Annotated in this window: 50 protein-coding genes (1 of these 50 cut by a window edge); 15 read left to right on the top strand and 35 right to left on the bottom strand. The window is 70.3% G+C overall.

Annotation, left to right across the window (positions count from 1 at the left end; translation table 11 throughout):
* Positions 1-47: 47 nt before the first annotated feature.
* The gene (locus tag ITJ61_RS15965; protein WP_104298495.1) at positions 48-1,583 is read right to left on the bottom strand and encodes a DEAD/DEAH box helicase; all 1,536 of its coding nucleotides are present in this window, start codon (positions 1,581-1,583) and stop codon (positions 48-50) included.
* Positions 1,584-1,915: 332 nt separating this feature from the next.
* Between ITJ61_RS15965 and ITJ61_RS15960 the strand changes: the two genes are divergently transcribed.
* Positions 1,916-3,142: a galactokinase gene (locus ITJ61_RS15960; protein ID WP_194686821.1), complete on the top strand. Its 1,227-nt coding sequence runs from the start codon at positions 1,916-1,918 to the stop codon at positions 3,140-3,142.
* A gap of 54 nt (positions 3,143-3,196) precedes the next feature.
* Here the strand turns inward: ITJ61_RS15960 and ITJ61_RS15955 are convergent, their stop codons facing one another.
* Positions 3,197-4,252: a LacI family DNA-binding transcriptional regulator gene (locus ITJ61_RS15955; RefSeq protein ID WP_194686820.1), complete on the bottom strand. Its 1,056-nt coding sequence runs from the start codon at positions 4,250-4,252 to the stop codon at positions 3,197-3,199.
* Positions 4,253-4,382: 130 nt separating this feature from the next.
* On the opposite strand from ITJ61_RS15955, the gene ITJ61_RS15950 reads away from it, so the two are divergent.
* The 3 genes from ITJ61_RS15950 to ITJ61_RS15940 all read left to right on the top strand — a co-directional run bounded on the left by ITJ61_RS15950 (position 4,383) and on the right by ITJ61_RS15940 (position 7,214).
* Positions 4,383-5,591, top strand: coding sequence for a Gfo/Idh/MocA family protein (locus tag ITJ61_RS15950; RefSeq protein WP_194686819.1), 1,209 nt, complete (start codon positions 4,383-4,385; stop codon positions 5,589-5,591).
* A gap of 1 nt (position 5,592) precedes the next feature.
* On the top strand, positions 5,593-6,597 hold the full coding sequence (locus tag ITJ61_RS15945; RefSeq protein ID WP_194686818.1) for a sugar phosphate isomerase/epimerase family protein: 1,005 nt from the start codon (positions 5,593-5,595) through the stop codon (positions 6,595-6,597).
* Positions 6,598-6,806: 209 nt separating this feature from the next.
* A complete protein-coding gene (locus ITJ61_RS15940) occupies positions 6,807-7,214 on the top strand; it encodes a tautomerase family protein (RefSeq protein WP_104298491.1) in 408 nt (135 codons plus the stop codon).
* An 88-nt stretch (positions 7,215-7,302) separates the two neighbouring features.
* Here ITJ61_RS15940 and ITJ61_RS15935 read toward each other — a convergent pair whose 3' ends face one another.
* Both ITJ61_RS15935 and ffh read right to left on the bottom strand, forming a co-directional pair.
* A complete protein-coding gene (locus ITJ61_RS15935; RefSeq protein ID WP_104240639.1) occupies positions 7,303-8,079 on the bottom strand; it encodes a GntR family transcriptional regulator in 777 nt (258 codons plus the stop codon).
* A gap of 107 nt (positions 8,080-8,186) precedes the next feature.
* Entirely contained in the window at positions 8,187-9,758 is a 1,572-nt protein-coding gene (gene ffh / locus ITJ61_RS15930; RefSeq protein ID WP_104240638.1) for a signal recognition particle protein, read from the bottom strand.
* A 79-nt stretch (positions 9,759-9,837) separates the two neighbouring features.
* Here ffh and ITJ61_RS15925 point away from each other — a divergent pair, with 79 nt between their 5' ends.
* From ITJ61_RS15925 to ITJ61_RS15915, 3 genes are all read left to right on the top strand, one after another.
* Positions 9,838-10,422 (top strand): gamma carbonic anhydrase family protein, encoded by a 585-nt coding sequence (locus ITJ61_RS15925; RefSeq protein ID WP_194686817.1) that lies wholly within the window; start codon positions 9,838-9,840, stop codon positions 10,420-10,422.
* Positions 10,423-10,431: 9 nt separating this feature from the next.
* On the top strand, positions 10,432-10,647 hold the full coding sequence (locus ITJ61_RS15920) for an SCO4848 family membrane protein (RefSeq protein WP_104240636.1): 216 nt from the start codon (positions 10,432-10,434) through the stop codon (positions 10,645-10,647).
* 140 nt (positions 10,648-10,787) lie between these two features.
* Positions 10,788-11,963, top strand: coding sequence for a PQQ-dependent sugar dehydrogenase (locus ITJ61_RS15915; protein WP_194686816.1), 1,176 nt, complete (start codon positions 10,788-10,790; stop codon positions 11,961-11,963).
* A gap of 23 nt (positions 11,964-11,986) precedes the next feature.
* Here the strand turns inward: ITJ61_RS15915 and ITJ61_RS15910 are convergent, their stop codons facing one another.
* The 4 genes from ITJ61_RS15910 to ftsY all read right to left on the bottom strand — a co-directional run bounded on the left by ITJ61_RS15910 (position 11,987) and on the right by ftsY (position 15,313).
* Positions 11,987-13,354 (bottom strand): MFS transporter, encoded by a 1,368-nt coding sequence (locus ITJ61_RS15910; protein WP_194686815.1) that lies wholly within the window; start codon positions 13,352-13,354, stop codon positions 11,987-11,989.
* A gap of 87 nt (positions 13,355-13,441) precedes the next feature.
* The gene (locus tag ITJ61_RS15905) at positions 13,442-13,837 is read right to left on the bottom strand and encodes a hypothetical protein (RefSeq protein ID WP_194686814.1); all 396 of its coding nucleotides are present in this window, start codon (positions 13,835-13,837) and stop codon (positions 13,442-13,444) included.
* Positions 13,838-13,947: 110 nt separating this feature from the next.
* Positions 13,948-14,379 carry a hypothetical protein gene (locus tag ITJ61_RS15900; protein WP_194686813.1) on the bottom strand — a complete coding sequence of 144 codons (432 nt, stop codon included), beginning with the start codon at positions 14,377-14,379 and terminating at the stop codon, positions 13,948-13,950.
* A gap of 58 nt (positions 14,380-14,437) precedes the next feature.
* A complete protein-coding gene (gene ftsY / locus ITJ61_RS15895; protein ID WP_104240632.1) occupies positions 14,438-15,313 on the bottom strand; it encodes a signal recognition particle-docking protein FtsY in 876 nt (291 codons plus the stop codon).
* A 100-nt stretch (positions 15,314-15,413) separates the two neighbouring features.
* On the opposite strand from ftsY, the gene ITJ61_RS15890 reads away from it, so the two are divergent.
* Positions 15,414-15,980 carry a histidine phosphatase family protein gene (locus ITJ61_RS15890; protein WP_104240631.1) on the top strand — a complete coding sequence of 189 codons (567 nt, stop codon included), beginning with the start codon at positions 15,414-15,416 and terminating at the stop codon, positions 15,978-15,980.
* A 209-nt stretch (positions 15,981-16,189) separates the two neighbouring features.
* Positions 16,190-17,293: a TerC/Alx family metal homeostasis membrane protein gene (locus tag ITJ61_RS15885; RefSeq protein ID WP_194686812.1), complete on the top strand. Its 1,104-nt coding sequence runs from the start codon at positions 16,190-16,192 to the stop codon at positions 17,291-17,293.
* Between the two features lie 858 nt (positions 17,294-18,151).
* Here the strand turns inward: ITJ61_RS15885 and ITJ61_RS15880 are convergent.
* The 3 genes from ITJ61_RS15880 to ITJ61_RS20150 form a co-directional block, all read right to left on the bottom strand.
* A complete protein-coding gene (locus ITJ61_RS15880; RefSeq protein ID WP_104341558.1) occupies positions 18,152-20,773 on the bottom strand; it encodes a DEAD/DEAH box helicase in 2,622 nt (873 codons plus the stop codon).
* 120 nt (positions 20,774-20,893) lie between these two features.
* On the bottom strand, positions 20,894-24,805 hold the full coding sequence (locus ITJ61_RS15875; RefSeq protein WP_194686811.1) for an AAA family ATPase: 3,912 nt from the start codon (positions 24,803-24,805) through the stop codon (positions 20,894-20,896).
* Positions 24,796-24,930, bottom strand: a complete 135-nt coding sequence (locus tag ITJ61_RS20150) for a hypothetical protein (RefSeq protein WP_258064793.1) — start codon at positions 24,928-24,930, stop codon at positions 24,796-24,798. Before ITJ61_RS20150 ends, ITJ61_RS15875 begins: the two co-directional genes overlap by 10 nt.
* A gap of 75 nt (positions 24,931-25,005) precedes the next feature.
* Here ITJ61_RS20150 and ITJ61_RS15870 point away from each other — a divergent pair, with 75 nt between their 5' ends.
* From ITJ61_RS15870 to rnhA, 3 genes are all read left to right on the top strand, one after another.
* On the top strand, positions 25,006-26,109 hold the full coding sequence (locus ITJ61_RS15870; RefSeq protein ID WP_194686810.1) for a GNAT family N-acetyltransferase: 1,104 nt from the start codon (positions 25,006-25,008) through the stop codon (positions 26,107-26,109).
* Between the two features lie 107 nt (positions 26,110-26,216).
* On the top strand, positions 26,217-26,909 hold the full coding sequence (locus ITJ61_RS15865) for a class I SAM-dependent methyltransferase (protein WP_104306210.1): 693 nt from the start codon (positions 26,217-26,219) through the stop codon (positions 26,907-26,909).
* Between the two features lie 68 nt (positions 26,910-26,977).
* On the top strand, positions 26,978-27,412 hold the full coding sequence (gene rnhA, locus ITJ61_RS15860) for a ribonuclease HI (protein ID WP_201297737.1): 435 nt from the start codon (positions 26,978-26,980) through the stop codon (positions 27,410-27,412).
* A gap of 22 nt (positions 27,413-27,434) precedes the next feature.
* Here the strand turns inward: rnhA and ITJ61_RS19950 are convergent, their stop codons facing one another.
* Together ITJ61_RS19950 and ITJ61_RS15850 are read right to left on the bottom strand one after the other, a co-directional pair.
* Complete coding sequence (locus tag ITJ61_RS19950; RefSeq protein WP_228497129.1) at positions 27,435-29,390, bottom strand: hypothetical protein; 1,956 nt, start codon at positions 29,388-29,390, stop codon at positions 27,435-27,437.
* Positions 29,391-29,400: 10 nt separating this feature from the next.
* On the bottom strand, positions 29,401-29,943 hold the full coding sequence (locus ITJ61_RS15850; RefSeq protein ID WP_104306209.1) for a TetR/AcrR family transcriptional regulator: 543 nt from the start codon (positions 29,941-29,943) through the stop codon (positions 29,401-29,403).
* A gap of 53 nt (positions 29,944-29,996) precedes the next feature.
* Here ITJ61_RS15850 and ITJ61_RS15845 point away from each other — a divergent pair, with 53 nt between their 5' ends.
* Positions 29,997-30,719, top strand: a complete 723-nt coding sequence (locus tag ITJ61_RS15845) for an MBL fold metallo-hydrolase (protein WP_104306208.1) — start codon at positions 29,997-29,999, stop codon at positions 30,717-30,719.
* Positions 30,720-30,772: 53 nt separating this feature from the next.
* Here ITJ61_RS15845 and mutM read toward each other — a convergent pair whose 3' ends face one another.
* From mutM to ITJ61_RS15795, 10 genes are all read right to left on the bottom strand, one after another.
* Entirely contained in the window at positions 30,773-31,642 is an 870-nt protein-coding gene (gene mutM / locus ITJ61_RS15840) for a bifunctional DNA-formamidopyrimidine glycosylase/DNA-(apurinic or apyrimidinic site) lyase (protein WP_160072533.1), read from the bottom strand.
* A 2-nt stretch (positions 31,643-31,644) separates the two neighbouring features.
* Positions 31,645-32,391 carry a ribonuclease III gene (gene rnc / locus ITJ61_RS15835; RefSeq protein ID WP_194686809.1) on the bottom strand — a complete coding sequence of 249 codons (747 nt, stop codon included), beginning with the start codon at positions 32,389-32,391 and terminating at the stop codon, positions 31,645-31,647.
* Between the two features lie 10 nt (positions 32,392-32,401).
* Entirely contained in the window at positions 32,402-32,605 is a 204-nt protein-coding gene (gene rpmF / locus ITJ61_RS15830; protein WP_068484295.1) for a 50S ribosomal protein L32, read from the bottom strand.
* Positions 32,606-32,646: 41 nt separating this feature from the next.
* Positions 32,647-33,267: a YceD family protein gene (locus tag ITJ61_RS15825; RefSeq protein WP_323744394.1), complete on the bottom strand. Its 621-nt coding sequence runs from the start codon at positions 33,265-33,267 to the stop codon at positions 32,647-32,649.
* Positions 33,268-33,310: 43 nt separating this feature from the next.
* Positions 33,311-33,811, bottom strand: coding sequence for a pantetheine-phosphate adenylyltransferase (gene coaD, locus ITJ61_RS15820; protein ID WP_104240619.1), 501 nt, complete (start codon positions 33,809-33,811; stop codon positions 33,311-33,313).
* A gap of 99 nt (positions 33,812-33,910) precedes the next feature.
* Positions 33,911-34,642: a copper resistance CopC family protein gene (locus ITJ61_RS15815; RefSeq protein WP_104306206.1), complete on the bottom strand. Its 732-nt coding sequence runs from the start codon at positions 34,640-34,642 to the stop codon at positions 33,911-33,913.
* A gap of 49 nt (positions 34,643-34,691) precedes the next feature.
* Entirely contained in the window at positions 34,692-36,842 is a 2,151-nt protein-coding gene (locus ITJ61_RS15810; protein ID WP_194686807.1) for an ATP-dependent DNA helicase RecG, read from the bottom strand.
* Complete coding sequence (locus tag ITJ61_RS15805; protein ID WP_194686806.1) at positions 36,842-39,286, bottom strand: DUF3488 and transglutaminase-like domain-containing protein; 2,445 nt, start codon at positions 39,284-39,286, stop codon at positions 36,842-36,844. Before ITJ61_RS15805 ends, ITJ61_RS15810 begins: the two co-directional genes overlap by 1 nt.
* Entirely contained in the window at positions 39,283-40,605 is a 1,323-nt protein-coding gene (locus ITJ61_RS20395) for a DUF58 domain-containing protein (RefSeq protein ID WP_104240615.1), read from the bottom strand. Before ITJ61_RS20395 ends, ITJ61_RS15805 begins: the two co-directional genes overlap by 4 nt.
* 3 nt (positions 40,606-40,608) lie before the next feature.
* The gene (locus tag ITJ61_RS15795; protein WP_104341566.1) at positions 40,609-41,652 is read right to left on the bottom strand and encodes an AAA family ATPase; all 1,044 of its coding nucleotides are present in this window, start codon (positions 41,650-41,652) and stop codon (positions 40,609-40,611) included.
* A gap of 106 nt (positions 41,653-41,758) precedes the next feature.
* Between ITJ61_RS15795 and rsmD the strand changes: the two genes are divergently transcribed.
* Positions 41,759-42,370, top strand: coding sequence for a 16S rRNA (guanine(966)-N(2))-methyltransferase RsmD (rsmD, locus tag ITJ61_RS15790; protein WP_104341567.1), 612 nt, complete (start codon positions 41,759-41,761; stop codon positions 42,368-42,370).
* Here the strand turns inward: rsmD and thiL are convergent.
* Positions 42,319-43,452, bottom strand: a complete 1,134-nt coding sequence (gene thiL / locus ITJ61_RS15785; RefSeq protein WP_323744393.1) for a thiamine-phosphate kinase — start codon at positions 43,450-43,452, stop codon at positions 42,319-42,321. The two genes, rsmD and thiL, sit on opposite strands and share 52 nt — an antisense overlap.
* 24 nt (positions 43,453-43,476) lie before the next feature.
* Here thiL and ITJ61_RS15780 point away from each other — a divergent pair, with 24 nt between their 5' ends.
* A complete protein-coding gene (locus ITJ61_RS15780) occupies positions 43,477-43,968 on the top strand; it encodes a DUF3515 domain-containing protein (RefSeq protein WP_104240612.1) in 492 nt (163 codons plus the stop codon).
* A 79-nt stretch (positions 43,969-44,047) separates the two neighbouring features.
* Here the strand turns inward: ITJ61_RS15780 and ITJ61_RS15775 are convergent, their stop codons facing one another.
* From ITJ61_RS15775 to ITJ61_RS15725, 11 genes are all read right to left on the bottom strand, one after another.
* Positions 44,048-45,250, bottom strand: coding sequence for a D-alanine--D-alanine ligase family protein (locus ITJ61_RS15775; protein WP_104240611.1), 1,203 nt, complete (start codon positions 45,248-45,250; stop codon positions 44,048-44,050).
* A 256-nt stretch (positions 45,251-45,506) separates the two neighbouring features.
* Positions 45,507-46,514, bottom strand: coding sequence for an NAD(P)H-dependent glycerol-3-phosphate dehydrogenase (locus ITJ61_RS15770; protein ID WP_194686805.1), 1,008 nt, complete (start codon positions 46,512-46,514; stop codon positions 45,507-45,509).
* Complete coding sequence (locus ITJ61_RS15765) at positions 46,511-47,299, bottom strand: lysophospholipid acyltransferase family protein (protein WP_258063059.1); 789 nt, start codon at positions 47,297-47,299, stop codon at positions 46,511-46,513. Before ITJ61_RS15765 ends, ITJ61_RS15770 begins: the two co-directional genes overlap by 4 nt.
* Before the next feature lie 2 nt (positions 47,300-47,301).
* Positions 47,302-48,672, bottom strand: a complete 1,371-nt coding sequence (murA, locus tag ITJ61_RS15760; RefSeq protein WP_104240609.1) for a UDP-N-acetylglucosamine 1-carboxyvinyltransferase — start codon at positions 48,670-48,672, stop codon at positions 47,302-47,304.
* Positions 48,669-49,298 carry a 3-isopropylmalate dehydratase small subunit gene (gene leuD / locus ITJ61_RS15755; protein WP_104240608.1) on the bottom strand — a complete coding sequence of 210 codons (630 nt, stop codon included), beginning with the start codon at positions 49,296-49,298 and terminating at the stop codon, positions 48,669-48,671. The genes murA and leuD overlap by 4 nt, the downstream gene beginning before the upstream one ends.
* Positions 49,298-50,794 (bottom strand): 3-isopropylmalate dehydratase large subunit, encoded by a 1,497-nt coding sequence (gene leuC / locus ITJ61_RS15750; RefSeq protein WP_194686804.1) that lies wholly within the window; start codon positions 50,792-50,794, stop codon positions 49,298-49,300. Before leuC ends, leuD begins: the two co-directional genes overlap by 1 nt.
* A 208-nt stretch (positions 50,795-51,002) precedes the next feature.
* Positions 51,003-51,791: an FHA domain-containing protein gene (locus tag ITJ61_RS15745; RefSeq protein WP_146081313.1), complete on the bottom strand. Its 789-nt coding sequence runs from the start codon at positions 51,789-51,791 to the stop codon at positions 51,003-51,005.
* Complete coding sequence (locus tag ITJ61_RS15740) at positions 51,727-54,024, bottom strand: transglutaminaseTgpA domain-containing protein (protein ID WP_194686803.1); 2,298 nt, start codon at positions 54,022-54,024, stop codon at positions 51,727-51,729. Before ITJ61_RS15740 ends, ITJ61_RS15745 begins: the two co-directional genes overlap by 65 nt.
* A 179-nt stretch (positions 54,025-54,203) precedes the next feature.
* Complete coding sequence (locus ITJ61_RS15735; protein WP_104240604.1) at positions 54,204-55,433, bottom strand: DUF58 domain-containing protein; 1,230 nt, start codon at positions 55,431-55,433, stop codon at positions 54,204-54,206.
* On the bottom strand, positions 55,433-56,401 hold the full coding sequence (locus tag ITJ61_RS15730) for an AAA family ATPase (protein ID WP_181057772.1): 969 nt from the start codon (positions 56,399-56,401) through the stop codon (positions 55,433-55,435). Before ITJ61_RS15730 ends, ITJ61_RS15735 begins: the two co-directional genes overlap by 1 nt.
* Positions 56,402-56,471: 70 nt before the next feature.
* On the bottom strand, positions 56,472-57,496 hold the end of the coding sequence (locus ITJ61_RS15725) for an Ig-like domain-containing protein (protein WP_194686802.1). Its footprint extends 4,321 nt past the window's final position; only the last 1,025 of its 5,346 coding nucleotides appear in the window; the start codon falls outside the window, past its right edge; it ends in the stop codon at positions 56,472-56,474.

Here is a 57,496-nt window from a genome sequence, read left to right as displayed (position 1 = left end):
CGATTGCTCGGACCGCCCGTTCGGGGATGCTGCGTGTGAGGCGCTGACTACTGGCCGGAGGACCAGCTGGCGCGACGCGAACCGCCGCGCTCGCCACCGCGCGAAGGCGCGGCCGGCGAGGAGGTGCCAGCACGACGCGGACGAGACTCTCCGCGACGCTGGCCCTGAGCTGCGCCTTCGCCTGCCTGTCCGCGCGCCGGACGCGATGCGGACGAGCCCTGCGAGGAGGACGAGGCTGCACGACCGCGGCCGCCGCCGTTGCCGGAGCCGCCACGAGCTGCGCCGCCGCGAGCCGGTGCAGCGTCGCGCTTGCGACGAGCGTTCGCGCCCTGCGACGTGCCACGGCCCTGGCTGACCTCGACGTTGCCGGATCCCGGTCCGCCCGGAACGGGGCGCACGGTCGGGGCGACTTCGCCGATGAGCTCGTTCACGAACGGCGAGTTGACGTTCGCACGCTGCGGGGTGACGCCGATCTTGGCGCGACGCAGCAGCATCTCGGTGTCCTTGCGCTGGCTCGGGAGCATGAGCGTGACGACGTCACCCTCGGAGCCCGCGCGGGCCGTGCGGCCGGAGCGGTGCAGGTACGCCTTGTGCTCGGCGGGCGGGTCGACGTGGACGACGAGCTCGATAGCGTCGACGTGCACACCGCGGGCGGCGACGTCGGTTGCGACGAGCACGTTGACCTCGCCACCGGAGAAGGCCGCGAGGTTGCGGTCGCGGGCGTTCTGCGACAGGTTGCCGTGCAGGTCGACGGCGGGGATGCCGGACGCGGTCAGCTGCTTGGCGAGCTTCTTCGCCTGGTGCTTGGTGCGCATGAACATGATGCGACGGCCCTTGCCGCTCGCCAGCGCGTGGACGAGGGCGGTCTTCGCCTCGGGCGTCTCCGCCTCGTACACGTGGTGCGTCATGGCCGCGACGTGCGAGTTCGACTCGTCGACCGAGTGGAGGATCGGGTCGCTCAGGAACTTCTTCACGAGCTTGTCCACGCCGTTGTCGAGCGTGGCGGAGAAGAGGAGACGCTGGCCGGACTGCGGCGTCGCGTTCATGATGCGGGTGACGACGGGCAGGAAGCCGAGGTCGGCCATGTGGTCGGCCTCGTCGAGCACGGTGACCTCGACGGCGTCGAGGTTCACGATGCGCTGCTTCATGAGGTCGTCGAGGCGGCCGGGGCAGGCCACGACGATGTCGACGCCGTTGCGGAACGCGGTCTCCTGGGGGCGCTGTGACACGCCACCGAAGACGGTCGTCACGGTGAGGCCGGCGGCCTTCGCGAGCGGCTCGATGACCGCGGCGACCTGGGTTGCGAGCTCGCGGGTCGGGAGCAGCACGAGGCCGAGCGGGCGGCCCGGGCGGCGCTTGCCACCGGAGACGGCACCGGCGAGGCGCGCGACGAGCGGGATGGCGAACGCGAGCGTCTTGCCGGAGCCCGTCTTTCCACGGCCGAGGACGTCGCGACCCGCGAGGGTGCTCGGAAGCGTCGACTGCTGGATGGGGAAGGCTTCGTGCTTGCCGGCTGCGTCGAGCACGGTCACGAGCGACTTGGGGACGCCGAGTTCGGCGAAAGTTGAGGTGGTTTCCGTCATATGGAGGTCATGCCTTTCAATCGGCACGCAGAGAACGCACAACACTCGTGTGCTGCGCTCTTGCGGCGATGATGCGGGCGAATGTGCCCGTTCGCCGCAACTCGTGAAATCGTGCCGAGGCAGAAAGAGTGCCCTCGAACAACAAACGGTACGACGATCGTGGGAAATGGGACCCACAAGCTGTCGACCTTAGCACGCCGAACGCCTCCCGACCAGGGGGACGGCCCACGCACGGGGGTTTCGGCGCTCGTCCAGGACGCATTTATTAGAATCACCGTGCGCATGCACAGGGGCGGACGCCCATTCGCCCATGCCTGAGAAACGGTGACGAGATGAGCAGAGACCTGACGACGATCGTGTGCGACGGCTTCCGAGCCGCGTTCGAGCGAGAGCCCCTCGGAGTCTGGTCGGCACCCGGCCGGGTCAGCATCATGGGCGACCACACCGATCTGCAGGATGGCGTCGGATACGCCTGCGCGATCCCCCTGCGCTCCAGCGCGGCGATCGCGCCCCGCGACGACGGGCGCATCCGCATCGTCACCGACCTCTCCCCCGACGAGGCGGTAACCGACCTGCGGTCGATCGCCTCGGAGATCCCCGCACGCGACTGGCGTGCCTACCCGCTCGGCGCTGTCGCGAGCATGCTCCGCTTCGCTCGCGAGAACCCGCCGGAGGGCACGCGCGGCGACGGCGACGAGACCGACCCTGGAGTCCCGTTCTTCCTGGGAACGGGCCTCGACATCTTCCTCACGACGGACGTGCCGGTCGGCGCCGGGCTCGCCTCCTCGGCATCCGTCTGCGCGACCATCAGCACGGCGCTCAACGACTTCTGGGGCCTCGGGATGAACGTCGAGGAGCTCGCCGAGATCGGGCGCCAGACGGAGGCGGAGATCGTCGGCGCGCCCAGCGGCCTGAGCGACCACATCACCGTGCACGCCGCGCGGAGCAACGAGGACGTGTTCTTCGATGCTCGCGGCTCCGACGTCTCGATCCTGCCTGCGCCGAGCTCCGCCGATTCCGGCTTCGTGCGCGTGCTCATCGACACCAAGGAAGCCCACCGCAACTGGTCTGCCGAGTTCGCGCAGCGGGCCGATGACTGCGCCCGGGCGGCCGAGACCCTCGGCTTCCAGACGCTTCGCGAGGTGCGGCCCGCGGAGCTGGACGCAGCGGCCGAGCGGCTCGACGACACCGTGTTCCGGCGCGCACGGCACGTGGTCTCCGAGATAGCCCGCACGCTCGAGTTCACGAAGCTCATGCGCACCGGAGAGGCGCCCGAATCCCGGAACCATCTCCTCGCGGAGTCGCAGGTGTCGCTGCGTGAGGACTTCGAAGTCTCGACGGCGCGCATCGACTTCACGGTCGAGCTGGCCACCTACCTGGGCGCGGCGAGCGCCCGCATGACCGGCACGGGCCTCGGCGGCTCGGTGTTCGTCATGCATCCCGCAGACAAGTTCGACGAGCTGTGCGAGAGCGTCTTGGGAGCGTACGCCGAGCAGGGGTGGGAAGAGCCGCTCGTGCTGGCCTTCGAACCCGCTGCTGGGGCGCGGCGCGACCGCTGAGCCGCAGTCGACTGGCACCCGTGCTGGCCTGTCCCTGGAGAACCGATGGCGGCCTCAGGCGGTCGTGGCGTTCGCCGCGGTCGCCGTCGAGCCGCGCACGGTGAGCGTTGGCTGGATGACCCTCCGCGTCGCTCCGGACGGAACCCCTGCCGCCGCGTCGCGGGCTGCCGCCCGCACCCCCTCGATGCGGGCGAGGAGAAGCTCGGCCGCGGCGCGACCGACCTCGGCGCTTCGGTCATCGACCGACGTGAGCGAGAGGTGGTCGAAGCCCGCGAGGTGCGAATCGTCGTAGCCCACGATCGACACGTCCGCGGGAACGCGCAAGCCGAGCTCATCGAGCGTTCCCAGCACGCCGAGCGCCATGACGTCGTTCGCCGCGAAGACGGCGGTCGTGGCCGGCCAACGCTCGAACAGCTCTCGTGATGCGCGACGCCCCTCGCCCTGGTCGGTTGCTCCCGAGCCGCCGATGACACGCGGCTCGAGCCCCGCGTCGCGCATGGCGCGCTCGTAGGAGCGCCGCCGGAGCTCGGCGGCGCGGCCGGTTCCCGTGACATGGCCGATCTGCGTGTGCCCGAGGTCGCGGAGATGCTCGACCGCGAGCCGCGCGCCGGCCGCGTCGTCGTTCGCGACGAGGTCGGCGCCCGCCGGCACGATCGCACGGTTGCCGGCGACGACCGTCGGCACGGGGAACCCCTCGGCAGGGACCGCGTCGACGTCGCCGCCGATGACGAGCCCCTCGACGCCCGCCGCCAGGAAGCCGCTGATGGGTGACTGCTCGAGGTGCGCGTTGAGATTCGCGTCGGCGACGGTGACGTGGAAGCCGGGCGCGTCGAGCACCGCTTGCATCCCCTCGAGCAGGTCGACGAACCAGGGGTTCCGGAAGTCGTCGATCATGACGCCGATGGCGCGGGTGCGGTTCCCGGCGAGCGCCGTGGCGGCCCGGCTCGGCAGGTACCCGAGCTCCTGGATGGCCGCGCGCACCGCTGCCCGCTTCTCGTCGCTGACGCGGGTCGAGTTCTGCAGCACGAGCGAGACGAGGGATTTCGAGACCCCGGCGCGTTCGGCGACGTCGTAGATCGTCGGGCGCTTCTGACGCGGGGAAGGGGGCATTCGACACTCCGGACGACGATTGTTTGACAGGACATTGTTTCATGACCTACCTTCCAGTGTAGCGCTCCAACACCGTCGTCGGTCGCCTGCGCTCACCCAACACAGCTCTCGCAGAAACACAGGAGAACCAATGACAAAGCCACTCGGCGTCGCCGTCATCGGCGCAGGCATGGCCGGCCGCGCGCACGCCGCCGCCTACCGCGTCGCATCCACCCTCTACAGCCCCACGCTGCCGGAGATCCGCCTCGTCTCGATCGGAGACGTCAACCCGGAGTTCGGCGCACTCGCCGCCAAGCGCTTCGGCTACGAGCGCACCGACTCCTCCTGGCAGGCCATCGCGGCGGCCGACGACATCGACGTCGTCAGCGTCGTCATCGCGAACTCACTGCACCGCGAGGTCGTCGAGGGCCTCCTCGCCGCCGGCAAGCACGTGCTCTGCGAGAAGCCGCTCAGCGACTCGATCGAGGACGCCCACGCCATGGCGGATGCCGCCGAGCGCGCGGACTCCATCGCCCGCGTCGGCTTCACCTACCGCCGCTCCCCCGGCATCGCGTACATCCGCCAGCTCATCCAGGACGGAACACTCGGCAAGCTCCTGCACTTCAGCGGTCGCTACTGGACCGACTACGCGTGCAGCCCGACGGCCCCCATGAGCTGGCGCTTCAAGGGCGGCCCCGGCAGCGGCGCCCTCGCCGACGTCGGAAGTCACATGACCTACATCGCGGAGTTCCTCGGCGGCGAGATCCAGGAAGTCAGCGGAGGCACCCTCAGCACGGTCATCCACGAGCGGCCACTCCCGCTCGGCGCGGTGCTCGGGCACGACCACGCAGCGGTCAGCGACACGTTCGAACCCGTCGAGAACGACGACTACGCGGCGTTCTCGCTCAAGTTCGCCCAGGGCGCAGGAGCCATCGAGGTCTCCCGAGTCGCCAGAGGCCACGCGAACAGCCTCATCTTCGAGGTGTTCTGCGAAAACGGCGCCGCCCGCTACGACCAGCGCCGCCCCTCCGAGATCGAGCTCTTCCTCAACGACGCCCCATCCGCCCAGAACGGGTACCGCCAGATCATCCTCGGCCCGGAGCACCCCTACATCGCCGGCGGTCTCGCGATGGATGCCCCCAGCGTCGGCTTCGGCCAGAACGAGGCCTTCTCCTACCAGGCCCGCTCCTTCCTCGAGGAGGTGGCGGGGATCTCGGAAGAGGACTCGCTCCCCCGCTGCGCGAGCTTCGAAGAGGGAATCCACAACATGGAGCTCCTCCACGCCGTCGCCGAGTCGGCCGCGGCGGACGGCGCAGCCGTCCGCATCTCCCCCACCAGCGCACAGAAGAACGGAGCCTGACATGCGTCTCGGCGCCTACAACGCGATCCTCCACGACCGCTCGCTCCCCGAGGCGATCCAGGTCGTCTCCGAGCTGGGCCTCACCGGCATCGAGCTCAACTCCGGCGGGTTCCTTCCCGCCACGCACATCCCGAACTTCGACGAGATCCTCGAGAGCGACGAGGCCAGGGACGCGTTCCTCGCGCAGTTCGAGGGCACCGGCGTCTCGATCGCCGGCCTCAACTGCAACGGCAACCCGCTGCACCCTGACCGTGCGATCGGCGAGCAGCACGCCGAGGACATCCGACGCTCGATCCGCCTCGCGGCTCGCCTCGGACAGGACCGGGTCGTCACGATGTCGGGACTGCCCGGCGGCGAGCCCAGCGCGACCACCGTGAACTGGGTCATCAACGCCTGGAACTCGGCTGCGCTCGACGTCATCGACTACCAGCTGGACGTGGCGTCGGAGTTCTGGACCGAGATCGACGAGCTCGCTCGCGAGCACGGCGTGAAGGTCGCGCTCGAGCTGCACCCGCAGAACGTGGTGTTCAACCCCGCGAACTTCCGCGAGCTGATCAAGCGCGCTGGCACGACGAACATCGGCGTCGAGCTCGACGCCTCGCACCTCTTCTGGCAGCAGATGGACCCGGTGGCAGTCGTCCGCGACCTCGGCGAGTGGGTCTTCCATGCGGCAGCGAAGGACGTGCGCGTCAACCCGGCGGCTGCGATCTACGGCGTACTCGACAACCAGTTCCGCAAGCTCTCGGCGGACGAGCCGCGCACCAATCTGGGCGGCGACGAGTGGGCGAACGAGTGGCCGAAGAACTCCGCGTGGGACTTCGTCGCGCTCGGGCGCGGCCACGACACGGCGTTCTGGACGGAGTTCCTTCGCGCGCTGCACGAGGTCGACCCGGAGATGTGGGTCAACATCGAGCACGAGGACACCTCGCTCGGCCGCATCGAGGGCCTCGAGGTCGCCGCGAAGGTGCTCACCGACGCGGATGCAGCTCTCGAGGCCTCGCTCTGACCCCACTCTGACCCCGCTCTCACCTCAGACTCGGGTGCGACTCTTCTGCGAGAGCCCCGCGCCTGACCACAAGGGCCGCATCCGCATGGATGTGGCCCTTCGTGGTCTCGGTGCGTTCCTCATTTGTTAGGACATTAGGACTTTTGCCACTAGAATCGGAGCGCAGACAACACACGTCACCTCCCCCTCGACCTCAAGGACACCGCACCATGCCTCTCGTACGCATCGACGTCAACGCCGGCCGCAGCCCCGAGCAGATCTCGTCCATCGCCGACGCCATCCACGACGCCATCGTCGCCGAGTACGGGATTCCCGCTCGCGACCGGTTCCAGATCATCACCGAGCACCAGAACGGGCAGATCATCGCCCAGGATGCCGGCCTCGGCTTCGAGCGCTCGTCAGGTGTCGTCATGATCCAGATCTTCACGCAGCGCGGACGCACGCCCGAGGCGAAGCAGTCGCTCTACGCCCGCATCGCCGAGGCGCTCGGCGAGCGCGGCGTCGAAGGCAACGACGTCTTCATCGGCTACGTCGAGAACGGGCCGGAGGACTGGACCTTCGGCTTCGGCCGCGCCCAGTACCTCACGGGCGAGCTCGCGGTGCCGAACCGCGCCTAGCGCTCCGCGGCTAGCGCTCCGCGGCTAGCGCTCCAACGCAGAACGCCCACGGCTCAGCCGTGGGCGTTCCTCGTGCAGCAGAGTCGGGTCAGCGCTCGACGAGCGTGATCTCGAACGTGTAGAGGTCGGGACGATAGCAGTGGCGGCCGTACTCGACCGCGCGGCCCGTCGCGTCGAAGGCGACGCGCGACATCGTGAGCACCGCGGCACCGCCGGAGAGATCCAGCAGGCGCTCCTCTTCACGCGAAGCCGTGCGCGCACCGATGCGCTGCTTGGCGATGCGCATCGTCACGCCGCGGGCCCGGAGGAGCTGGTAGAGCCCATGCTGGACGAGCTCGTCCTCCGTCAGCTCGACGAACGGCTCCGGCAGCACGTTGTCGAGGATCGCCAGCGGGACCCCATCCGCGCTCCGAAGGCGCGAGATGTGCAGCGTCGGGCTCCCCACCTCGATGCCGAGGGTCTCGGCGAGCTCTGGGGTCGCGTCCTCCACCCGTCGCGAGAGGAGCGTCGTGGTGGGCTTCTGCGCCGAGCGCTCGAGGTCCTCGAAGAGGCTCGTCAGCTCGACGTTGCGAGTCACCGGGCCGTGCACGACCTGCGTGCCGACGCCCCGGCGGCGGACGAGCAGGCCCTTGTCGACGAGCTCCTGGATGGCGCGCCGGACGGTCGGGCGGGAGAGACCGAGGCGATGCCCGAGCGAGATCTCGTTCTCGAGCTTGGATCCGGCCGGAAGCGTGTCGTCCCTGATGGCCTTCTCGATGCGCTCCGACACCTGGTGGTACAGGGGCACAGGGCTCGAACGGTCGATGCCGACGAACAGCCCGAGTGGGAGTCGGGCCTCGCCTGTTGCTGCAGCTTCATTGCTCAATGGCGCACTCCTCGGACGACTTGATGACGTGACAATGCTACTCGGGCGACGGAGAGTTCTCTCCGTCGCCCGCGGCGAGGCGGACACGCCGCCCCGAGAGCTTGTCGCTAGCCGCGCCCCAGGTACTTCTGGAGCTGCTCGAGCTCGGCCTCGTTCGGCTGACCATCACCGGCCGCCTGGCGCCCGAAGCCCGCGCCACCGAACGCGCCGCCTGGACGCTTCGGAGCCGACGCCTCCTCGATGGCCTGCTGGGCGCGCTTTGCCGGGTTGCCGCTGCGCTTGCCCTGCTGCTTCTTCTTCCCGCCCTTCGCGGGAGCCTTGCGTCCGCCGTGCTGGCCCGGGATGGGACCCATGCCCGGGATCTGCGGGGTGCCGCCGCGGGCGACGGTCTTCATCATCTTCGCCGCCTGCTCGAAGCGCTTGACGAGCTCGTTGACGTCGGTGACCGTGCGACCGGAACCGCGGGCGATGCGAGCACGGCGCGAGCCGTTCAGCAGCTTCGGGGTCTGGCGCTCGGCCTTGGTCATCGACTGGATGATGGCCTCGGTGCGGACCAGCTCGCGCTCGTCGAAGTTCTCGAGCGCCTCCTTCATCTGGCCCATGCCCGGGAGCATGCCCATCATCTTCTTGAAGTTGCCAGCCTTGCGCAGCTGCTGCATCTGCTTCAGGAAGTCGTCGAGCGTGAAGTTCTCGGTCGCGAGCTTCCCGGCGATCTCCATCGCCTCGTCCTCGTCGAAGGCCTTCTGGGCCTGCTCGATGAGGCTGAGGATGTCACCCATGTCGAGGATGCGCTTGGCCATGCGGTCGGGGTGGAAGACCTCGAAGTCGTCGAGCCCCTCACCGGTCGACGCGTACATGATGGGGCGCCCGGTGAGCTGCGCAACCGAAAGGGCGGCACCGCCGCGGGCGTCGCCGTCGAGCTTCGAGAGCACGACACCCGTGAAGTCGACGCCCTCCTGGAAGGCCTTGGCCGTGGCGACGGCGTCCTGGCCGATCATGGCGTCGATGACGAAGAGCACTTCGTCGGGGCTCGTGGCGCGGCGGATGTCGGCCGCCTGCTTCATGAGCTCCTGGTCGACGCCGAGGCGTCCGGCAGTGTCGATGATGACGACGTCGTGCAGCTTGTCCTTCGCGAAGCGGACGGCATCCGTCGCGACGCGAACCGGGTCGCCGACGCCGTTGCCCGGCTCGGGTGCGTAGACCTGCACGCCGGCCTGCTGGCCGACGACCTGCAGCTGCGTGACGGCGTTCGGGCGCTGCAGGTCGGCGGCGACGAGCAGCGGCGTGTGCTTCTCGCCCGCGAGTCGCTTCGCGAGCTTGCCCGCGAGCGTCGTCTTGCCCGCACCCTGCAGACCGGCGAGCATGATGACCGTCGGCGGCTGCTTCGCGTACTCGATCTGGCGGGTGTCTCCGCCGAGGATGCGCACGAGCTCCTCGTTGACGATCTGCACGACCTGCTGCGCGGGGTTGAGGGCGCGATTGACCTCGTCGCCGAGGGCGCGCTCGCGCACGTGCGCGGCGAAGTCCTTGACCACGGGAAGCGCGACGTCGGCTTCGAGCAGGGCGCGACGGATCTCGCGCACGGTGCCGTCGACGTCGGCGGGCGTGAGCTTGCCCTTGGAGCGGAGGCCGGCGAGCGTCTGCGTCAGCCGGTCAGAGAGGTTCCCGAAAATGGCCATAGTCCGCCCATTTTAGCTGAGGCCGGGGAGTCTGGTGTGCGGGGTGGCCTGAGAGAAGCACAACTGGGATCATCGGAGCATGACCAGCGCTGCTCCCCTGATCCTCCCCTTCGAGGGCAAGACCCCCCGCATCCACGAGACCGCCTGGATCGCGCCTGGCGCCGTCATCATCGGCGACGTCGAGATCGGCCCCGAGTCCTCGGTCTGGTACGGCTGCGTCCTGCGAGCGGATGTGGGCGGCCGCATCGTCATCGGCGCACGCTCGAACCTGCAGGACGGCACGGTGGTGCACGTCGAACACGACGTCGACACGATCATCGGGGACGACGTGACGGCGGGCCACCAGGCGCTCCTCCACGGCACGACGATCGCGAACGGATCCCTCATCGGCATGAAGGCGGCGTGCCTGTCCCGCTCGGTGATCGGCACCGGGGCGCTCGTGGCTGCCGGCGCCGTCGTCCTCGAGGGTGCGAGCATCCCCGACCGCGTGCTCGCCGCCGGCGTGCCCGCGAAGGTGCGACGCGAGCTCACACCGGAGGAGAGCCAGGCGTTCATCCCGCACGCCGCCGGCTATGTCGCCCTCGCGAAGCGCCAGAGTCCCGCGAGCGCGGCCGTGACGCTCGGCGAGGCGCGTGGCGGCGAGGAGACGTCGACGCGCCAATAGGCTGGGGGCATGGTCTTCCTCGCAAGCATCGCGCTGCTCGTCGGCGCCGTCTTCAACGTCGTCGTCTGGCCCTCGTTCTACCGGCGAGTCTCGAATGACCCGCGGGCTCGCGACGAGAACGGACGCCCGACGCGGTTCCTCACGGTCCACGCCGTCCTGGTGCTCGCGGCTCTTGTCATCGGCATCGCCCAGGCACTGCTCGGCATCCTCCTGCTGACGAACTGACGAACTGACGAGGCGAGCGGAGACCGGACACCGCTGACCCGCGTCGCCGCTCGCGGACCGAGGCCCGACGGGCACGGAGCGCCAGCACAGGCTGCTCGGCTTGACTGGTTGCATCCCTCGTCGACCGATTGGCCACCGTCATGACCAAGCGCACCGCTCCCCTGCTCGCCCTCGCCGCCGTCGCAGCGCTGACGCTCGCCGGATGCGCGCCGACGCCGGAGCAAGCCGAGCCGAGCGCCTCCGCGTCGGCGAGCCCGCCGCCAGCATCCACGACCCAGGCGCCGCCAACGACACCCGAGGCGGCCGGGGAAGAGGCCGGCCCCGTCGCCCCCGTCGGCGACCCCCGAGTGGTCACGACCGGGCTCCAGGCGCCCTGGTCTGTCGTCGAGCTCGAGACCGGCGACTTCCTCGTGAGCGAGCGCGACACGGGGCAGATCGTCGAAGTGTCCGCCGACGGCTCGAACCCCAACCGCGTCGTCACGACCATCGCCGACGTCGAGCCCGGCGGCGAGGGCGGCCTGCTCGGCCTCGCCCTCGCCGGCACGAGCGACGACGAGGCGCAGTGGCTGTACGCGTTCTACACGGCGGCCTCGGACAACCGCATCGTGCGCTTCCCCCTCACCTGGGAAGGCGGCGTCGGCGTCGGCAGCCCGGAGGTCGTCGTGGACGGCATCGCGAAGGCTGGCAACCACAACGGGGGCAGGCTGGCCATTGGGCCGGACGGCTACCTGTACGCGGCGACCGGCGACGCATCCCAGACCGAGCTGGCGCAGGACCAGAACTCGCTCAACGGCAAGATCCTGCGCATGGAGCTCGACGGCTCCCCCGTCGCCGACAACCCCTTCGGCAACCGCGTCTACTCGATGGGCCACCGCAACCCGCAGGGCCTCGCGTTCGATGGCTCCGGGGCACTGTGGGCGAGCGAGTTCGGGCAGAACACCTGGGACGAGCTGAACAGGATCACGGCGGGCGGCAACTACGGCTGGCCCGTCGTCGAGGGGCAGAGCGACGACGCCACGTTCGTGAACCCCGTGCTGCAGTGGTCGACGAACGAGGCAAGCCCGAGCGGCCTCGCCTACTCGCGTGACACCCTCTTCATGGCGGGGCTCGGCGGAGAGCGGCTCTGGAAGATCGCCATCCCGGAGGCGTCGGAGGCGAGCGACGAAGCGCTCTACGTCGACGAGTTCGGCCGGCTCCGCGACGCGGTCGTGACCTCCTCCGGGAGCCTGCTCGTGCTCACGAACAACACCGACGGGCGCGGGTCACCGCGCGACGGTGACGACACGCTCCTGGAGTTCACGCTCGACGCATCCTGACCCGCTCCGCGCCGGGGACACGCTCAGCTCGCCGCGGGCGCTGGCTCCGCCTTCGGGTTGCGCACGCCGAGCCACGAGCTGAGCGCGCCGGCGAACAGCAGACCCGCCGTGACGAACATGAGCGGCTGGAAGCTGTCCACGTCGATCGTGCCCCCGGCGATGACGCCGATCATGGCGATCGCGACGAGCCCGGCCACGCGGGAGATGGCGTTGTTCGTCGCCGAGCCGATGCCCGACTGCGCCGTCGGCACGGAGCCGAGGATGGCGGACGTGAGCGGCGCAACCGTCATCGAGAGGCCGAGGGAGAAGACGAGCACGCCGGGCAGCACCTGAGTCCAGTAGTTCACCTCGGCGCCGAGCCCCGAGTACAGGAGGGTGCCGACACCCGCCAGGATCGGCCCGGCCGTCATGAAGAGGCGCGGCCCGAAGCGCCCGCTCAGCGAGCCGAACCACGACGAAAGGGCGACGTTCGCGATCGAGGTCGGCAGCGTCGCCAGCGCCGCGAAGGTCGCGCTGAACCCGGCGACCTGCTGCAGGAAGATGGCGAGCACGAACCCGCCGAGCGACAGTGCCGCGTAGACGAAGACCGTGGCGATGTTGCCGGCCCAGAAGTTGCGGATGCGGAACAGCCCGAGCGGCAGCATCGGATGGGGCGCGCGGGCCTGCCAGACGAGGAACGCCGCGAAGCTCAGCAGGCCGAGGACCAGCGGCAGGAGCACCACGGGACTCCCCCACCCGTAGTTGCCCTGCTCGATGAGCGCGAACACCGGCCCACCGAGGCCCAGGAATCCGAGCACCGCGCCGAGCACGTCGATGCGGCCACCCGAAGGCGCGTCGAAGCCGGCGCCGAGGCGGGTGAGCATCCACAGCGTCACGAGGATCGGGATGACGTTGATGCCGAACACGAGCCGCCACGTCAGGTAGTCGGCGGCGAGGCCGCCCAGGAACGGGCCGGCGAGGAATGCCGCGCCCGTCCACGCCGTCCAGGTGCCGATCGCCTTCGCCTGGGCCGCGTCCCGGAATGCCGAGATGATGAGCGCCAGCGAGCTCGGGACGAGCAGCGCACCCGCGACCCCCTGCAGCGCCCGCGCGACGATGACGAACTCGGGAGTCGGCGACAGCGCGATGGCGACGCTCGTCACCCCGAAGCCGATGAGCCCGAACCGCAGGACCGAGATGCGCCCGAACACGTCGGATAGCGAGCCCGCGAGCAGGATGAGCGAGCCGAGGGTGATGAGGTACGCGTCCACGATCCACTGCTGCGTGCCGAGACCGCCACCGAGCTCCGAGACCATCGCGGGCAGCGCTACGTTCGTCACCGACCCGTCGAGGAAGGCGACGAAGGACGAGAGGATCGCGATGACGAGGATCTGGCGCTGCTGGCGGGTCACGAGGCAGACAACCCGTCGCGGTCCACATTCCTTCCGCGATCCCGCGAATCTGAGGATTTGTCTCGCGGCATGGGAAAACCGAGCGCGTTACACGCTTCGGGCGTCTTCGGGATGCCCCGCACCGTCTGAGTCCCGCTGTGCATCCGCTGCCATTCGGCGCAGGATCGACGGCCGCAGCAGCTCGAAGCGCAGCAGCTCCGGCAAGGGCTCGTCGCGGAACACCGGGAGGCTCTTCCACCGCAGCGCGCTGGCGACGGCGTTGGCCGCGACCGCGACGACGACGTAGATGGCGCCAATCCAGGTGAGCGACGGGAAGGCGAAGGACACCAGGAGCCCAGCACCGATGAGACTCGCCATGGCGAAGGCCTTCACCGGCCACGAGGTCACGGGTACCGTCCCGAGCGCGAGGAACACGCCGCCGCCGCCCGCGAGCACCACCGCGAGCGCGTAGGCAAGAAACACGAACAGCCCATCCGTCATCATGAGCGACCTCCTCGGCACGTGGCCTGAAGCGTACTCCGAGACGCCGACAAGCCGGTGAGCGTCTGTGCCGCCCAGCTCGCGGGGAGCCGCGGTGCGGAAGTGGAGCTGCGCTAGCGCCTCGGACCCCGCTGTCGCCTGGCGCCGGGGTCGGCGCCGCGCCCGCCCTGCCTGCGGCGCCGGTCGTCCTCCAGCTGCACCGCATCCGCGGCCATCCGCCGCAGGATGTCCGGGCGCAGCAGGACAAGTCGGAACAGCTCAGGCAGCCGGGCCCCGCTGAGCTGCGGGAGCCTCCGCCACCGGAGCGCGCTTGTCACCGCGTTCGCGCCGACGACGACCAGCGCGAAGACCACGCCGATCCACGGCGGCGAACCCAGGTCGGACAAGATCAGCAGCACCCCGCCGAGCAGGCTCGCCATCGCGATCACCGTCACCAGCCACGACCGGACCGGCACCCCGCCGACTCCGAGCAGGACCCCGCCGGCTCCCGCGAGGGCCACCGCGAGCGCGGACGAGAGGACAGCGATCATTCCGTCGGGTTCCACAGCAGGCTCCTCCTTCTCCTCCGCGGAGGGAGTCCACCAGACTCCCTCCCCTCATCGATCAGCCGACGAGCTTCTCCGCGAACACGTGAGGTGTGAAGCCGGCGAGGTCGTTGATGCCCTCACCCTGGCCGATGAGCTTGATGGGCAGGCCCGTGCGCTCCTGCACGGCCAGCACGAAGCCGCCCTTGGCGGATCCGTCGAGCTTCGTCACGACGAGGCCCGTCACGCCGGCATGCTGGATGAACGCCTCGGCCTGCGCGACACCGTTCTGCCCCGTCGTCGCGTCCAGGACGAGCAGGACCTCCGAGATGGGGGCGAGCTTCTCGACCACGCGGCGGATCTTCGACAGCTCGTCCATGAGGCCGCTCTTCGTCTGCAGGCGGCCAGCCGTATCGATGACCACCATCTCGAGCCCCTCTCGCATGGCGATCTCCACCGCCTGATAGGCGACGGAGGCCGGATCCTGGCCGTGCTGCTGCGGGCGCACGATGCCCGCGCCGGCGCGCTGCGCCCACGTCGCGAGCTGGTCCACGGCGGCCGCGCGGAACGTGTCGGCCGCCGCGACGACCACCGTGCGGCCGTTGATGCGCAGGAAGTTCGCGAACTTGCCGATCGTCGTCGTCTTGCCGACGCCGTTCACCCCGACCACGAGCGTCACCGCGGGACGCTCCCGGAGGTTCAGCGTCGTGTCGAACTTCGACAGACGCTCCTCGATGAGCTCGCGGAGCATCCGCTTCAGGTCCTTGGGGTCCTCCGTGTGGAACCGATCGACCTGGTCGCGCAGCTGCTCGACGATCTCGTCGGTGATGTCGGGCCCGAAATCGGCCGTGATCAGCGCCTCCTCGAGGTCGTCCCACGTCGTCTCATCGATCTTCTGCCTGCCGAACATGCCGCGCAGAGCGCCGGACAGTGACCAGGGAGTGCGTTCAGCCATGTGCCAAGCGTAGTCAGCGCTCTGACACCATGGGAGTTCGCCCCTCAGCCAACGGCAGAATCCTGAACAGGCAGCGGGCGGAATCCTCGAACGGAGCACTATGCGCATCGGCCTCATCCGCCACGGCGAAACCGACTGGAACGCGACCGGACTCCTGCAGGGAGCCACCGACATCCCGCTGAACTCCCGGGGCCTCGACCAGGCGAACGACGCGGCTGGGCTGCTCGTCGGCCAGGGCTGGAGCCACCTCTACAGCTCCCCGCTGTCGCGTGCGCGAACCACGGCCGAGATCATCGGCCAGGGCACTGGCCTCGGAGCCCCCACGCTGCTGCCCGGCATCATCGAGCGCAGCTTCGGGGAGCTCGAGGGGCAGAAGTACTGGATGCCGGACGGCACGCGTCGTCCGCTCGATCACCCGAGCATCGAGCCGACCGGCGTCGTCGTCGAGCGGTCGCTGGCCGCCATCGCGCAAGTCGCCGCAGCGCACCCCGACGAGGACTCGCTCATCGTCTGCCACGGCAGCGTCATCCGCCTCGTGCTCACCTCGATCCTCGGTGCCCAGGCTCCCCACATCGGAAACCTCGCCCTCAGCATCCTGCGCCCAGGCGCCGATGGGGCCCTCGTCGTCACCCTCCTGAACGGCTACCCACTCGTCCCGACCCCGTAGCCGCCCCTCGCCTTCGCTCACAGCTTCGATCCCGCCCCTGGTGCCGCCCCTCTCGCGGTGTACTATGAGCTTCGTTGAAGGGGAGTATTCCTCCTGCGGCGCGCTCGTCATCACGGCGACTGTCATCAGTCACCCGGGCGCGTCGGTCGGTTTCTGCCGACGGAAGAGACCTTCGGCCGATTCGCCGAACTCACCCCTCCGGAGGACCCGTGGACGTTCCCATTTGGATCTGGGCGGTGACCATTGCCGTGGTCATCGGCTTCTTCGTATTCGACTTCTTCACGCACGTGAAGACGCCGCACGAACCGAGCCTCAAGGAAGCCGGCTGGTGGTCGATCTTCTACATCGCGCTCGCCATCGTCTTCATGGTCGCGCTCGGCTTCGTGTGGGACTGGCAGCACGCGGGCGAGTTCATCGCCGGCTACACCACTGAGAAGGCGCTGTCCGTCGACAACCTCTTCATCTTCCTCATCATCATGACGAGCTTCAAGGTGCCGAAGATCGCGCAGCAGAAGGCGCTGCTCATCGGCATCGCCATCGCGCTCGTCATGCGCTTCGCCTTCATCATCGCGGGCGCCGCGATCCTCGAAGCCTGGGTCTCCGTCTTCTACATCTTCGCCGCCTGGCTGCTCTACATGGCCGTCAAGCAGGCCATCGACTCCTTCAAGGACGAAGAGCCCGAGATGCCCAAGTGGGTCGGCCTCGTGCGCAAGATCATCCCCGCCAGCGAGCACTACGACGGCGACAAGTGGAAGATCCTCGAGAACGGCAAGAAGGTCTGGACGCCGCTCATCCTGGTCATCGTGGCCCTCGGCTTCACCGACCTGCTCTTCGCGCTCGACTCCATCCCCGCCATCTTCGGCATCACGCAGGAGCCCTACCTCGTCTTCATGGCGAACGCGTTCGCGCTCATGGGCCTTCGCCAGCTGTACTTCCTCATCGGCGGACTCCTCGAGCGTCTGGTCTTCCTCGACCTCGGCCTCGCGTTCATCCTCGGCTTCATCGGCGTGAAGCTCATGTTCCACGCCCTCCACGAGAACGAGCTGCCGTTCATCAACGGCGGAGAGCCGCTCCTCTGGATCCCCGAGATTCCGATCTGGCTGTCGCTCACGTTCATCTTCGGCGTGCTCATCGTCGCCACGATCGCGAGCATCATCTACACCCGCGCCAAGGGTGACGACGCACCGAGCACCGTCGGCTCGGCGGCTGGCGGCCCGGAGGCCGCTGCTGCAGGCGTCGAGGGCACCACGCCGGACGCTGCGGAGGCCACGGACGCGGCCCCCGTCGCGAGCAGCGAGCCCGACCGCCGCTAGTCGGGGCCCGACAGACACCAGCAACGCCGAAACCGGATGCACGCGCCAGTCGCGAGCATCCGGTTTCGTCGTCTGTGCTGATGGGAGCGGTCTGTGCTGATGGGAGCGGTCTGTGCTGATGGGAGCGGTCTGTGCTGAAGGGAGCGAGGGAGCCGCGAGAGCGGGGACCTGTGCGCCCTCCGGTGCCCCGCTGCAGACCTGGGGTCCGCGCATCCGCGTGCCTCGCTGTGGGTGCGTGACCCCCAGGTCTGCGGACGCACTGGCACAAACCTGTGGCACACGCACCTGGACTCGGCCAGCCGCCTGCGCAAGCCCCCGGTCTGCAGACGCGCCAGCACAGACCTGTGGCACACGCACCTGAGCTCAGCCAGGCGCGTGCGCAAGCCCCGGGTCTGCAGACGCGCCGGCACAGACCTGTGGCACAGGCACCTGAGCTCAGCCAGGCGCGTGCGCAAGCCCCCGGTCTGCAGACGCGCCGGCACAGACCTGTGGCACATGCACCGGGCCCCGGCCAGGCGCGTGCGCAAGACCCAGGCCTGCGGATGCACTGGCACAGACCTGTGGCCCAAGCACCGGAGCTCAGCCAGGCGCGTGCGCAAGCCCCAGGCCTGCGGACGCACTGGCACAGACCTGTGGCACAGGCACCTGGCCTCGGTCAGGCGCGTGCGCAAGCCCCAGGCCTGCGGACGCACTGGCACAGACCTGTGACGCACGCACCGGAGCTCGGTCAAGCGGGTGCACAAGCCCCAGGTCTGCGGAACGTCTCGAGGACACCCCTGGCGTGTGGCCGGAGTGCCGCCGCGCTTGGCAGGCAGCGCCCGGCAGGCAGCGCCCAGCAGGCAGCGCCCGGCGCGCGGCTTAGAGCCGCGTGACCTCGGTGACGCGCACGATGGCCTCGCCCGCCTCGTGCGACTCGGCGAGGTCCACCTCGGCGCGGATGCGCCAGTCGTGGTCGCCCGCCGGGTCGTCGATGATCTGCTCCACACGCCACACGCCGCTCCAGAGCCCGCCGGACTGGCGCCCCTCGGAGTCGTCGATCGTGAGGAGCTTCGGCGACCTGGCGGCCGCATCCACCCCCATCGTGTCGTGGTCGGCGAAGTAGTCGTCGAGGGCCTTCGACCAGTCGACGTCGGGGTCGAGCTCGCTGAGCGCCTCGTCTCGCTCGAGGGCCGCGAGCTGCACGCGGCGGAACATCTCGTTGCGCACGAGCACCGTGAAGGCGCGGCGGTTGCCGACGACACTGGGGGGCGCGGGAGGCACGACCGGTTCGTCGCTCGCGGCCTGCTGCTCCGGGTCGACGAGGGAGGCCCACTCGTCGATGAGGCTCGAGTCGACCTGGCGGACGAGCTCGCCGAGCCACTCGATGATGTCGAGCAGCTCCTCTGTCTTCGCCTCGTCCGGCACCGTCTGGCGGATCGCCTTGTACGCGTCGCTCAGGTAGCGGAGCACGAGCCCCTCGCTGCGCATGAGCTGGTAGAAGTTCACGTACTCCGCGAAGCTCATGGCCCGCTCGAACATGTCGCGCACCACGGACTTCGGCGAGAGCTCGAAGTCGCGCACCCACGGCTCGTGCTGCGCGAACAGCTCGAACGACTGGGCGAGCAGGCCCTCGAGCGGCTTCGGGTGCGTGATCTCCTCGAGTCGCTCCATGCGCTCGTCGTACTCGATGCCGTCGGCCTTCATCTGTGCGACCGCCTCGCCTCGCGCCTTGAACTGCTGCTGCGAGAGCACGGGGCGCGGGTCGTCGAGGGTGGCCTCGATGATGCTGACCACGTCGAGCGCGTAGTGGCCGGATCCGACGGCGCCCTCGCCGCTCGTGTTCTCCTCGGAGCCGCGGTCGCCGGGGGCAGCCTCCGCCTCCGGGTCGAGCAGCTCGATGGCGGCGAGCGCAAACGGCGACAGGGGCTGGTTGAGGGCGAAGTTCGCCTGCAGGTCGACGGTCAGCGTGATGCGACCCTGCCGGCCGATCTCGACGATGCCGGCCGTCACGAGCGTGCGGAAGATGCCGATCGCGCGCAACGCCAGCTCCCGCTGACGGGCAGGCTTCTCGTGGTTGTCGTAGACGAGTCTCTTGGCGTTGCCGAAGACGTCTCCCCCACGAGCGATGACGTTGATGATCATCGACGCCGTGATGTGCATGTGCGAGGTGAGCGGCTCAGGCTCGGCAGACACGAGCTTCTCGAACGACTTCTCACCCCACGAGACGAAGCCCTGCGGCGCCTTCTTCTTGACGATGCGCTTGCGCTTCTTCTCGTCGTCGCCGGCCTTGCGCACGGCTGCGGCATTCTCGATCTCGTGCTCGGGCGCCTCGACGACGACCGTGCCTGCCGTGTCGTAACCCGCGCGTCCGGCACGCCCCGCGATCTGGTGGAACTCGCGCGCCGAGAGGTGCCGCATCCGCTGCCCGTCGAACTTCGCGAGCGCCGTGATGAGCACCGTGCGGATGGGCACGTTGATGCCGACACCGAGGGTGTCGGTTCCGCAGATGACCCGGAGGAGCCCCTTCTGCGCGAGCGTCTCGACGAGGCGTCGGTAGCGGGGCAGCATGCCGGCGTGATGCACGCCGATGCCGGCGCGCACGTACCGGGACAGCACCTTGCCGAACGCGGTCGTGAAGCGGAAGCCGCCGATCGCATCGGCGATGGCATCGCGTCCGGCCCGGTCGACGACCTTCAGGCTCGACAGCGCCTGCGCGCGCTCGATGGCGGCCGCCTGCGAGAAGTGCACGATGTAGATGGGCGTCTTGCGCTCCTCCACGAGCTTCTCGACGGTCTCGTGCGTCGGCGCGACCACGTACGAGAAGTCGAGCGGCACGGGGCGCTCGACGCCCGTCACGAGGGACACGTCGCGCTGCGTGCGCCGCTCGAGGTCCTCGACGATCTCGGTGACATCGCCGAGGGTCGCCGACATGAGCAGGAACTGCACGTCGGGCAGCATGAGCAGCGGCAGCTGCCACGCCCACCCGCGATCGGGGTCGCCGTAGTAGTGGAACTCGTCCATGACGACCTGGTCGACGTCGGCGTCGGAGCCCTGGCGCAGGGCGAGGTTCGCGAGGATCTCGGCGGTGCAGCAGATGATGGGCGCGTCCGGGTTCACGGAGCTGTCGCCCGTGACCATGCCCACGTTCGCGGCGCCGAAGATCTCGACGAGGGCGAAGAACTTCTCGCTCACGAGCGCCTTGATCGGCGCCGTGTAGTAGCTGCGACCACCCTGCGCGAGGCAGGCGGCATGGGCCGCGATCGCGACCAGCGACTTGCCCGTGCCCGTCGGCGTCGAGAGGATCACGTGCGCCTCGGAGACCAGCTCCATGACGGCTTCCTCCTGCGCCGGGTACATCGTAATGCCGCGGCTCGTCGTCCACAGCTCGAACGCCTCGAACATGGAGTCCGCGTCGTACGGGTCGGGCAGGAGCGTCACGAGGCCCAGCTTGGGCTCGGGGATGGCGGGGGCTGGGGCGGAGGTGCCGTCGACGGAAGTCATTGCCTCCATCGTCCCACGCCGGGCGCGCCGCGGGCTGCGGGGGCGCGGGCGCGGGCGGCAAGAGGCAGGCAGGCAGACAGGCAGCCAGGCAGACAGGCGGCCGCGGCCGCGGGGCGGCGCTCAGGCGGCGGGCTGGTCCTCGGTGCGGTGGATGCGCTGGCCCACGACGGCAGACACGCCGTCCTGCCGCATCGAGACGCCGTAGAGGGCGTCGGCGATCTCCATCGTGCGCTTCTGGTGGGTGATGACGATGAGCTGGCTGGACGCGCGGAGCTCCTCGAAGACCGCGAGGAGTCGACCGAGGTTGGCGTCGTCGAGGGCGGCCTCGACCTCATCCATGATGTAGAACGGGCTGGGCCTGGCCTTGAAGATGGACACGAGGATCGCGACCGCCGCGAGCGAGCGCTCGCCGCCGGAGAGCAGCGAGAGGCGCTCGATCTTCTTGCCGGCCGGCCGCACCGAGACCTCGATGCCGGTCGTGAGCATGTCGTCGGGGGCGGTGAGCGTGATGTCGCCGGAGCCGCCGGGGAAGAGGATCGGGAAGACCGTGTGGAACGCGGCTCGGGTGTCTTCGAAGGCGGCCTCGAAGACGGTGCGCATGCGCTCGTCGATGTCGCCCACGATGCGCAGCAGGTCGGCCTTCGTCGCGGCGAGGTCGTCGAGCTGGTCGGCGAGGAACGCGTGCCGCTGCTCGAGCGCCGCGAACTCCTCGAGCGCCAGCGGGTTGATGCGGCCGAGTGTGGACATCTTGCGCTCTGCCGCGGCGAGACGCGCCTGCTGCTCCGCGCGAACGAACGGCACGCCCACGAACTCCTCCTCGGCGTCCCCCTCGAGAGTCGCGGCGAGGTCGTCGTCGAGCTGCTCCGCGAGCGCGGGGACGGCCCCGGCCGAGATCGCTGCCGCGGCCTGGGCAGCGGTGCTGCTCTCGACCTGCTCGGTGGTGGCGTCGGAGTGCTCGGCGCTGTCGGTGTCTGTGGCGCTGGCGGCGCTGGATGCGCTCGGCTGGCCGGCCGCGTCAGCGGCCTCGCCCTCCCCCACGGCCTCGACTACGCCGCTCGCCGCCGCCGAGTCCTCGGCTCCTGCGGCCGCCTCGCCCTCGCCCGCAACCTCGTGCCTGGCTCGCTGCTCGGCGAGCGCGGAGGCGATGCGCTCGGCCTTGGCGCGGAGCGCGTCGTCGTCCGCCGGCACGAGCTGGTCGGGACCGTACTCGGCGACGAGGACCGCCTCGGCGAGGCGCAGCTCGCTCGCTGCCCGCTCGAGGGTAGAGCGCAGGGAGCTCTTCTTCTCGTAGATCTGCAGCTCGATCAAGTGCACGTCCTCGGTGATCTCGCTGAGGCGCGCTCGCAGCTGCTGCTCCGTCTGGCGGAGCTGGCCGAGCTCCTCGTGCTGGGCGGCGCGCTCGCGCTCGGCTTCGGCGAGCTGCTGCTGGGCTTCGGCGAGCGACGCCTGGACGGCGGCGGTGAGGCTCGGGATGGCGGCGAGCACGCGCTCGGTCTGGGCGAGTTCGGCGCGGCGCACGACCGTCTCCCTGGCGGCCTTGTCGGCAGCCTGGCGGTCGGCGTCGAGCTGACGGACGAGGGATTCGGCGCGGAGCCGCTCGCTTCGGGACCGCTCGCGCAGGGTCTCGAGCTGCAGCCGGGCCTCGACCTCGGCTTCGCGGGCACGTTCGACGGCGGCGTTGGCGTCGACACGCGCTGAGGAGTCGAGCTCGGGGCGAGGGAGGGCTTCGTGCTCGGCGAGCGCCGCCTTCGCGGCGAGCGCCGCCTGCTCTGCGGCTTCGACGCCGCTCGAGGCGAGGTCGAAGGCCTTCGCGGCGCGCGCGAGCTCGGCGCTGCCCGCATCCACTCGCGCGCTGGCCCGGTTGAGCTGCTCTCGTTCGGCGGCGAGGGCGCCGTCGAAGGCGCGGAGGGCGTCGAGCGTGCGCTTCGCCTCGGCCTTCGCCGCCTGCGACGCGGCCCGGTGCTCGGCGAGCGCGAGCGCGGCCTGGTCGAGTTCGTCCGTGACCACGGTGAGGCGTGCGGATGCTCGGTCGCGGGCGGCGAGCAGCTCGAGGCGGCTGGTGCCCTCCTCCGCGAACCCGCCGCGGAGTGAGGTGCTCGTGACGACCTCGCCTGCTCTGGTGACGACGGTGAGCCCCGCGCCTGCGGGGGCCGCGGCTCCCGAGGACACCAGCGCGGCCATCGCCGCGCGTGCCTCGTCGAGCGTCTCGCTGACGTGCACGTGGGCGAGCAGGGCGGTGATGGCGGGTGGCCCCTGCACCAGAGCCGCCGCGGGGCGGAGCCCCTCTGGCAGCGCCGGGTTGGTGGAACCCGCCTGGACGGGCCCGCCCTCGCCGAGTTCGGCGACGATCTCGACGAGCCCGAGCTTCTCCCCCGTGGCGTGGGCGAGCACTCGGAACGCGGCATCGGCGTCGCTCGCGAGGACCGCATCGGCCGTCGAGCCGAGGGCGGCGGCGATGGCGGCCTCGTAGCCCTCGTCGATGCGGAGGTGCTCGGCAACGGGACCTTCGACCCCCTCGAGGCGTGCGGCGAGGAGCGCGGCGGTGCCGTCTTTCGCGGCTGTCGCGAGGGTGAGCGCCTGCACGCGCGCCTGGAGGGCGTCGCGCTCTCGCTCGAGCTCGTGGGCGCGGGTGCGTCCGGCGTCGAGAGCCTGCTCTGCTTCACGCTGTGCCGCCTCGGCGCGCTTGTAGGCGGCGTCGAGCTCGCTCGAGTCGGAGGCGCTCTGGACTGCGGTCGCGTCGAGCTCCTCCTTCGCCTTCGTCGCCTGCGCGAGGCGGTCGCTCGCAGCATCGCGCGCGTTGCGCTGCCTGAGCACCTCGCCCCGCACGGACGCCAGCTTCGAGGCGGCAGTGTCGGCGGCGCCGCGCAGCTCGCTGCGGCTGAGGTCGTAGGCGGAGATCCGGGTCGCCTGGGCCTGGATCTCGACGTCGATGCGGTCGAGGGCGGCACGCGCATCCTGCGTGGCGAGCTTCGTCGCCTCCCAGAGCGCCTCGGCCTCGGCGGCACGCCCCGCGAGCGCTTCCGTCTCCCGGCGTGCTGCGTCAACGACCTCGAGGGTCACGGTCGGCACGAACGCCGGCGATTCGAGGCGCGAGACGAGGAGTCCCTTGCGCTGCGAGGCGAGCGCGTTGAGGTTCTGAATGCGTTCGCGCACGCTCTCGAGGTCGAACACGACGCGGCGCGCACCGTCGGCAGCGTCTCCGCGATTCTCGGCGGCGAGCAGCTCGGCCCGGTTGAGGGCGGCCGTGAGCTTCTCCTGCAGCACGACCCGCTCCTCGGAGCGCTCCTGCTCGATGCCGGTCGCGAGCCGGAGGGCCGCACGCAGCTGCACGACGTCGTCGGCGAGCAGACGCGCCTTCGCGTCGCGGGCGATGGCCTGGATGCCCTGCGCTCGCCTCGCGATGTCGGCCTGCCGGGAGAGGGGTTTCAGCTGCCGGCGCACCTCGTTCGTGAGGTCACGCAGGCGCGTGAGGTTGGCCTCCATGGCCTCGAGCTTGCGCACCGTCTTCTCCTTGCGGCGGCGGTGCTTGAGGATCCCGGCTGCCTCCTCGATGAAGCCTCGGCGCTCCTCCGGCGTCGCGCGGAGCACGGCGTCGAGGCGTCCCTGCCCGACGATGACGTGCATCTCCTTGCCGAGACCGGTGTCGCTCAGCAGCTCCTGCACGTCGAGCAGCCGAACGCCGTCCCCGTTGATGGCGTACTCGGAACCGCCGTTGCGGAACAGGGTGCGACGGATCGTCACCTCGCTGTACTCGATGGGGAGCATCCCGTCGGCGTTGTCGATCGTGAGCGTCACCTCGGCGCGGCCCAGCGGCCCGCGGGTCGCGGTTCCGGCGAAGATGACGTCCTCCATCTTGCCGCCGCGGAGGCTCTTCGCGCCCTGCTCGCCCATCACCCAGGCGAGCGCATCCACGACGTTTGACTTGCCTGAGCCGTTCGGCCCGACGACGCACGTGACCCCGGGCTCGAGCGCGAGCGTCGTCGGCTGCGCGAACGACTTGAAGCCCTTCATCGTGAGGCTCTTCAGATGCATGCGCGCTCGCTGGCCTCTCGCTGGTGGTCGGACATCGCTCGTGGGTCGGTCTGGCTGAGGTGGTGGTCGGGGTTGGCTGCGTCGGTCGGGATGGGCTGGTCGGGCGGGATGGGCTGGTCGCTCACTCCGGCGCGAGTGCGCCTTGGATCGTCGCGCTGGCGGGGCTGTCGACGCCTTGACCTGACAGCTACGGTACCGGAGTGGACTACTTCATTCGGGAGCTCACGCCTCCAGATCCAGCGTCGGACCGAGACGCTGAGGCCTGGGGCCTGCTCGAGCGCTTCGCCGACATCGTCAACCGCGGCTCTGCGGGCACCTACGGTGAGGGGCGGTTGCTCGAGACGAGCCAGCGGGTCCTCGCCGACTGGACCATGCCAGGACAGGTCACCACGCGCCTCTTCCTCGCGTTCCAGCGCGGCGCGAGCGACCTCGAGGCCGAGCGCCCCGTCGCCGCTGCGAAGCTCATGGTCTCGCCCCGCGACTCCCCCTCGCTGGCCTATCCTCACGTCGTTGTGGATGCACCCCACCGGCGACGCGGTATCGGCACCTTCGTCGCGGCCCACCTCGAGGACCTCGCTCGGGCCGACGGGCGCACCTCCCTGCAGGCCTGGGTGGAGCATCCGACGGCCGGCGGGGAACGGGTGCCTGCGCCGACGGGACATGGCAGCGTCTCGGCGGCGGACCCGGCGGCGCGCTTCCTCTGGAAGCACGGGTGGGAGCTGGGGCAGGTCGAGCGCATCAGCGAGCTGCGCCTGCCCCTGCCGGCGGGACGTCTGCGTGCGCACGTCGAAGCCGCGGTGGCCCGGGCTGGTGCGGCCTACCGCCTGCTGACCTGGGAGGGCGAGAGCGACCCCGAGTACCTCGACGACCTGGCGCGGCTCAACGGCGATATGTCGATCGACGCACCGGCTGGCGACCTCGAGGCCGATGAGGAGCACTGGGACGCCGAGCGCGTCTCGCAGATGGAGCGTCGAGTGCTCGCCGCCGGCTCCACGTTCCTCAACGCCGCCGTGCTGCATATCCCGAGCGGCACCCTCGTGGCCCAGTCCATGCTGCAGCTCGACCTCGACGACACGACGCGGCCGGCGCAGCAGGACAACACGCTGGTCACGTCGACGCACCGCGGCAGGCGACTCGGGATGCTCGTGAAGGCCGCGAACCTCGTGCAGCTCGCCGAGCGCTACCCGGAGTGCACCGGAGTGTTCACGTGGAATGCTGAAGAGAACGCCCACATGCTGCGGGTCAACGAGGCGCTCGGCTTCGTTCCCCTCGCGCCGGAAGGCGGCTGGCAGAAGCGGCTGTGAGGCTGCGTGGCTGCGTGAGAGACGAAACCCCAGGAGCCGAACACCCGGCGCTTGCGGTTCTCGCAAACCAGGTTGCAGATGTTCGATCTGGTGCGCATGCTGAGCGCATGACCTCGCACAACCACCACGCCACCACAAGCTCGAGCCCCGACGAGCCTGGCGCCGGAGCGACCGCCCAGCCGCCGCTCGAGTTCTGGGACGAGCTCTACAAGGCGAAGCCCGCCGTCTGGTCCGGTCGCGTGAACGCGAACCTCGCGAGTGTCGCCGGCACGCTCACACCGGGCCGTGCCCTCGACCTCGGATGCGGCGAGGGTGGCGACGCGATCTGGCTCGCCCAGCAGGGCTGGCGGGTCACCGGCATCGACATCTCGACCGTCGCCATCGAGCGCGCACGCGCCGCAGCCATCGACGCTGGCGTCGACGCCGCGCTGCTCGACTTCGCGACGGGCGACCTCGAGACCTGGTCCCCGGACGATGAGCTCGATCTCATCACGGCGAGCTTCTTCCAGTCGCCCGTCCACCTGCCTCGGGCGGAGATCCTGCGCAGGGCCGCCCTCATGCTCGCACCCGGCGGACACCTCCTGACCGTCGCGCACGCCGGAGTGCCGTCGTGGGTGCAGGACTCGGAGCATCCCGCGCACCTCTTCGTGCAGCCGGACCGGGAGATCGCCGAGCTGGCGCTGCCCGCCGGGGAGTGGGAGACGGTGATCGCCGAGTCGCGGACCCGCGACGTCGCCTCCCCAGAAGGCGCTCCCGGCACGCTCGAGGACAGCGTGGTGCTCCTGCGCCGAATGGGCTGAGCCTCGGCACCCGACTACTCTTGCGTGGTCGGCGACGGAGATGAGGGACGCACGTGAATGATGTTGTGATGTACACGGATGGCGCCTGCAAGGGCAACCCCGGCCCCGGCGGCTGGGGAGTCTGGCTGCGGTCGGGCGACCACGAGCGGGAGCTGTTCGGCGGCGAGCTGAACACCACCAACAACCGCATGGAGCTCAAGGCCGTCATCGAGGGGCTCAGCGCGCTCAAGAAGCCCTGCAGCGTCGCCCTCTACCTGGACAGCCAGTACGTTCGCAAGGGCATCACGGAGTGGATCACGGGGTGGAAGGCGAAGGGGTGGAAGACCGCCTCGAAGCAGCCCGTCAAGAACGCGGAGCTCTGGAAGGAGCTCGACGCGCTCGTCGAGGACAGCGGACACACCATCGAGTGGCGGTGGGTGAAGGGCCACTCGGGTGATGTCGGCAACGAGCGCGCCGACATGCTCGCGAACAAGGGCGTCGACCAGGCGCTGGGTCGCGGCTAGCAGTACAGCGAGCGACGCTCGGTCAGAGGCGATAGGCGACGTCGCCGAGCGGGATGAGCTGCGGGTTCTGCGCCACCCAGGTGACGGCCACTGACCGCATCAGCTCATCCCACGAGGCGTCCTCGAACCCGCGACGCGTGGCGAGATGCTCCTGGATCTCGAGGACGCAGTCCCACCCAGGGCCGCTGATGCCGTTGTCGAGTCCGGTCTCGAGGTAGCCGTGCCAGGCGCGTGCGAGATCGACGTGCGCCTCGGTGAAGTCCAGGCCGTCGTTGCCGCGGATCTCGGCGAGGATGACGTCGACGATGCGGACGACCTCACCCTGCACGGTCGCTGCTCGGCCGACCTCGGGAACCAGCTGGCCACGCAGGTTCGCGAAGCGCTCCGCGTCCGTGTCCCCGATCGCGCGGGCCAGGGAGGCGCTCGGCGCGGTGATCCGCTCGGCTGGCTGCGCGCCCGTGAGCTCGGAGAGGCGTGCAAGCGCGGCGTCCTGAGTCGCGGCGTCTTCCTCCGAGAGCAGGATGCGCCTCGCCTCGCTCGAACGCGCCGCGAGCGTGATGTCGGCGCGCACCGCATCGGTGACGGGAGAGCCTGCCGCGACGAGGAGCTCGACGAGCTGCGTGAGGGTGAGGAGATCGTCGAGGCCGTCGCCGACGACGCCTCGGCTTGCGGCCAGCTCGAGCGCCAGCAGCGGCGTCGGCGCCTGGCTCGTGCCGGTGCCCGCCGAACCGGTGCGGGCACCGGGCAGCACACGCTGCGCGCTCACCTCCGCGCCGGCCCGCAGGAGGAGGCGGACGTTCTCGACGTGGAGGCCGTTGGCCGCGTGGTGGAGCGGCCGGTAGCCCTTGCTGTCGGTGCGCTCGGGGTCGGCGCCGAGGCCCAGGATGACGGCGATCGGGTGACCGACGCGGGCGTGGTTGCCGAGCACCGTGAAGCGACTGGCCGTCTCGGTCTCCTCGAGGTCGAGGCCCGCCGCGACAAGCTGCAGGATCTCCTCCTGCGTGGTCCTGAGCTTGTCGGCGACCGTTCCCTCTGCGGCGCGCGGCAGCACCACCGGTCTCGTCGAGAGGTGAGGCTGCTCGGCGTAGGTCTCGACCAGGCCTCGCAGCCAGGCGGCGTCGAGACTCGCGTCGTCGAGCCCACGGTCGAGCACCACCCGACGCACTCCCCCGTGATCGATCTCGTCGGCCACCTGCTGGAGCGTCGCCGTGACGAAGCGCGGCGCCGGTCCGGGCGTGCCGAGCGAGGCTCGCCTGGACGTCGTGAACGCGAACAGGGTCGACACTCCGTCGTCCTCGGAGATCGCGAGCCGGGACGTGCTGGGGTCGAGCGCCACCACCCAGGTGCCGCGCACCATGGCTCGTGCCCAGTAGCCGTGGAAGGCCGCGGAGTCCGCCGGATGCTCGCGGTACTGCTGCGCGAGCAGCGACAGGGTTGCGAGCTCCCGCGGGCTGGGCTGCTCGGCACGCTGCCGGCTGCGCTCCCGCGCGGCGAGCGTCTCCGACACCGGGCGCGACAGGACGAGGTCGCGGAACCGGACGAAGTCGGAGAAGCTGCCGGAGAGGGCCTGCCTGAGCTCGGCGGCGTCGCCGACCCAGGCCGTGTCCTCGGGGTCATCGAGCGCCTGTGGCGGGTGGTTCTCCGCGGGGACGATGTACGTCGGACTTCCCTGCGGGTTGACGATGAGGAAGCCTGCCGCGACGCAGAGCTCGAAGATGAAGCCAAGCTCAGCCTCTGAGAGCGTGGCGTGGAAGATGCCGCCGGCGAGCGGGGCCCCCTGCTCGGGCGGGTCGAGGTAGAGATCGGACCAGTTCCCGTCGAAGGCGAGCGGCTGCCCTCCGGCATCGAAGAGTGCCCCCGTGCTCTCGTCGGGGACGACGTGCAGCCCCCGGGCGGCGAGGAACGCCGCGAGTTCGTGCCGGTCCGCATCGACGTGCTCGCCACCCTCGATGCGCATGAAGTTCAGCGAGTAGCCCATGACAACGACCCTAGCCGCGGGCGCCGATGGCGCGAACGATGCCCGCGAGTCCGTAGCGCCAGGCCTCGTCGATGTCTCCGCCGAGGTTGAAGCCTCGGTTCAGCTCCATGCTGACGAAGCCGGCAGCCCACGCGGTCAGGGTGCGGGCCGCCTCGAGCGCTCGCCCCTGACCGGCGAGCTCGCCCGCGAGGCGCAGGATGCTCGCGCTCGCGTCCGCACCGAATTCCGGCCGTGCGGCAGGTGTTCCGGCCCCCGGCGTCATCACGAGCTGGAACGCGGCCGGGCGCTCGTGTCCGAACGCCCGGAACGCATCCGCGAGTTGCTCGAGATCGCCGGCGGCGTCCAGCCGCTCTCCGAGCTCCACGAGGGTCGCCTCGGCAACGAGCTGGATGAGCTCCTCACGATTCGCGACCCGCTTGTAGAGCGAGGGCGCACGGACTCCCACCCGGACGGCAACCGCCTGCATGCTCAGCCTGGGAAGCCCCTCGCTTTCGAGGAGGTCGCGGGCGGCGAGCACGATCGCGTCGAGGGAGGTCCTGTCCGGAGTAGGCATGCCCCCACTATAGCTATTGACAGTAGCCATGATGGCTACGTACCATAGCCTTCATGAGACTCGACGCTTCCCTCCACCGCATCGGCAACGACATCGTCGCGGCCTACCTCGTCACCACCCCGGAGGGCGTGACCGTCATCGACGCCGGCCTCGCCGGCCACTGGCGCGAGCTCGTCGCCGAGCTCGCATCCATCGGACGCTCGGTCGACGACATCAAGGGAGTGATCCTCACCCACGGCGACTCCGATCACGTCGGCTTCGCCGAGCGGCTGCGACGCGACCACGGCGTCCCGGTCTATGTGCATGCGGAAGACGCGGCCCGCGCGAAGGGCGGGCCGAAGCCCTCGAACGCCAAGCAGTCGATGAAGCTCGGCCCCCTGCTCACCTTCGCCGCCTACACGCTCCGCAAGGGCGGAGCGCGAACCACGTGGCTCACCGAGGTCATCGAGGTGCAGCACGGAGCGACGCTCGACCTCCCGGGCTCGCCGCAGATCATCGGCATGCCCGGCCACTCGCCGGGCAGCATCGCGGTCTTCGTCCCCGCTGTCGATGCCGTCTTCGTCGGGGATGCGCTCACGACCCGCCACGTGCTCACCGGGCAGGAGGGCCCACAAGCGGCCCCGTTCACCGACGAGCCAGCACAGGCCATGACGTCGCTCCGCGCCATCGTCGACACGAAGGCGAAGTGGGTGCTGCCAGGACACGGAGCGCCCTGGAGCTCAGGAGTGGATGCGGCGGTCGCGGCGGTCGCGGCGGCCTCCAGCAGCACTCACTGAGCTCACCGCTCGTCGCCACGGAGCACAGCGCAGGGCGACGCTGGCCCTGTGGCCTACCGCTCTCGCTGGCACTTCTCGCAGAAGTGCGAGCCCCGGTTCTGGAACTTCTCGCGAACGATCGGCCGCCCGCATCTCGGGCACGGCTTCCCCTGGCGCCCGTACACGTTGAGCGAATGCGCGAAGTAGCCGGCCTGCCCGTTGACGTTCACGTACTGCGCATCGAAGGAGGTGCCCCCCTCGGCGAGCGCCTTCGCGAACACCTCCCGCACGTGCAGCAGCAGCTCTCTCGCCTTCGACGGCGACAGCCCGGAGGTCACGCGCCCGTAGTGCAGCCTCGCCCGCCACAACGCTTCGTCGGCGTAGATGTTGCCGATGCCCGAGATGAGCGTCTGGTCGAGGAGCGCCGACTTCACGCCCGTCTTACGGCGCAGCAGCGCCGCCACCCACGCGTCGTCGTCGAAGTTGGGGTCGAGCGGGTCGCGTGCGATGTGCGCCACCTGCGACGGCACCCGCTCGCCCTCGACGTCCGCCGTCGGCACGAGGCGGTCGACGGCCAGCGAGCCGAAGACGCGCTGGTCGGCGAAGGCCACGACAAGATCGCCGGCGGGACCATCGACGCGGATGCGCGCTCGCAGGTGCCGGTCGTCGGGCGCGTCCGACGTGCGGAGCAGCATCTGACCGCTCATGCCGAGGTGCGCCGTCAGCGCCTCTTCGCGGCCCGCGAGCGGCAGCCACAGGAACTTCCCGCGCCGCGACACGCTCGAGATCCTCGCCCCTTCGAGCGCACCGACGAACTCGGCCGAGTCGCCAGCGTGTCGACGCAGCGAGCGCTCGTCGAGCACCTCGACGGCCGACACGACGGCACCCGTGACCGCGGGTTCAAGGCCGAGGCGCACGACCTCGACTTCAGGCAGCTCCGGCACGGCTAGGAGCCCGCAGGGGCGCCGTCGCCGCCGTCGTTCAGCTGATGCCACGCGGCAAGCGCGCCAGCGACCTCCGCCTGCTTCTTGCTCGTGCCGACGCCCTGCGCCTGCGCGAGGACGCGCTTCTTCTTCAGCACCGTGACCGTCGCCGTGAAGCTGCGGTCGTGCTCGAGGCCAGACCCCTCCACCTCGTAGCGCGGCGGCTCGGCGCCCCGCGTGTCCGCAAGCTCCTGCAGTGCGGTCTTCGGGTCCTGCTCGGCCCCGAGACGCCACACCACAGCCAGCTTCGGCTCGACGAGGCGCAGGACGAGCTCCGTCGCGACCTCGACCCCGGCGGAGAGGTACGCGGCGCCGATGACCGCCTCCACCGTGTCCGCCAGGACGGAATCCTTCTTGTTGCCGCCCGTCAGGTGCTCGCCGCGACCGAGGTGCAGGTAGGCGCCGAGGCCGAGGCCCCGCGCGATCTCCGCCAACGCCACCGTCGAGACGAGGGATGCGCGCAGACGCGACAGCTGCCCCTCCGAGTAATCGGGGTACGTCCGGTACAGCATGACGGTGACGGCCTGCCCGAGGATCGAGTCGCCGAGGAACTCGAGGCGCTGATTGTCGGGGATGCCACCGTTCTCGACCGCGTACGACCGGTGGGTCAACGCGAGCTCGAGGAGCGAGGGAACGAAGTCGACCCCGAGGCCGCGTGCCAGCTCAGCTGACGGTGCGGCGTCGGGGTCGATGATCTTCACGTCGTGCATGACGCGAGGATCAGACGTCTGCGACCTTGCGGCCCTTGTACTCGAAGAACAGCGGAGTGCCGGCTGCGTCCTCGACAACCTTCGCGCGGTGCGGGAGGCTGTAGGTGACCTTGCCGTTCTCAACGGTCTTAACGAGGGTCGGCACGGAGGCCTTCCACTGCGAACGGCGCGAACGCGTGTTCGAGCGGCTCATCTTGCGCTTGGGGAGAGCCATCGGCGTCTACCTTTCATCTTTCATCGTGCAGGGAGGCGGGCTCAGTACTGGCCCGGCTCCCCCTTGTAATCATGGTTGCGCGCACCCTCAGGAGATTCTGTCTCACGAGGACCCGCGGCTTCCTCGGAACCCGTTGCTGGTTCCTCGGGTGCTTCTGTTGAAGCGCCAAACCCTGCCAACGCCGCCCAACGCGGGTCAACCGCTGGTGCCTGCTCTTCGAGCGGCTCCACCAGCTTCTCGCCGGTTTCAGGATCTAGGCCGAGGCAGTCCGGCCGACAAACCGGCTGGAATGGCAGTGCGAGCACTACCGCATCGCGAACGGGCGGTTCAAGGTCGACAATGTCGTCGTGAACCTCGTACTCGAGGGCTTCGTCGCGAGCATACGCGAAAAGCTCTGCGAAATCGACCCGGAGCGGCTCGTCCAGCGGCGTCAGGCACCTGCTGCACTCCCCGGCCATCCTCGATTCGAGGCCGACCGTCGCGAGGATGCCGTCGTGCAGCACCTCGAGACGAACGTCGAGTTCGACCGGCGTGCCCTTCTCGATGTAGCCGAGCCCCTCGCCGATGCGCTCAGGCGCATCGAAGTCGAGTTCGAGCTCGCGCATCGTGCCGGGCTTGCCCACGATGGTCGCAATGTTCACGAAGTACGGAGAGGAAGTCACCGGGAGATTGTACGCCCTCGTCGCGGAGTGCATCCCGAGCCACCTACTCGATGGAGGTGTCGGTGTCGCCCTGCAGGTACTCGTAGACGACACGAGGCACGTACGGCGACACGTCTCCACCGAGCGAGGCGACCTGACGGACCAGCGAGCTCGAGACGTGCGCGTGGCTCGGGTCTGGCAGCATGAACATCGTCTCGACTCGGGCGAGGTTGCGATTCACGATCGCCATCGGCGTCTCGTAGGTCACATCCGCCTGCGACCGGATGCCCTTCACGATGACCTTCGCGCCGACGTCGGTGCAGTAGTCGACGAGCAGGCCGACGCTCCACGACGCGACGCGGACGTTGCCGCGGATGCCGGTCGCCGAGACCGCCTGCTCGATGAGCTCGACGCGGCGCGAGATGGGCAGGAGCGCGTGCTTGTCGGGATTGTGCACAACCACGACGTGCACTTCCTCGAAGACCGTTGCGGCACGCTGGATGACGTCGAGGTGGCCAAGGGTAACCGGATCGAACGAGCCGGGAACGACAGCGATTCTGCTCATGCCCACAAGACTACGGGGCGGTCCCTGCACGTCGCGCCCATGGAGCGCCCATCGCGTGATCGGGACGCGTGGAGCAGGCGTGACAGGGTCAGATGCGAGCTAGACGCGGGTGGGCGTGTCGTCGTCCCCATCGGCCAGCGGCTCCTCGGGCTTCGGCGTGCTGCTCGCCTCGAGGTCCGCGGCCTTGCGCCGGAAGAGGATGAACGAGACGAAGACCACGGCCACACCGGCGAGCCCCATGAGCACCCAGGCCCACGGCGGGATCCCGGAGGCCGCGGCCGTCGACTGGGACGCCTCATCCGACGTTCCCGCGTCGCTGTTCGTGATCGCGGCCCCCTCGGTGTTCTCGGCGGCACCGAACCCAGCAGAGGCGGACGCGGACGGTGCGGCGTCCTCAGCCGGCGCCACGCCGACCGACACAGTGAACGGGATCGTGCCAGAGATCGGGTGGCCGTCAGAGGAGACGACCTGCCAGTTCAGGGCGTAGTCCCCCGCAGCGAGCTGCGGGAGCGCCTGCGTCACGACCGAACCGTCGGCCGTGGCCGCCGACTCCAGCTCGACCGCTGTCTGCTCCACGGCGGTCACCGCGAACAGCTCGACCTGCGGGCCGAGCGTGCCTTCCGACTGCACCTCCGCGGAGAACGTCAGGGTCGCGCTCTCCGGAGCCACGTCGACCGACTCGTCGGCGGCCGGGCTCGACTCGATCAGCTGGTCGTGCGCGGAAGCGAACTGCGAGCCGAGACCGAGCGCGAGGGCCAGGAACGCCAGCATGGCGGCCAGCATGAGGCGGGAGGCGACGCGGAGCGCGTGTGCGGAGGAGGAAGAGGTCACCCGCCCATCGTAGGCCAGGGCACGCTCGCCGGCCGAGGCGCTCGAGCCGTCAGGACTTGCCGAGGAACTCCCGCTCCTCGAAGCTGTGCCGGCCGATGGCCGCCTTGAGGTCGGGCCACCTCTTGAGGCTCCAGTCGTCGTTGATGAGCAGCGACGCCTCGTCCCTGGCGGAGCGGATCAGCTCGGTGTCCTCGATGACGCGCAGGAGCTTGAGGGACGTGCGTCCCCCTGACTGCGCCGTGCCGAGCACGTCGCCCTCGCGTCGCAGCTCCAGGTCGCGCTCGGCGAGCTCGAACCCGTCGAGCGTCTCGGCGACCGCGTTGATCCGCTCGCGAGCGGTGGACTCCTCCTCGGTGTTCGAGACGAGCAGGCACAGTCCGGCGTGCTCTCCTCGTCCGACGCGGCCCCGCAGCTGGTGGAGCTGGGAGACCCCGAACCGGTCGGCATCCATGACGATCATGACCGAGGCGTTCGGCACGTTCACGCCGACCTCGATGACGGTCGTCGCGACCAGTACATCGATCTTGCCCTCGGCGAAGGCCCGCATGGCGGCATCCTTCTCATCGCTCGGCATCGCCCCGTGCACGGCGGCGACGCGCTTGCCCGCGAAGAGCGGATGCACGGCGAGCGTCGGCGCGAGCTCCATGACGGCGGTCACGGGCTGGGCCGGCTCCTCGCCATCGACCGGCTCTGCGGGTTCGGCTGGCTCGATGGCGGGGCACACGACAAACGCCTGCCGCCCCCGGTCGACTTCCTCCGCGACGCGCTGCCAGGCACGCTCCAGCCAGTGCGGATGCTCGCGGGTGGCGACGACGAACGTCTCGATCTTCTGCCGCCCCTTCGGCATGGTCACGATGCTCGAGATATCGAGGTCGCCGAAGACCGTCATGGCGACCGTGCGCGGAATGGGAGTGGCCGTCAGGACCAGCAGGTGCGGAGGCTGGGCGCCCTTCGCGCGCAGCGACTCGCGCTGCTCCACCCCGAAGCGGTGCTGCTCGTCGACGATGACGAGGCCGAGGTCGTCGAACATCACGTCGTCGCTCAGAAGCGCGTGGGTGCCCACCACGATCTTGGCCTCGCCGGCGACGACGCGCAGCGCTGCGCGCTTGCGCTCCGTCTTCGTCATGCTGCCGGTGATGAGGGTCGGCATGAGCTTCGCGGAGAGCTCCGGACCAAGGGAGTCGATGATCGATCGGTGGTGCTGGGAGGCGAGGACCTCGGTCGGCGCGAGCATGGCCGACTGCCCGCCCGCGTCGGCGACCTGCAGCATCGCGCGCAGGGCCACGAGGGTCTTGCCCGAGCCGACCTCGCCCTGGACGAGACGGTGCATGGGCACGCCGCGGGCGAGGTCCTTCGCGATCTGCCGCCCGACCGTCTTCTGGTCGGGCGTGAGCTCGAACGGCACGAGTCGGTCGAAGGCCTCGAGCATCGGCCCGACCGTGTCGGTCCTCGCTCTCGCCGCGACGAGCTCGGAGATCGCCCGGCGCTGGAGGAGCGCCGCCTGGAGCACGTACGCCTCGGTGAAGCGCAGCGATTCCCGCGCCCGCTCGAGCAGCTTGAACGTCTCGGGCTGGTGGATGGCGCGCATCGCCTCGTCGTAGCTGTACATCCCGAACATGGCGCGCGTCTCCACCGGCACGGGGTCGCGGAGGAACGGCACGGCGTCGAGGACCGCCTGGACGGCCGCAGCGACCTTCCAGGTCGGCAGGCTGGCGGTGGCCGGGTAGATCGGGATGGGCTCCTTGAGCCACTGGTCGCGTCGTTCCGAGAGGGCCTCGAGTGGCGCGTTCTCGAAGAGCTCGTACTCGGGGTGGGCGAGCTGGATGACTCCCCGGTACGCGGAGGCCTTGCCAGAGAAGATGCCGGTCACGCCCGGCTGCAGCTGCTTGGCACGCCAGCTCTGGTTGAAGAACGTCAGCGAGACGATGCCCTTCTCGTCGGTGATCTCCACTTCGACGATCGAGCCTCGTCGTGCGCGCATCTGCCGCTCGTTGACGCGCAGCACCCGCGCAACGAGCGTGACGTGCTCGCCGAGCGGCAGCGACTCGATGGCGGTCATCTCGCCTCGACGCGCGTAGCGGCGGGGGTAGTGCTCGAGCATGCCCGCGACGGTGGTCACGTCGAGCTGCTTCGCGAGCTGCTGCGCGTCGCGCTTGCCGAGGACGTCCTCGAGCGGGGTATCGAGACCGATGTCGTCCATCAGCGCCTTCCTGACAGGGATGCGGGCGCGAGCACCGCCCGGCGTCGCGCTGCGGACGAGGCGGATGCGCGAAGCGCGGACCGGACCAGGAGGACGTCGTTCCAGATGCCTTCCCGCTCGTGCTGGCTCAGCGCGTGCGACGCGCCGGGGTCCGAGAATGCGGCGTGCTCGTGCTCGATCCGGAGGCGCTCGAGCGCGCTCCGCGCGTCAGCGACGCGCTGGGCGGTGGCGGCGGAGACCCCGGCGCCGTCGCCCGTCGCGCGCTCGGGGGCTTCGAAGCCGGCGGCGATGGCCACGACGACGGCTGCCGGCGTGAGGCCGGTGCCGAGCGGCACCCCGTAGTCGACGGCGCTCTCGGACACCTCCTGCCAGGCGGCGTTGCCTGGACTCGGATGTTGAGGCGGCGAGCCTGCCAGGACCGCGACGCGACGCGCGCGGCGCCTGGCGCCCCGCAGGAAGGCGGGGATGAGCAGGAGCGCGACCAGGGCGAGCACGCCGCCGATGACGGCGAGGGTGATGAAGAGGGCCGTGAGGTCGACGGCTTCGCTCTCGCCAGCCTGCTCGCCTGCTCCTTCGGCGCCCTGCGTGGGCGTCGGCGTCGGCGTCTCGCTCTCAGGCGGCACGGTCGGCGCGGCGGTGCTCTCGGTCTCGACCGGCGCAGGCGAGGCCGATGGGGCGACCTCCGGCGTCATCGTCGGCGCCGTCGTCTCGCCGGGTCCAGGGGCGACGAGGTTGCCGAGCGCGCCGGCCGGCGTCGTCTCGAACATGACCCAGCCGTGGCCGGGCAGGTAGAGCTCGGCCCACGCGTGGAGCTGGTTGCTCGTCACGGTGTAGACGGGCTGGCCCTCTGCGTTCAGCTCGCCGGCGGAGCCGGGCGTGAAGCCGACCCCGATCCGGGACGGGATGCCGATCATGCGCGCCATGACGGCCATCGACGATGCGTAGTGCACGCAGTAGCCGGCCCGCGCTTCCAGGAATTGGGCGATGACGTCGAGGCTCGTGCCGTCGTACCCCTGCTGGACGGGCGCGGTCTCCGAGTAGGCGAACCCGTCGGCGAAGAACGACTGGAGCTGCAGGGCCTGTGTCCCGGCGGGCGCGTCCTCGTCGACGATCTCGCCGACCACGTCGCGGATGCGGTCGGTGCTCGGCCCCTCCGGCACCTGTGTGAGGGCCTCGAGACCCGCCGGCACCTCGGCGTCGAGCTGCGAGATCGCCTCGAAGCTGGGGGTCGGCACCACGGTCTGGATCTCGTAGTTCTGCGCGAGCGCCTCGTCGCCGGCACTGCGGACGTCGCCCGTCTGCTCGTCGAGGAGGAAGTCTCCCTGCAGGTCGATGATGTTGGCCGCGAACCCCGGGCGCGGCAGGAAGGAGCTGACGCCGTCGTTGAGCACGATGCGCGTCGTGAACTCGCTCGACTCAGCCCCGGCCGAGACGCCGTCGGGCAGCGGCAGGTCGCCGCCGTCGACGCTCAGGTTGCCGTCGAAGTCACCGGGCATCCAGTCGTCCTCGCCGCTGAGGTCGCTGAGGGTCTGGAGCGTGAGGTACGGGAGCGAGCCCTGGTCGGTGGTCGTGGCGTAGCGCAGCACCTCGACCGGGTTGTTGCGCCGCAGGTCCTCGCCCAGGTCGATGATGGGGTTCGCGCGGTTGGTGGAGAGGCCGGAAGTCGACGTCTGCCGGATGGCATCGATGCCGGTCGGCGCTGGAACGATCGTGGAGGCGACGAGCACGGCGACGAGCGACACGGCGGTGACCGCGAGGGCCCCGCCGAGGCCGGCCACGCCTCGACTGTCGACCAGGAACCCCTGATAGGAGAGCTCCTCGTCGTGCACGCGCTGGTGCCAGCTCGAGACGGCGTAGAGGAACACCGCGAGCGCCAGCGCCGCGAAGACGTACGACCAGCCGTTGAAGGCATCGATGCCGAGCGCCATCGGGATGAGGGGGAAAGCGAGCAGGGGCAGCGTCGCGAGCGAGCGGCCCCTGATGCCGAACACGAAGAAGTCGCACAGCACGACGATCACGGCGACGCCGATGAGCACGAGCATGGTCATCGCCTCGGTCTCGCGCAGCGGGGCGGCGTCCGAGCGGAGCTGCTCGACGAGCTGCTCCGCGAGTACTCCCCACCCCTCGACCGTGGCGCGCGGCGAGCCCCGCCCGGTGAATCCGACGAGGACAACCGCGCCGCCCACCATCGAGGCGACGAGCGCCCACAGCTGCGAGCCCGTGAAGGTGCGCACGAGGGCGGCGACCCCGAGCATGATCGTGACGAGCACGATCGCCTTCGCCGACCACGTGTTCGTGTCGAAGATCGGCCAGAGGAGGTTCGTCGCACTGAAGATCAGGACCGCGAGGGAGACGGTGACGACCCAGGAGCCGTTGGCTCCCGGAGTGCCCTTCCAGCCCTGCCGACGACGCATCTGCGCGGTCGTGGTCGCGTGCGAGCTCATGCGGTGGCCTCCAGTTCGAGCAGCGGCGTGAAGGGCTTGGCTCTGGCGGGCGAGTAGACGGCGACGTTCCAGCCCGCATCGGTGAACGATGTCAGGGTGGCGCGCGGCACCGGCTTCGCGGAGACGATGAGTGCGAGGGCCGGGGCGGCCACCGCCGACAGCGAGCGGATCGCGGTCAGCCCGTCGCCGGCCAGGTTCCGATGCACGTACACGACCGGCGTGCGCGCCACACGCGAGATGTCGTCGACGACCTCGGCGCAGGCCTCTCGCCGCTCCCCCGCCGCCGAGTCGGGTTGCGTCAGCATGAGCCTGCGCATGACCGACTCGAGCGCTTCCTCGGAGGGGGTGCGTGTGCTCTCCGTGTCGCCGTCGAGGCCCGCGTGCGTCTCGAACAGCTCGGTCTCGTAGCCGAAGCGGTGGAAGCGAGCGAGCACGGAGGCGGCGAGCGAGACGGCGAGCTCGAACTCCGCGTCGATGGCCGTCGCCGGTGCCGACTGCTCGTTCATGAGGTCGACGAGGGTCAGCGGCGCCTTCGGCTCCTCGGCGGCGGCCGTCGCGCTCGTGTCGAGGATGACCACCGAGGTGTCTTCCGCGTGGTGCTCTTCCTGTCGCACGCGCAGCTCGCCCGCGTGCGCCGTCGCACGCCAGTGGATGCGCCTGAGCGGGTCGCCGCGACGGTAGTCGCGGGTGAGGACGTCGTCGGAGTCCCCGGATTGCGCGACCCCGGCCTCGACTTCGCCCCCGCTCTTGCCGCTCGGCACGGACATGGCGGGCAGCTCTGCCACTCGAGGCCAGACCTCGACCTCGGTGGCCTCGCCGATCTTGAGGACTCGCCTCGTGAGACCGAGCCCGTCGGCATTGTCGAAGAAGAGCGGGCCGACTTCGTGGACGCCACGGCGCATCGAGTCGACGCCGTAGGCGACGCGACGTCGGCGCTTGTCCTCGTTGCGGTGGAGTCGCGAGCCGATAGCGGGCAGCACCCCGCCGATGCTGGACGGCTCCGCACCGGGCAGGAGATCGAGGTAGGAGCTCGGCTCGAGCGCGATGAGCGAACGGTTGCGCACCTCGGTGACGACCCGCATCCGGTCGCCGACGGCAAGGGTGGTCGGGTAGATCGTGCGCACCGCGTCGAGCCGAGGTCGCCAGATGAGGCGCAGCACGAAGGCGACGAGCGGCAGGGCGATGAGGAACCCGCCGAGCGCGAGCAGCTCGCCCCGGCCGAACACCACGGCGGCTGCGGCCAGCAGCACGCCGACCACCACCAGGCCGATGGCTCGGCTGGTGGGTCGCAGCCGCCTCTCGATGCGCCTCGTCGCCACGCGCTACGCGGTCGCCGCGCTCGTTGGGACGGCGATCTGCTGGCAGATCTGGTCGATGATGCGGGCGGCCGACGCCGACGCCGCCGTTCCCCGAGAGCCGCGGGCACTGAGCACGAGCCGGTGCGCGAAGACCGGGCCGACGAGCTTCGAGACGTCGTCCGGCACCACGAAGTCGCGACCGGCGACCGCGGCGGCCGCCCTCGAGGCACGCACGAGGTGCAGGGTCGCGCGCGGGCTCACGCCGACACGGACGTCGGCGTGCTCGCGGGTGGCACGGGCGAGGTCGACGATGTACTGCTTGATGGCGGGCGCGACGTAGATGCGCGCGGTCTGCTCGATCATGCTGGAGACGTCGCTCGCGCTGAGCGAGGCGCGGACGCTCGACAAGGGGTCGCTCGAGTCGCGCCGGTCGACCATCGCGAGCTCGTCGTCGCGCTCCGGGTACCCCATCGACATGCGCGCCATGAAACGGTCGCGCTGCGCCTCCGGCAGCGCGTACGTGCCCTCCATCTCGGAGGGGTTCTGGGTCGCGAAGACGGTGAAGGGCACTGGCAGTCGGTGCGTGACGCCGTCGACCGTGACCTGCCCCTCCTCCATGCACTCCAGCAGCGCCGACTGCGTCTTCGGGGAGGCGCGGTTGATCTCATCGCCGATGACGACGTTCGCGAACACCGGGCCCTGCTGGAACTCGAAGCGCCGCTCGACCTGGTCGTAGATCGCGACGCCCGTGACATCCGAGGGCAGGAGGTCCGGCGTGAACTGGATGCGGCTCACGCTCGAGTCCATGGCCGCCGCCAGCGTCTTGGCGAGGACCGTCTTGCCGACCCCGGGGACATCCTCCACCAGGAGGTGACCGCCGGCGAGGAGCACGACGACCGCGAGGTGCACCTGCTCGTCTTTGCCTGAGATGACCGATGCGACGCTCTCGCGGATCTGCCGCGCGCCGTCCTGCAGTGCGACCGCCGTGCTCGATGCGCGCTCGCGCCCAGCCGGCTCTGCGGGCAGAGCCCTCGCCGCCGCGGTTTCCGCGCCGTTGCCGTATTCCATGGCCACCTCCGAATTCAAGTGCCCATCATTCCACGCACCCCCGACAAGTTCGGCCAGCTTCTCCACGCGGTGGATGGGTCGACGCAGTCGCGGCTACGATCGCAGCGTGACACGCATCATCGCCGGAGCCGCCAAGGGCCACTCGCTCGCCGTCCCGAAGAGCGGCACGCGTCCGACGAGCGACCGAGTCCGCGAGGCCATGTTCTCCTCGCTCGAATCGCTGCTCGACCTCGGCGGCATCGCCGTGCTCGACCTCTACGCGGGCTCGGGCGCGCTCGCGTTCGAGGCGCTCAGCCGGGGTGCATCCAGCGCCGTGCTCGTCGAGCAGTCCAAGTCGGCCGCCAACGTGCTGCGCGCCAACGCCGAGCTGCTGGCGCGCGTGACCCGAGAGCAGGGTCGCCGGGCCGTTGCCTCCCGCGTCGCGCAGAACTCCGTCGACAGCTTCCTGCGGACAGCCCCAGGTCAGCCCTTCGAGCTCGTGTTCGTCGACCCGCCGTACGAGCTCGGCGAAGCGGAGCTCACCGGGGCGCTCGAGGCCCTGGTGCCGCACCTGGCACCGGAAGCGGTTGTCGTCGTCGAGCGGGGGTCGCGCTCGCCAGCCCCCACGGTGCCAGAGTCCTTCGAGCTGCTGCGCCGGAAGCCCTACGGCGAGACCATCGTCTTCAGCTACGAGGTGAGCCCCGTCGACGAGCCGGGGGCCGAGAAGTCCCAGGCGTAGGGGTCCCACCCGCGGGCGGCCCGGCCAGCGCCGTCGACGAGCACGGGGGGAACCGGCCCGTCCTCATGCGGGTGCACGCGGCCGATCGCCCGGAACCCCTCCGGCAGCGGAGTCCCAGCCGGGAAGGTGGCGAGCTGGCCGTGATCCTCCCCGCCGACCACCACGAGGTCCACGGCTCGTGCGTGCAGCTCGGCGGTCCCGACCCCGGGCAGGGCGGCTCGCAGCGCCGCCTCGACCGCGGCGATGTCGACGGCGAGGGACGACGTCTCGACCTCGACTCGGACGCCGCTGGCCCTCGCCAGGCGCGAGGCGTCGAGGAGCAGGCCGTCGGACACATCCATCATGGCCGTCGCCCCGGCAGCTCGCGCGGCGAGGCCGAGGGAGGCGTCGATCGTCGGCGCGAGGTGCCAGTCGACGACTGAGCGCACGGCGTCGCCCCTCGACCGCAGGGCCTCGATTCCCTCGGCGAGCGCCTCCCCGCGCGCGTCCCTCGCGAGGGAGTAGAGCAGGGAGAGGCCCGCACCGCTGCGCCCCGCGGGGCCGCTGAGCGCCAGCACGTCGCCCGCCTTGGCACCCGATCGCCGCACCGGGTCGCCCCCGCGCAGGTCGCCGAAGGCGGTGATCGCGATCGTCAGCTGCTCGCTCGTCGACAGGTCGCCGCCGACCACGCCGCAGCCAGGGGCCATGTCGGCGAGGGCCGCCGCGAAGCCGTCCGCGAGCTCCTCGACCCAGGAGACCGGCGTCGAGGAGGGCAGCGCGAGCGCCACCGTGATCGCCGTCGGGGCAGCGCCCATCGCGGCGACATCCGCGAGGTTGGATGCGCACGCCTTGCGCGCCACATCGCGCGCCGTCGACCAGGCCGAGCGGAAGTCGGGGCCCTCGATCATGAGATCCGTCGTGATGACGACCCGCCCATCGCCCGCCGTCAGCACCGCGGCGTCATCGCCGGCCCCGAGCACCGCGTCATCGGCTGCCGGGACCCGCGCGAGGATGCGCTGGAGCAGATCGGCCTCGCCGCACGCGCCGACCGTGAGCACGTCAACGGGGGTTCGGCGGATGGCGTCGTCGGGAAGAGCAGGCACCCGCTCACGATAGCCTGGGAGCAAATGTCTCGAACCTTCCGCTCCGCCTCGCGCATCGGCTCCGCCGTGATCGCGACCGCCGCATCCGTCGTCCTGCTCACCGCCTGCAACAGCGCGAGCGTTCCCATGGAACCGGCTCCCGACGCGGCCGCCCCGGAGTGCGCCGAGGTCTCGGTCCGCCTGCCCTCGACGGTCGACGGGCTCGAGCTGCGCCTCACCAACGCGCAGGCGACGGGAGCCTGGGGCACCCCGGCCGGCGTGCTGCTCCGCTGCGGCGTTCCGACACCGGGGCCGACCTCCGAGCAGTGCGTCAGCCTGAGCGGTATCGACTGGATCGTCGACGACAGCCAGGCGCCCACCTACCGGTTCACGAGCTACGGCCGCACACCCGCCGTCGAGGTCGTCGTCGATTCGGACGTCGCATCGGGCACCACCGTGCTCGTCGACCTCGACGATGCCGTCTCGAGGCTGCCGAAGACCGGTGCCTGCGTCGGCGCCGACGACGTCCTCGGCTAGCACCACCCCGGAGAGCGCCGCCGAGCTGACTGCGGCCCCAGTGCCCCGGAGCACGACCAGCTCCCGCACGGCGGGCCTCCTAGCGCGTGAGGCGCGCCTCGCGGGCTGCGGCGTGCGCGCTCGCGACCTCGATGAGCTCGGTGATGAGCTGCGGGTAGCTCATGCCGCTCGCCTGCCAGCACTTCGGGAACATCGAGATGGGCGTGAATCCCGGCATCGTGTTGATCTCGTTGACGACGAACCCGTCGTCCGTCAGGAAGAAGTCGACGCGGGCCAGGCCGGAGGCGCCGAGCGCCTCGAAGGCACGCACGCCGAGCTCCGCCATCTCCGCGAGCAGCTCGTCGCTCAGCTCGGCGGGGCACCGCAGCTCCACCCCGGAATCATCGAGGTACTTCGCCTCGAAGTCGTAGAACTCCGCCTTCGTCATGACGATCTCGCCGGCGACCGAGGCGCGAGCCCGCTCCCCCGGCCGCGACTCGAGCACGGCGATCTCGACCTCGCGGCCCACGACCGCTGCCTCGACGAGCACGTGGTCGTCCTCCGCGAGGGCCGTCGTCATGGCGGCTGCGAACTCGTCGAGCGCGGCGACCTTGCTGACGCCGACGCTCGAGCCAGCGCGGGCGGGCTTGACGAACACCGGCAGCCCGAGCCGGTCGACGGTCTCTGCGGCCAGCGACGCACCCCGCGTGTCCCACTGGTGCTGCGAGATCGTGACGCCGTCGGCGACCTGCAGGCCCGCGTCCCTGAGCACGATCTTCGTGTAGTGCTTGTCCATGCCGACGCTCGCGGCGAGCACCGACGAGCCGACGAACGGCAGGCCGACGAGCTCGAGCATGCCCTGCACGGTGCCGTCCTCGCCGAAGGGGCCGTGGAGGATCGGGAACACCAGGTCGACCTCGCCGAGCGACGTGCGCTCGGTTCGCTCCGCTCCCGCTTCGGCACCGTGAGCGTCGCCCTCGACACGCGAGACCGTCACCTCGCGGTGCTTGGCCGAATCGGGCAGGTGGATGCGCGTGCCGTTGTCGACGACCTCCGGCAGGTTCTCGGGGTCGAGCGCGAACTTGTCGGCGTCGTCGTCCTCGAGCACCCAGGCGCCGTCGCGCGTGATGCCGATGGGCAGCACCCGGTACTTCTCACGGTCGATAGCTCCGAGGACACCGCTCGCCGTCGCGCACGAGATGGCGTGCTCGCTCGAACGGCCGCCGAAGACGACGGCGATGAGCGGCCGCGCATCCCCAGCGGGGGTTGAGCTGGCGGAGGCGTTCAGCTGAGCTGTCGACATGAGGTTTCCTTCCACGAGCGACTCTTCGCTCACCGCACAAGGGTACGGGGTCGCCCAAGCGTGACCGCCGAGACCCGCCCCGCGAACCCACGTGCCCGACTGTCCAGGTTGCGTGACGAACGCACCCGGATGGGTCCACCGAGCCCCTGGCGGGCCGTCTGATCACGGAAGTTGGCCAGGCGCGAGCGGGAGGCTGGGGGCTGGGCGACGGGAGCGGGTGGGCTGGGGTACGGGGTCGCCCAAGCCGCACCGGGCGCTACTCGCCGCTCGGGCCCTCGTCGGTCGCGAGGTGGGGGGCGAGGTCGGCGGGGCTCATCCGGCCGTGGAGCACGTCGTCGATCTGCGTCGCGATGGGCATCTCCACGCCGTGGCGCTCGGCCAGCTCGAGGATCGCGCCGACGGAGCGAAGCCCCTCGGCGGTCTGCTGCATCTGGGCGACGACGTCGTCGTAGACGTAGCCCTGCCCGAGGAGGCGCCCGGCCGTGAAGTTGCGGGACAGGGGCGACTCGCAGGTCGCGATGAGGTCTCCCAGGCCCGCCAAGCCGATCATTGTGGACGCCTGCGCACCCATCGCGACGGCGAAGTCGGAGATCTCGGCGAGCCCGCGCGTCATCACGGACGCCTTCGTGTTCTCGCCGTAGCCGACGCCGTCGACGATGCCGACGGCGATGGCGATGAGGTTCTTGAGGACCCCACCGAACTCGGTGCCGACGACGTCCACGTTGACGAACGACCGGAGGTAGTCGTTGCGCGCGAGCTTCGCGACGCTGACGGCGGTGGCCTCGCTCGCCGATGCCACGACGATCGCCGTGGGCTGCTCCTTCGCGATCTCGAGCGCGATGTTGGGCCCGCTCGCGACAGCCACCCGTTCGGCCGGGATTTGCAGGACGCCCTCGAGCACCTCGCTCATGCGAAGCCCGCTCGCCCGCTCGACGCCCTTCATGAGGCTCACGACGACCGCGTCGCCCTCGATGTGGGGGGCCATCTGGGCGGAGAGCTCACGGGCGGTCTGCGCCGGCACCGACACGAAGACGAACTGCTGCCCGCGGACCGCCTCGACCAGGTCGGGCGTCGCGTGCAGGTTCCTCGGCAGGTCGATGCCGGGGAGGTAGCCCGTGTTCCGGTGCGACTCGTTGATCTCGTTCGCGACCTCGGTTCGGCGCGCCCAGAGGGTCACGTCGTGGCCCGCATCCGCGAGCACCTTCGCGAAGGTCGTGCCCCAGCTGCCGCTGCCGAGGACGACGGCACGCTGCGCCGAGCTCACGCTCCCCCCGCCTCTCGGGACGAGCCGCCCCGGTCCTGGGGGAACTTGCCGTGCTCGCTCTGGCCGTGCTTCGCGGGGTCGTACAGCTCAGCCGGAGCCTCTTCACCTCTGATGCCCTCGAGGAGACGGGTCACGTCGTGCATGACGAGCTCCGTGGCGCCCTTCATGGCGCTCGCGCTGTGCATACGTCCGGTGAACTCCGTGAGGCTCACCGGTTCGCCGACGTGCACCGTGATCTTCGTCCGCCATCCGAGCGTCGGCTTCTTCGCGTACCGCGGCAGGATGTTCTGCGCACCCCAGATCGCGGTCGGGTAGACGGGGATGTCGGCGCTCAGCGCGACCCTCGCCGCGCCGTTCTTGCCGCGCATCGGCCACAGGTTCGGCTCGCGGGTGAGGGTGCCCTCCGGGTAGATGATGACACCCTGCCCGAGCCTCGCGAGCTGCTGGGCGGACGCGATCGCGGCCTGGTTGGCGCCGCGCGCGTCGCGCGAGACGGGGATCTGCCCGCTCTTGCGGAGGATCCAGCCGAGTCCCTTGACGCGGAAGAGCCGGTCGGCGGCCATGAAGCGCGGCGCGCGGCCGAGCTTCCACACGGCCATCCCCATGAGGAGCGGATCGACCTCGCTGGTGTGGTTCGGGGCGACGATGAACGCGCCCCGCTCCGGCAGCGTGCCCTTGATCTCCCAGCGCATGATCGGCCAGCTCAGCGGAAAGGCGATCGCCGCGAGGAACCAGAAGATCGAGGGCTTGGTCTTCTCAGGCGATCCGCGCTTCCCGGCGGACACTCCTACGCCTCAACCGTGAAGTCGGCTCCGAGGGTCTCGAGCTTCGCGATGAAGTTCTCGTAGCCGCGCGCGATGATGCCGACGTTCGAGACCCGCGAGGTGCCCTCTGCCGCGAGCGCCGCGATGAGGTGGCTGAAGCCGCCGCGGAGGTCGGGGACCTCGATGTCGGCGGCCTTGAGCTTCGTCGGGCCGGAGATCACGGCCGAGTGCTGGAAGTTGCGCTGGCCGAAGCGGCACTCCTGGCTGCCGAGGCACTCGCGGTGCAGCTGGATGTCGCTGCCCATCTCGACGAGCGCGTCGACGAAGCCGAAGCGCTGCTCGTACACCGTCTCGTGCACGATCGAGACGCCGTGCGCCTGCGTCAGGGCGACGACGAGCGGCTGCTGCCAGTCGGTCATGAAGCCGGGGTGCACGTCGGTCTCGATGACGACGGGGCGCAGCTCGCCGCCCGGGTGGTAGAAGCGGATGCCGTCGTCGTGGATCTCGAACGCTCCGCCTGCCTTGCGGAACACGTTGAGGAACGTGAGCATCTCGGGCTGCTTGGCGCCGCCGACGAAGATGTCGCCGTGCGTGACGAGTGCCGCGGAGGCCCAGCTGGCTGCCTCGTTGCGGTCGAAGAGCGCCTTGTGGCTGTAGCCGCCGAGACGCTCGACACCCTCGATGCGGATGACGCGGTCGGCATCCACCGAGATGATGGCGCCCATCTTCTGCAGGATGTTGATGAGGTCCATGATCTCGGGCTCGATGGCCGCGTTGCGCAGCTCCGTGCGGCCGTCCGCGCGGACGGCGGTGAGCAGGACCTGCTCGGTGGCGCCCACCGAGGGGTACGGGAGCGTGACCTTGGCACCGTGGAGGCCCTCGGGGGCGCTCATGCGGATGCCGCTCGGGAGCTTCTCGATGACGGCACCGAAGTTGCGGAGCACCTCGAGGTGGAAGTCGATGGGCCGGTCGCCGATGCGGCAGCCGCCGAGGTCGGGGATAAAGGCCTCGCCGAGGCGGTGCAGCAGCGGGCCGCAGAAGAGGATCGGGATGCGGCTGGAGCCGGCGTGCGCGTTGATCTCGGCCATGTGGGCCGTCTCGACGTTCGTCGGGTCGAGGCGAAGGTCGCCGGAGACCTCGTTGCGGTCGATCTTCACGCCGTGCAGCGTGAGGAGACCGGCGACGACGCGCACGTCGGAGATGTCCGGCACGTCGCGGAGGACGCTGACCTCCTCGCCGAGCAGCGCCGCGACCATGGCCTTGGTGACGAGGTTCTTCGCGCCACGCACCTCGATGCGACCCGAGAGCGGGCGTCCGCCGTTGAAGACGATGGTGTCGCCGGTCAGACCGACTGATGCGCCGGCGCGAGCCGAGTCGTTGGTGATCGTGTTCACTGAGTTGCACTCCCTGCGGTGGTGGACCTGCGGATCGGAAGAGTCCGCGGACGCCACGCCTCTCGGCGTGACTCAAAGGTGGAGATCGCGTGTTCGTCACGCAACGTCAACGAGATGTCGTCGAGCCCCTCGAGCAGACGCCATCTCGTGTAGTCGTCGATCTCGAACGTCGCCGTCATGTCTCCGACAGTAACGGTGTTCGTGGTGAGATCAACGACCGCAGTCGCACCCGGGGCCGCCTCGGCGGCGTCCCAGAGCTGTTCTACGAGGTGCTCGGCCAGCGTGGCGACAAGCAGTCCTTGCTTGCCGGCGTTGCCGAGGAAGATGTCGCCGAAGCGGGATCCGATGACGGCGCGGAAGCCGTAGTCCTTGAGCGCCCACACGGCGTGCTCCCGGGAGGAGCCGGTTCCGAAGTCCGGTCCGACGAGCAGGATGCGCGGGTCGTCCTGGTACTCGGGCCGGTTGAGCACGAAGTCAGGGTCCTGCCGCCAGCCGTTGAACAGCGCGTCCTCGTAGCCCGTCTTCGTGACGCGCTTGAGGTAGACGGCGGGCAGGATCTGGTCGGTGTCGACGTTGGAGCGGCGCAGCGGCACGGCGGCTCCCTCGATGCGGGTGATCTTCTCCATCAGACGGCCACCTCCTGCGGCGTTCGGGTGTCGGTGCTCGCGGCGGGCGCGGCGGGCTCGTCGAGATCAGACGGACTGGAGAGCGTACCCCGAACCGCGGTCGCAGCGGCGACGAGGGGCGACACGAGGTGCGTGCGTCCGCCCTTGCCCTGCCTGCCTTCGAAGTTGCGGTTGGAGGTGGACGCGCAGCGCTGCCCGGGCTCGAGCTGGTCCGGGTTCATACCGAGGCACATCGAGCAGCCGGCGAAGCGCCATTCTGCGCCGAACTCGGTGATGATCTTGTCGAGGCCCTCGGCTTCCGCCTCGAGGCGCACGCGTGCCGAGCCTGGCACGACCATGACGCGGACGCCCTCGGCCTTCTGGCGGCCGCGGATGACGGAGGTGAAGGCACGGAGGTCCTCGATGCGGCTGTTGGTGCAGGAGCCCATGAAGACGACGTCCACGGGGATGCTCTTCATGGGTCGTCCGGCATCGAGCGCCATGTACTCAAGCGCGCGCTCGGCGGCCTGGCGGTCGTTGGGGTCCGCGAAGTCGGACGGTTCCGGGACGACCCCGCTGAGGGAGATGCCCTGGCCCGGGTTGGTTCCCCACGTGACGAACGGCTCGAGGGTGTCGGCGTCGATGAAGACCTCGGCGTCGAAGCTCGCGTCGTCGTCGGTCCTGAGGGTCCGCCAGTAGTCGACGGCAGCGTCCCAGTCGTCGCCGACCGGGGCGTGGTCGCGGCCTTCCAGGTAGGCGAAGGTCTTGTCGTCCGGGGCCACCATGCCGGCGCGAGCGCCCGCCTCGATGGACATGTTGCAGACGGTCATGCGGCCCTCCATGGAGAGCGCCTCGATGGCCGAGCCGCGGTACTCGAGCACGTAGCCGGCTCCGCCGCCCGTGCCGATCTTGGCGATGACGGCGAGGATGATGTCCTTCGCCGTGACGCCCTCCTTGAGCGTGCCGTCGACGTTGATGGCCATCGTCTTGAACGGCTTGATCGCAAGCGTCTGCGTGGCCAGCACATGCTCGACCTCGCTCGTGCCGATGCCGAACGCGATGGCTCCGAAGGCGCCGTGCGTCGACGTGTGGGAGTCGCCGCAGACGACCGTGATGCCCGGCTGCGTCAGCCCGAGCTGCGGCCCGACGACGTGCACGATGCCCTGCTCGGCGTCGCCCAGGGGGTGGAGCCGGATGCCGAACTCCTTGGCGTTGCGGCGCAGCGTCTCGATCTGCGTGCGGCTCGTCGTGTCCGCGATGCGGTTGAGGATGTCGACCGTCGGCGTGTTGTGGTCTTCCGTCGCGATGGTGAGGTCGGGGCGCCGCACCGGCCGACCCGCGACTCGGAGACCGTCGAAGGCCTGCGGGCTGGTGACCTCGTGCATGATGTGCAGGTCGATGTAGATGAGGTCGGGCGAGCCGTATTCACCCTTCGCCACGAGGTGGTCTTCCCAGACCTTCTGGGCCAAGGTCCTCGGCTGCGACTGTGCCTCGTTCGTGCTGTCTTCCGTCTTCATGTTGCTTGCGTCTCCTCGCATCTGCTCAGGCGCCATCGACACCGCGACGGGATGCACCTGCGAAGTTAGGCCCCGTCGCGGCAGCAAAGGAGAAGCAGACCGGCAGACATGCGAACCATGCTAACACTGCGCCTTTCAGCGGGTTCTGGGCCGTGAGCTGCATCCGTTCGGGCATGCGGCTCCTGACTGGGCGAAGGCGAGGCGGCAGCTAGCTCCGGCGTATCGAGAGCCGGTACTCGCCCAGCTGCACGACGTCGCCTGAGCGGAGTTCCGCTGGGACTCCAGGCTCAACCGCGAGCGCGCCGTGCGCATTCCCGCCGGGGAAGAGGGCGACGCCGTTCGTGGAGTTGAGGTCGTCGACGTAGAGGCGCTCGCCGTCGGCCCAGAAGCGCGCGTGCGTCTTCGACATGGTCTGCGTGATGTCGGGGACCGCGGAGACGGAGGCGTCGGGGAATCGATCCTGTGAGGGGTTTCGACCGATGACGACGGGCCCGTAGATGGGGACGCTGACGCCGTCGGCGAGGACGACCACCCACTCGGGCAGAGGCTGCTCGGCGCTGGCGCCAGGGGCGTCGTGGCCCGGCTGCTCGAGCCTCGCCTCGGAAGCATGCGCCGCGCCGGTGAGCCCGGCCGGCGACTCGGGCGAGAGACCCGGCTGCGGGGTGCCGCCGAACGGGGCCGCGCTGGGGGCCGCGGACGGCACCGCGAGCTGGTCGCTCGTCGACGGCGCTGCTGGCAGATGCGCCGCTCGCGCGTGGTCGGGAACCGAGGGCTGCTGCGGGGAGAGCCTCGGCCGTGGCGCCGGCATCGGAGGAAGCGGGTACTCGTCGTCGAGCTCAGCGCGCAACCAGTCGTCGGCTGGGGCTTCCTGCGCCCCGCCGTTCGCTGCCGACGGCGGCGACCATTCGGGCCGCCCCGACGTGTTCGCTGCCTCAGGCACGATCGCGCCCTGCCCGATCAGCCCGGGCGGCACCCCGATGAACCCAGAATGTTCCACGGGGCCATGATACGGGGCGCGGGGCGCGGCGGAACGTGAATCGTCCACGCAGACGGCGCCAGAAGCCGACGGAGCCCCTCGCCTCGGCGACGGCGGCGTCCGCGTCAGCCCACAGCGAGGCCAGGTCCGCGTCGCTCACGGGGTCGCCCCCGAACACGGCCCGGTCGCTTCGGTCGGCGAGCGGGACGAGCGAGGGATGCACGGCACCAGCGGTCTGGACCCGGGTCGCTCGGCGCGGAATCGGGTAGCCGAGCTCGGCGAAGCGGTCGATGCTGTCGCTCCACGCCCCCGCCGCCCGCTGGTCGGGGCTGCCCTCGCGCAGCCGCCGGCTCCGCCGCCTGCGCTTGAGGAGGGCGACGGCGAGCAGCGGGACGAGGAACAGCGCGAGCGGGACCGCGAGGGAGATCCCGAGCGTGAGCGCCCAAGCCGGCCACATCTCCTCGTCGTCGGGTTCCTCCTCCTGTCGTCGCTCGTCGGCGCTCGTGAGGAGCTCGTCTGGCTTCTCCTGCGTCTGCGGGGGCTGACGGACCTGCGCCTTCGGCTTGGACTGCGGGTCGGTGGTCGTGTTGACGGGCACGTCGGTCTGCTCCGGCGTCGGGTCGAACGCGACCCAGCCGAAGCCCTCGAACGGCACCTCGACCCAGGCGGTGACATCGGACCCGCGCACCTCGGTGGTGCCGTCTGCCGAGATCTGCTCCGGCGCGTAGCCCATGACCACCCGGGCGGGGAACCCGAGCTGGCGCGCCATGATCGCCATCGCGGACGCGTACTGCTCCTGGTCGCCCACGAGGTAGCGGAGGTCGAAGAGCTCCTGCATGCGGTCGAGCCCGTGCCCGGCGCGCGATGGCACGGAGTCGCTCGCCGTGCCGTGGCTGAAGAAGCCCTCGGCGATGAGCGCGTTCTCGATGGCCTTGAGCTGCAGGTACGGGGAGGTCTCTCCCGCGATGTAGCTCTGCATCCGCTCGACGAGGGCGGCGGGCGGCGACGGCATCGCGGGATAGTCGAGGTCGAGGACTGCCGCATTGTCGAGCTGCCCCTCGACGGGGAGGTCCTGGACGAGCGCGGAGACCTGGTAGCTGTCGCCCTCGCGGAGCCCCGAGGTGATGAGCCCTCCCCCGGTTCTGGCGTTGTAGCGGAAGTCGCCGCTGCGGTCCGGCAGGCTGCCGCCTGCGAGGTTCACGTCGGTGGGGACGCCGACGCTCGGCAGCCAGATGTCGGAGTAGTCACGGATCGTGACGTCGATTGATCGCTCGGAGGATGAGGTCACCAGCGGGTCGCTCGGGACGACTCGACCGGAGAGGTTGTAGCTGCCGGTCGAGGCGAGCGTCGCGGCGGGGTCGGCGATCTGCCAGGACTTGCCCGAGTAGCTCTCGAGCGTTGCGAGGCGCAGCCGGTCTCCCCCTTCGAGGCCGGTCACGTCGAACAGCGTCGAGTCAGGTCTGAGCTTCGAGTACTCGCGGAATCCGGCGAGCGGGCTCGTGTGCGAGAGCGGATCGAACGGCGGCGTCACCTGCTCGCGCGCCACCACGCGCTGCTCGGCGACGGTCGCGGAGGCGACGTAGCCGCCCGCGGTCGTGATGACGGCGGCGACGAGGACGATCACGGCGGTGCCGAGCGCACGGGAGCGCGCGAGGGCCCGCCTCGCCTCGGTCGATGCGATATTGCCGAGGCCGCGGCGCCAGCTGAGCCAGACGAGCGCGACGACGGCGAAGGCACCGCCGCGCAGCACGCCGGCGACGCTGTCCTCGGTGCCGACGAAGATGGCGCTCGCGAGGACCGCCAGGGGGCCGAGGAGCGCGAGGCTCGGAGGCCAGATCGCCCCAGGCCGCTTCGGGGCGACCCACAGCAGCAGCATCATGGCGACGAGGGAGGTGACGGCCGCCGCGAAGTACGGGAGCACCGCGAGGTACGCGGGGGCGAGGAGCGGGGTGGAGAGCGTCACGGCGTCGCGCCAGGCGAAGACCGGGGCGCGGGCGAGGTCGGCGAGGGTCGAGAAGCTCGGCAGCACTCCCGCGAAGGCCGCCTGCGGCAACGCGAAGGCGGTGCCGAGCAGGAAGTAGGCAGCGGTGGCGACGAGGAGGGCGTTGAGCCGTGTCAGGTCGAGCCAGCGCGCGAGGACCGCTGATCCGATGCCGACGATCAGGCCGCCCGCGACCGCGAGCAGGAACCAGGCGCCGCCGAAGGCCGGAGCGAAGCCGAGCGAGGCGAGCAGCGTCAGGACCGCGATGACCACGGCGTCGATGAGGGTCCGCGAGTCCAGGCCAGGGCTGAGGTGTCCACGTGCCTCCTTGGCGCGTCCTGCCCGGCCCGGCCGTGGCCTGCCAGGCCGCGTCCTGCCCGGCCGCGTCCTGCCCCGTTCGGCCGGCCGTGGACCGGTCTCCCCGTCCAGGGTCCCGTCTGCCGCGGCCGCCGTCACGTGCGCACCCGCGTCTCGCGGACCAGGCGCGGTAGGTCGTCGAGCTCCGGCACCGTGCAGACGACGGTCTCGCGCAGCCGCGTGCGACTCGCGGGGTGCCCGATGGCGCAGCGGAAGACGACGAGGGTCACGTCCGCCGCGTAGACGGACTGCAGCTGCCCGAGCTGGGCGTCCGTCGTGGCACTTCCGCAGACGAGGAACACGATGCTCGCCTGCGGGAGGCGCCTGACGCTGAGCGCGATGAAATCGCGGAGGGAGGGTGAGCTCGCCGTCCACGCCTCGAGCCTGCTGCTCCCGTCGAGCATCGACGAGACCGCTCGGGTGGGCAGACGACCGCTCTGCGTGAGGGCGCTCACGGCGACGCCCGAGCGGATGAGCTCCTGCGTGAGGGACGCGAGCACCTCGACGCCGAGCTCGAACTCGTCTTCCGAGGCGTAGGCGGCGGCCTCGAGGGTCTGCAGCACGTTGGCCTGCGAGCGACGCGTCTCCTGGAACTGCCGGACCATGAGGAGACCCGTGCGTGCACTGGTCCGCCAGTGGATGTTCCTCCGGTCGTCGCCGGACTCGTAGGGCCGCAGCGCGTGGAACGCGAGGTCGTCGTCGGTGATGCGCTCCCCCGTCACGCCCTCGAGGTCGCGGAGCAGCCCGGCGACCTGGGCGGTGAGGCGAACCGTCCGGGGATGCACGAACAGCTCGAGCACCCCGGTCCACCTGGTCGACCGCTCGAGGAGCCCGAGCGGGTCGCCGCGCAGCGACCTGGCAGGTCCGGCCTCGATGACGGCCCTGCGGCTGGTCGGCACGGCGAAGAGGTCCTCGTGCGTCTCGTCGGGCGCGAGCTGCGGGATGCTGAACTCGGCCGTCGCGTGCCCGACCGGCAGCGCGAGGCGGGTGGGCAGCACGCGGCGCTCGCCGAGGTTCGTGACCTGGAGCCGGCCGAGGGCCCGGTCGCCGACGCGCACTCGCCTGGGCTCGAGCTCGACCTGCACGCCGAAGCTCTCGCGTCCGATCGTGAAGGGCACCGCGGCGGCGAAGACCCCGACGAGGACGCCCCCGATGCCGATCAGCTCGAGCCAGCCGAAGGCGGTTCCGGCGACGAGGAGCACGACGCCGGCGACGAGCACGATCCACCCGAGCGGCGTGACGCACCTGATGGCGTCGCCGATCGTGAGGCGGTCGCGCTCGGCAGACTCGGCCTCAGCTTCGGTGGAGACGTGCCCCTCGGTCATCAGGCGGCTCGGTGCTGGGGAGGCTCGACCTCGATGAGGCAGCGGTCGATGACCTGATCCGGGGTCGTGCCGGAGAACTCCGCCTCGGGGTCGAGGATGAGCCGGTGCGCGAGCACGGGGTGCGCGAGGTCGCGCACATCGTCGGGCACGACGTAGCGGCGACCGTGTGCGAGCGCCCAGGCCTTGACGGCGCGCGCGAGCGCGAGCGCGCCGCGGACGGAGACGCCGACGAGCACGTCGCGGTCGGCGCGCGTGGCGGTGACGATCTCCGAGACGTACGCCATGATCGACTCGTCGACGTGCACCTCGGCGGCGAGCTCCTGCATGACGACGACGTTCTCGGCGTGGAGGATGGCGGGCACGCTGTCGGCGCGCTGCCGGTTGCCCGCATCCATGAGCAGCCGCACGGTGCTCGCGTGGTCGGGGTAGCCGAGGGACGTCTTCATGAGGAAGCGGTCGAGCTGGGCCTCAGGGAGCTTGTAGGTGCCCGCCTGCTCGACGGGGTTCTGCGTGGCGATGACGAGGAACGGCACGGGAACGGGATGCGGGGTGCCGTCGACCGTGACCCGCCCCTCCTCCATGACCTCGAGGAGGGCGGACTGGGTCTTCGGCGAGGCGCGGTTGATCTCGTCGGCGAGCACGATCGAGGCGAAGATCGGGCCGGGGTGGAACTCGAAGGCGCGCGTGCCCTGATCGAAGATCGTGACGCCCGTGACGTCGGAGGGCAGCAGGTCGGGGGTGAACTGCACACGGCTGTTGCTGCCGTCGATGGTCTTCGCGAGCGCCTTGGCGAGCACCGTCTTGCCGGTGCCAGGCACGTCCTCGAGGAGGAGGTGGCCCTGGCTGAAGAGGGTCGTGAGCGTGAGCTCGACGACGTGTCGCTTGCCGACGACCGCCTGCTCGATGTTGGTCGTCAGGCGCTCGAAGGCGTCCTTGAACCAGGCGGCCTGCTCTTCGGTCACGGTCATGCTGGCTCCTCTTCGCGACGCTCGTGCGCGCCGGTTCTCTCGATTGTCTGCTCGACCACCGACATCGTTGCTACCACGAGTCGAGGGGCGTCTGGCTTCTGGCGACTTCCGCACCGTTCAGGTACACGACCACCGTGTACCCGCCGAGGCTGCCCCGGCACTTCTCGAGCACAGTGCCCGACTCGCCGTTGATCGCGGCCCCGCTCACGTTCGTCTGCGTGCCGACGAGCTTGTCCTCGCCGGACTTCGCCTTGCTGTAGCACTCGACGGTGTAGGGCACGTCGGAGAAGTCCTGGCCCTTGATGACGAAGCTGCGGACCTCGTCGGGCTTGCCAGGCACCTTCTTGCCGCCGGTGACCTCGACGCTCATGCGCGCCGTGTAGTGCAGGTAGCCGGTGACCTGGTCTGTCGAGGTGGAGACGCCGGCCTCGTTCTTCGCGGCGACCGAGACCTTCACGGGCGTGGAGGAGGACTTCGGCACCTGGATGCCCGTGATGGCGAACGAGAGCTGCGTCGCGGGCACGCTCGTGGTGGTCGGCGCCTCCGTGCCGACCTGCACGGTCACGTCGTAGCCGCTGAGACCGCCACCGCTCGCGGTCGGTGCCGACCACTCCGCCGTGAGGGTGCCGGTGAGCTCCCCCGGCGGAGTCTGGCCGTCGGCGACCTTCAGATTCTGCGGGGCCTGCGGGAGGGTGATGGGCTTGGCGCTGGTCGAGCTCGCGGGGAGCCCGTAGCCGAGGGAGTTCAGGGCCCGGACCGTCGCCGTGTAGTCATTGCCAGGGACGAGGCCGTCGTCTTCCGTGAACGTGACGCTGTAGACGTCGCCGGCCGTCGTCTTGGTGAAGACCGCACCGCCGCCCGCGAGCGTCACCTCGTATTCGGTGATCTCCGGCCCGTTGGAGACGGCGCCAGACCAGTTCACGGCGAGCGTCCCCAGGGCGCCGCCCTTCTCGAGCGACACGTCGCCCGGGGCGCCTGGGACGTCCTGGACCTCGACGGTCGCGAGCCCGGTCGTCTCGCGCAGCGGGTCGCCCGTCTGGTCTCCGATGCGGTAGCTGATGGTGATGGTGCCGATGAAGTTCGTCGCCGGCACCA

Origin of the sequence: Pseudoclavibacter sp. VKM Ac-2888, from assembly GCF_015351285.1 — a bacterium.
Classification (GTDB): Bacteria; Actinomycetota; Actinomycetes; order Actinomycetales; family Microbacteriaceae; genus Pseudoclavibacter.
Note: the sequence above shows the minus strand (reverse complement) of the source record. Positions and strands in the feature narration are given on the sequence as shown.

Bases quoted from the DNA above. Each gene is read 5' to 3' on its own strand.
- ITJ61_RS15780 (WP_104240612.1), top strand. From the start codon at position 43,477: ATGTCTCGAACCTTCCGCTCCGCCTCGCGCATCGGCTCCGCCGTGATC.
- ITJ61_RS15925 (WP_194686817.1), top strand. From the start codon at position 9,838: ATGACCAGCGCTGCTCCCCTGATCCTCCCCTTCGAGGGCAAGACCCCC.
- ITJ61_RS15845 (WP_104306208.1), top strand. From the start codon at position 29,997: ATGAGACTCGACGCTTCCCTCCACCGCATCGGCAACGACATCGTCGCG.
- ITJ61_RS15875 (WP_194686811.1), bottom strand. From the start codon at position 24,805: ATGCATCTGAAGAGCCTCACGATGAAGGGCTTCAAGTCGTTCGCGCAG.
- ITJ61_RS15775 (WP_104240611.1), bottom strand. From the start codon at position 45,250: ATGTCGACAGCTCAGCTGAACGCCTCCGCCAGCTCAACCCCCGCTGGG.
- ITJ61_RS15805 (WP_194686806.1), bottom strand. From the start codon at position 39,286: ATGAGCTCGCACGCGACCACGACCGCGCAGATGCGTCGTCGGCAGGGC.
- coaD (WP_104240619.1), bottom strand. From the start codon at position 33,811: ATGAGCAGAATCGCTGTCGTTCCCGGCTCGTTCGATCCGGTTACCCTT.
- ftsY (WP_104240632.1), bottom strand. From the start codon at position 15,313: ATGGCTGAACGCACTCCCTGGTCACTGTCCGGCGCTCTGCGCGGCATG.
- ITJ61_RS15735 (WP_104240604.1), bottom strand. From the start codon at position 55,433: ATGACCGAGGGGCACGTCTCCACCGAAGCTGAGGCCGAGTCTGCCGAG.
- ITJ61_RS15965 (WP_104298495.1), bottom strand. From the start codon at position 1,583: ATGACGGAAACCACCTCAACTTTCGCCGAACTCGGCGTCCCCAAGTCG.
- ITJ61_RS15945 (WP_194686818.1), top strand. From the start codon at position 5,593: ATGCGTCTCGGCGCCTACAACGCGATCCTCCACGACCGCTCGCTCCCC.
- rnc (WP_194686809.1), bottom strand. From the start codon at position 32,391: ATGCACGACGTGAAGATCATCGACCCCGACGCCGCACCGTCAGCTGAG.
- ITJ61_RS15810 (WP_194686807.1), bottom strand. From the start codon at position 36,842: ATGGACGACATCGGTCTCGATACCCCGCTCGAGGACGTCCTCGGCAAG.
- ITJ61_RS15850 (WP_104306209.1), bottom strand. From the start codon at position 29,943: ATGCCTACTCCGGACAGGACCTCCCTCGACGCGATCGTGCTCGCCGCC.
- ITJ61_RS15950 (WP_194686819.1), top strand. From the start codon at position 4,383: ATGACAAAGCCACTCGGCGTCGCCGTCATCGGCGCAGGCATGGCCGGC.
- leuD (WP_104240608.1), bottom strand. From the start codon at position 49,298: ATGGAGAAGATCACCCGCATCGAGGGAGCCGCCGTGCCGCTGCGCCGC.
- ITJ61_RS15905 (WP_194686814.1), bottom strand. From the start codon at position 13,837: ATGATGACGGATGGGCTGTTCGTGTTTCTTGCCTACGCGCTCGCGGTG.
- ffh (WP_104240638.1), bottom strand. From the start codon at position 9,758: ATGGCCATTTTCGGGAACCTCTCTGACCGGCTGACGCAGACGCTCGCC.
- ITJ61_RS15890 (WP_104240631.1), top strand. From the start codon at position 15,414: ATGCGCATCGGCCTCATCCGCCACGGCGAAACCGACTGGAACGCGACC.
- ITJ61_RS15960 (WP_194686821.1), top strand. From the start codon at position 1,916: ATGAGCAGAGACCTGACGACGATCGTGTGCGACGGCTTCCGAGCCGCG.
- rnhA (WP_201297737.1), top strand. From the start codon at position 26,978: ATGTACACGGATGGCGCCTGCAAGGGCAACCCCGGCCCCGGCGGCTGG.
- ITJ61_RS15915 (WP_194686816.1), top strand. From the start codon at position 10,788: ATGACCAAGCGCACCGCTCCCCTGCTCGCCCTCGCCGCCGTCGCAGCG.
- ITJ61_RS19950 (WP_228497129.1), bottom strand. From the start codon at position 29,390: ATGGGCTACTCGCTGAACTTCATGCGCATCGAGGGTGGCGAGCACGTC.
- ITJ61_RS15865 (WP_104306210.1), top strand. From the start codon at position 26,217: ATGACCTCGCACAACCACCACGCCACCACAAGCTCGAGCCCCGACGAG.
- ITJ61_RS15920 (WP_104240636.1), top strand. From the start codon at position 10,432: ATGGTCTTCCTCGCAAGCATCGCGCTGCTCGTCGGCGCCGTCTTCAAC.
- ITJ61_RS15880 (WP_104341558.1), bottom strand. From the start codon at position 20,773: ATGACTTCCGTCGACGGCACCTCCGCCCCAGCCCCCGCCATCCCCGAG.
- ITJ61_RS15795 (WP_104341566.1), bottom strand. From the start codon at position 41,652: ATGGAATACGGCAACGGCGCGGAAACCGCGGCGGCGAGGGCTCTGCCC.
- ITJ61_RS15955 (WP_194686820.1), bottom strand. From the start codon at position 4,252: ATGCCCCCTTCCCCGCGTCAGAAGCGCCCGACGATCTACGACGTCGCC.
- rpmF (WP_068484295.1), bottom strand. From the start codon at position 32,605: ATGGCTCTCCCCAAGCGCAAGATGAGCCGCTCGAACACGCGTTCGCGC.
- ITJ61_RS15940 (WP_104298491.1), top strand. From the start codon at position 6,807: ATGCCTCTCGTACGCATCGACGTCAACGCCGGCCGCAGCCCCGAGCAG.
- leuC (WP_194686804.1), bottom strand. From the start codon at position 50,794: ATGAAGACGGAAGACAGCACGAACGAGGCACAGTCGCAGCCGAGGACC.
- ITJ61_RS15730 (WP_181057772.1), bottom strand. From the start codon at position 56,401: ATGACCGTGACCGAAGAGCAGGCCGCCTGGTTCAAGGACGCCTTCGAG.